Below are 42,663 nucleotides of genomic sequence, written 5' to 3'. Positions count from 1 at the left end.
ACCTCCTATTTGTCGTGTCAAAAAACTTGTTCATTTAGAAATAATTTCATATAAATATATGAATAAAAAATAAAAAGACCGTCTACTGAAATGATTTTAAAAATCATTTCAGAGACAGCCCCTTTTTTTGTTTTTGTAATATAATGAAATATTCTTAAAGCTGAGATGAAATCTTTCCTAGCAAAATGTAAAATTCGAAGTACGATTTATTCTAAAAACATTTTTAAATCATCTTCAACATTTGTTATTCCACCTATTCCAAAGTTTTCAACAAGTACTTTAGCTACATTTGGTGAAAGGAATGCTGGTAAAGTTGGTCCTAAGTGAATATTCTTTACTCCTAAGTATAATAGTGATAATAATACTATTACAGCTTTTTGTTCATACCATGCAATATTAAATGCTATTGGTAATTCATTTATATCTTGTAATTCAAATACTTCTTTTAACTTTAATGCAATTAAAGCTAATGAGTATGAATCGTTACATTGTCCTGCATCTAATACTCTTGGAATTCCGTTTATATCTCCTAGATCTAATTTATTATACTTATATTTTGCACATCCTGCAGTTAATATTACTGTATCTTTTGGTAATGCTTTTGCAAAATCAGTATAGTAGTTTCTTGACTTAGCTCTTCCATCACATCCAGCCATAACGAAGAATTTCTTTATAGCTCCAGTTTTAACAGCTTCAACAACTTGGTCTGCTAAGGCAAATACTTGATTGTGAGCGAATCCACCGATTATTTCTCCTCTTTCAATTTCTGTTGGAGCTTTACATTTCTTAGCTTGTTCAATTATTTCTGAGAAATCTTTATTATCTTCGCTTTCTCCTTTAATGTGCTTAACACCTGCAAATCCTGCTGCTCCAGTTGTATATAATCTATCCTTATAGCTATCCTTTGGTGGTACTATACAGTTAGTAGTCATAAGGATTGGTCCATTAAAGCTTTCAAATTCTTCTTTTTGTTTCCACCAAGCATTTCCGTAGTTACCTACAAAGTGAGAATACTTCTTAAATGCTGGATAGTAGTGAGCTGGTAACATTTCTGAGTGAGTATATACGTCTACCCCTGTTCCTTCAGTTTGCTTTAATAATAATTCTAAATCTTTTAAGTCATGTCCTGATACAAGTATTCCTGGATTATTTCTTACACCGATATTAACCTTAGTTATTTCTGGATGTCCATAAGTTCCAGTATTAGCTGAATCCAATAGAGCCATGCCGTCCACTCCAACCTTACCAGTTTCTAAAGTTAAAGCTATAAGCTCGTCTATACTTAATGAATCATCTAAAGTTTTAGCTAAAGTTGACTGCATAAATGCATTTATATCTTCACTATCATATCCTAAAGCATTAGCATGTTTCATATATGCAGACATACCTTTTAATCCATATATGATAAGTTCTCTTAAACTTCTTATATCTTCATCTTTAGTTGCAAGTACACCTACAGTAGTTGATTTCTCATCTAATATCTTATCTATATTTACTTCTTCTGCGCCACTTCCTAATACAGCATTTTTAATCTTAGAAAGTATTCCTACCTTATTATCAATTTCTTTATTTGAAGTTGCATTCCATAATGCAGCTTCTGATAAATTAGTTTTATTTTCTAAAGTAGCTAATAACTCTTCTTTAATTCTTAAAGTTTCTTTAACTCTTTCATAGAAAATTTCATCATCAAAGTTTGCATTAGTTATAGTTGTAAATAAATTTATAGTAATTAAATGGTTAACTTGTCCATCTATTTCCTTACCTTCTGCTCTAAGTCTTGTTGTAACTTCTGATAATCCTTTAGTTGTATATATTAATAAATCTTGCATTCTAGCTAAATCAGGTGATTTACCACAAACTCCAAATTGAGTGCACCCAGTACATCCTGCTGTTTCTTGGCATTGAAAGCAAAACATTTTATTTTCCATCTTTATTCCTCCAAAGTTTAAATATTTATTTTACATGCACATTTTACATTTTATTTTGATATATTTCAGTAACATTTGTTACACTACTTAAAATTTTATAAACTATTTAATTTCTCTAATACTTCTTCTAAATTTAATCCATGAATACTACAAGCTTGTTCTAATGATTCAACTCTTGCTGATGGGCATCCTAAGCACCCCATACCAAATTTCATCAAAACATCTGCTGCTTTAAAATTTATATCTAAAATTTCACCTATTGTCATATCTTTATTTATCATAATCAATTCACTCCTTATCTTTTTAAATTCTTAATCATTGGCGCTTTAGCAATTGTTACTAATACCTTACTTACTTCTTTAGCTATAACATTATGTTCTATTCTTGCATCAAAAGGTAAAAAATCACCAACTTTTAATTCAAACTTTTCGCCATTAACAAATTCCATATGAACTTCTCCACTAATAACTTGTATTGTTGCAAATCCGTTATGCTTATGGTTTGGTAATCCCTTACCTTCTTCAAACTTAAAATATACAGTTTTAAATCTATCATTTTCTGTTACTATTTCTCTATTAACTTCTATTCTATTAAGATTTAATTTTTTCATATCTTAGCCCTCCATAATATACTTTTTTTCTAACTCTTCTAATATAGATAAGCATTTTTCTTTAACATAATTATTTTTATCTTCAAAATCATTACATTCTTTATTAACTAGTTCTAAAATATTTATATCTAATTCTCTTTCAGCATATTTATAAATAACTCTGTCCTCTTTATCAATATGTCTCTCTAAAAGATGAGTATATGAAATAGCATTTGCAATAAGGTCTAACTTTGCATCTTCATCTCCATCTTTGACCTTTTCTAATGCTCTATTTAAATCTTTAACATAAAGCCTTCCTAAATCATGTTCTACAAGCATCCCAGTCTTAACTACTTTTTCTGCAGTTCCACCTAAATGCTTAACCATCTTATCAAAAAGTATATCTTCTTCTTTCTTATGATGATGCTTATCTGCATACTCTACAATAAATTCTAATATTTTATCAAAATCATCATAATTAATGTCTTCACCTTTTAAAACCCTAGAACAACATTCTCTTACTACCTTAAGCATACGGCTAATATTCTTATGCTCTTCATTCATTAATAATATAGCTTTCATATTAATTCTTCACCTTCTCCATTTTTAATATTTATATTAACTACTAAATAACTATTTATTTTTATCTTAACTTTAAAATCATTTTTTTAATTTACTAGCGACTACATTTCATATGATATATCAATTTGTATTTAACTTCTGTAACAACTGTTACCAACATTAAAAATATTTATTTTAAATGCACATTTCACTTTTTAAATTTATATAGAAAGATACATTCAGTAATTATTTCTAACTGAATGTATCTTTTTTAATAAAAACTATTTAATTACATAGTTACTTTCATCAATAACTTCAATTTTTTTATTTCCTTGGAAATAATTTATTATTATTTCACTTATATCGACATTTATTTCCTTAACTACTTTTGCATTTTCATATGCTGGATATATCGAAGTATTAGTTGCACGATAATTATTTAAAACTACAGTATAGTCTTTATCTAAATCAATCTCTTCATTATCTTTCTTCATAGATACAACTCTATCACCAAATTCTCTAGATAAATCTATTTCATATGTCAATCCACCAAAAGTATCATAGTTATAGTTTTGTACCTTAGGAACTAAGAATCCATTGTTTATTTTTACTTCTCCATCTTCTACAACAAAATATGTAGCAGCCTTTTCTATAGCTTCCTTTAATTTATGTCCATTTATTTTTAAGACCATTAATGTGTTCGGATACGGATAATTAATTAATACATCTCTAATTGAAACATTCTTTTTAAATCCAATAGCTGAATCAAATAATGATAATGCTGAGAAATCAGCTCCTGAAACATCTAGCTGTACTTGGTGTAAGAAGTTTATAAATGGATGTCCTTTTAATCTTGCTATAAAAATATCATCCATTAATATATCTTTATCAAATTCACCAATCTCATTATTTAAATAATCTTGCAGCTCTGCTTGAACATTATTAAATATCTTCTCCATATCTTCATTAATTTCATCATTTAATTTAGATACATCAATTAATTCATAAGATATTTCTTTACTTTCAGTATCTAATACAATCTTAGTAAAGTTTTGTCCATTATGTAATGGTTGTGCGCATACTATTCCATTTATCTTTGTTATAAATGATCTATGTTGATGTCCACTTAATACCATATCTATTGAATCATATTTTTCTAGTAATTCACTAGCTTGATTTTCTTTAGTTAATTTTTCTGTAGGAGTATTGTTTCCATCTAAACTTTTCTCAAATCCTCCATGATAGCAAACAACTATAAAATCAGTCTTTTCCTTTAACTCATCTTCATATTTACCATATATTTCTACTGGATCTAAAAAATTTAACCCATCTATATTTTTTTCATGTTCCCAATTTGGTATAAATGATGTTGTAAATCCAATACACCCTATCTTAAAGCCATTAAAGTCAAATATCTTATATGGCTTAGTTTCAAGTGATAAACCTTCAATATTAGAATTTATTATTTTATCTTCTACTTCTTTATAAGAATTAATTAAATAATCTTTCCCATAATTAAACTCATGGTTACCTATAACATAAGCATTATATCCAATAAACTCTAACCCTTGAATTAGAGGATTTCTTTCTATTTTTTCCTTAGATAAATAGTGAGCTAATGCTGATCCTTGAATTAAATCTCCACAGTCTATTTTTAAAGATGCATCATAATTCTTCTCATCTTTTAATATGTAACTTCCTATCTTAAGAATCCCAAGTGGCATATCCTTTACATAATTAGTAGGATAAACATATCCATGCAAATCACTAGTTTGATATATTGCTACTTTCATTTTTATTCTCCCTTATTATATCGTTTGACCTTTTTTCACTAAAATCATATCTCCATTTTCGTTATAAAGTTTTTCTGGATGATATGAGTGAATAGGTGCTAATAACTTAGGTTTTATTAAGTTAATTATTTCTATTAAGTCATATGGACGAGCATGTCCACTACAAACAACTCTATTAAATTCAATTTTTCTATCTGCAAAAGATTTTACAAAAGGCGCAAAAGCTGGATCAAATTCTCCTAATGGTTGTGCATCGCAATGGATATAAACTCCACCTTCTTTTAGCTTATCAAAATATTTAAGTGCATTAGCATCTAACTGCCATAAATATTTTTCATTATCCTCTAATAATTCGTTAAAGTTTACTTCTAATTCTTTCTTTAATCCATATTCTTTATTATCTAAATTGTAGTACTGTACTTCATATCCTGTTGCTTCTTTTAATACATATGCATTGTACGAATCTAAAACTACAGTTCTTTTCACATTTTTTATTATGTTTAATATTCTTTCAATATTTGAAATATAGTAATTAAATGTAATCTGCTTTCCTTCATTATCATTAACTATTTTATTAATTTTATCTATTAATTCTGATTCTGTCTTTGGCTCTCCTTCTCTTATCGGGTCTCCAAAGTCTTGGAACGATACACTTACACCTTCAATTAATAATACATCACAATTTTCACTTTCTTTACAGAAATTTAAAGTATCATTTTTTCTATATCCGTGAAGTCTTATATCTCCAGTATAAGCTATAGTTAAATCAGGAGTTTCAATAAATAATCCACATGCTCCGTAAGCATCGTGATCTACAGGCATTACTTTAACTTTAATTTTACCTACCTGTACTATTTCATTTTCCTTAACTCCAATAATATCTCTTGTATTCTTAGTACCATCATTGTTATATAACGGGAATATAAAATCATTATTTATATTTAAAGTATTTAATAAAGATTTTGTACCCTCTAATGTATATAGAGGTACTTCTGGATTTAAGTAGTTTATAATCTTAGAATGGTCTAAATGCATATGTGATAAAAATACTGCTGTATTATCAAACTTATTTTCTTTAGACTCATATCCCTTTAAAGGAATTTTAGGATCAAACATATTATCTAAAAATGGAACTAAATTCTCATCTAATAATCCCTGTAAATCTGTTGGCTGAACCTTTGCCGCTGGATTATATTCTGAACCAAAATCAAAGAATATATGACTATCTTCATAGGCTATCTCGATAATAGTTCCTCCAATTGTTAAAACTCCACTATGGAAAGTAATCTTTGTTTTCTTATCTTTTAAAACCATTCTATAAACAACTCCTCTTATGAATATTTTTTATTTTTTCTTATGTTTTAATATATACCATATACAATTCAATAAATGGTATATAACGTTTAATTATACATTATATTTATAATTTTGTATCACTTATATAATAATTTTTTAATCCCTTATATTTATAATTAATATATAGTATGTTCAGCACTTAAAATTTAAATCCACTTTCTCATACCATATCCTTTACTCTAAATCATTATCATCATAGGATGAATAAGTATACGTGTAATAAAAAAAATCAAGGAAATATACAGCTTAAGCATATATTCCCTTGAAAATATAATTTACTTCTATATAATTAACTATTTCTACATTCGCTAGTTGAAAATCCTTCAAGCTTTCTTAATAACCAAGCTGACACATCATTCATAACTTCTAATTTATTATCTTCGTTTAATATTTCATGTCTCTTATCTTTATACAGCTTATAGTTAACATCTTTTATTCCAATAGATTGTAATTTATTATATAAATTCACTATTCCTTTTCCAAAGAAGCCTACTGGATCCATATCTCCAGCTATTATATATATAGGTAAATCTTTCGGTATGGAATTAAAGTTTTCTTTCTTATGAATTGCTTTTAATCCTCTTAAAAGGTCATAATAAAATGATGCTGAACATACAAAACCACAGTATTCATTATCAATATATTTATCAACTTCTTCTTCTACACTACATAACCAGTCATATGGAGTTCTATTTGGTCTAAACTTTCTATTAAAATCACCAAAAGATAACTTGTCCATCATTTTACTTGTATGTTTTCTTCCAAATAATTTTATTTCTATATTTGATAGTAATATTCCTAGTGGTGTTAATTTTGTTGGTTCACCATTACTTCCTGAAAGAATTACTCCATCTATTTCATTTCCATGTAACTCTATAAACCTTTGGCTAACAAAAGACCCCATACTATGTCCAAATAAATAAATTGGAAGCCCCTTATTCTCTTCTTTTATCATCATCATTAATTCATATAAATCTCTAACTAACCAATCAAAGCCTTCATTATCTGCTATATATCCAAGCTCCTCTTTAGATTTTGCAGTTAATCCGTGACCTCTATGATCATGTCCATATACTATAAAACCTTTATTATTTAGATATTTTGCAAATTCATCATATCTTAAAACATTCTCCGTCATTCCATGAGAAATTTGTACTATCCCTCTAATTTCTCCATCTGGAATCCACTTATATACATTTAGTTCTACCCCATCACTATCTTTAAATTTAAAATTTTCTCTCATTTTACACCTCTAAAAGCATAATCTTAGTTTATTACAATAATTATATCAAATTTTAACTTTAATTTAATTTTTAATTTTAAATTTCACATATTATTAATTATTTTTTTAATTCCCGTAGATATGACTAAGGACTTGTCATATTCAGACAAGTCCTTATATCTTAAACTATTTATTATTATACATATAATTATTTAACATATTTACTTAAGAAACTAAATACTTTTTCATAATAAGTTTCTGGATCAACATCTGGTGCTGAACCATGTCCTGCTCCCTCAATTACGAGCATGTCCTTTTCACATGTAGCAGCATCATATAACCTATAAATCATTTCTGTTGGTACATAAGTATCCTCTCCACCATGAGTAAATAACATTGGAGTCTTAGACTTTTTAACCTGTTCTAAAGCTGAAGCCTCTTCAAAATCATATCCTGCTCTTATTTCAGTAACTATATTAGCTACATTTATTATAGGGAATGATGGAAGATTAAATCTTTCATATAATTGAGCTTCAAACATCTCCTTAACTGAAGTATACCCACAATCCTCTACTATAGCTTTAACGTTAGATGGAAGCTCTTCACCTGATGTCATCATAACAGTAGCTCCCCCCATAGATTCTCCATATAGAACTATTTGAGAATCTGCATCTATACTTAGCACATAATCTATCCATTTTAAAATGTCTTTTCTATCCAGCCATCCCATACCAATGTACTTACCTTCACTATTTCCATGGGCTCTCATATCTGGAGTTAAAACATTATATCCTTGATTGTAGAAATTTAGAGCTATTGGTTGTATATCTTCATGGCTTGAAGTATAACCATGAGCAATTATTACCCACTTATCAGTTTGCTCTTCTTGGAAATACATCTTACCCCAAAGCTTTAATCCATCCTCTGACTCTATAGTTGTCTCTTCCGTTTTTACATCTTCTAACCACTTGTCCACTTCTTCTCTAGCTTTTTCTTTATTAGCTACTTCAGCCATAGTTTCTATTGATTGAGGTGCATTTGGGTCTACATTTGCTGCAGTTACTATTCCTTCTTGTCTAAGAAGAGCATATTCAAAGAAGTAATTACCTACAAATCCTAATCCACCAATTAATACTACTAATATAAATGAAATAATACATATAACTATCTTTTTCTTCTTACTCATAAACATCCTCCTAAATGTATGCCTCTTTACATAGTATATGATATTTATTTTAATAAGATTTATTTTGATAGTCAATATATTTGATTTAAATAGTTTTAATAGTCATCAACATCAAATTCTTTATCTTTGTAATAATACTTTCTATCCTCTTCTGTTATTTCTCTTATTACTCTACAAGGGTTACCTACAGCTATAACATTATCAGGTATATCTTTTGTAACAACACTACCTGCTCCAATAACAACATTATTACCTATTGTAACTCCTGGAGTAATTACAACATTACCTCCTACCCATACATTGTTACCAATAGTAACAGGAATTCCATATTCATATCCTGAATTTCTTGATTCAGGATGTATTGGGTGACCTGCTGTATAAATTGATACATTAGGAGCGAACATAACATTTTCTCCAATCGTTACTTTAGCAACATCTAATATTACACAGTTGTAATTAGCAAAGAAATTATTACCTACCTCAATATTTTTACCATAATCACAACGGAAAGGTTGTTCTATAAACACCTCTTCTCCTGTTTTTCCAAGTATATTTTTTATCATTTCTTTCATCTTTTTCTTATTATCTGGACGAGTTAAATTATAATCATATATTTTTAACTTATTTTCCATTCTTTCTTCTTTTAATCCATCTAACCATGCCTTATATGGTAATCCTGCTAACATTCTTTCTTTTTGATTCATTCTATACTCCTTTTATCTAAATATAATTTATATAACTTAAAGATATTAATCTATTTACATAATAAATTCTTATGTAATAGTTCTGCTACTTTTTATTTTATTACATATATCACTTTAATATTTTCATAAAATGAAAGTATTATTTTTTATAATAAAATAAAGATAGAGAGTATTATACAACTCTCTACCTTTATTCTTAGCATTAAGGATTTATGAAATTATACGCTGCTCCTATTAAACCAGCATCATTTTCATGCTTACATTTTTCTATAGTGCATGATACATGCTTCCACCATGGAATTTCATTTAGTGCATTTTGCAATTCTGAAATCAGCTCTTCTCTTGCACTAACCCCTCCACCTATTAATATTTTTTCAGGGTTTAACATTGATGAAACATTATATATCATCCTTGCTATATTTCCATACCATTCATTAATAATAGCTTTAATATCTTCATCTTTTTCTGCTTCTTTAAAAATATCTGAACCTAAAACTTTTTCCATAGCACTTATATTTTTATATTCTTTATACATTTTTATAAGAGCCGTCATTGATGAATTTTCATTAAGTTTCTGATAACCCGCTTTATCTTTAGTTATCATATAACAAAACTCTCCACCCTTAAACTGTTTACCTCTTATTAATTTATTATTTAAATAAATTCCTCCACCTATACCAGTTCCAATAGTTATACAAATAAAGTCTTCACACTCTCTTGCATTTCCACTAAACTTTTCAGCTAAGGCCACACAGTTTGCATCATTTTCTATCCTAACTTTTAAATTAGTTCTTAATGATAGTTCCTCTTGTAATTTATAACCTTCTATAAATCTTAAAACACTACAAACTAATGGAATACCTTCTATATTATTTATAAATCCAGGCATGCTAATTGCTATACCTAAAATATCTTTATGTTCTTTATATAGATTAGCTATTTCACAAAGTTCATTTACAAATCCCTCTGCTGTTTTTTGAATAGTCTCCATCTTATTTTTACATAAAACATTACCAGCTTCATCAACTAACCCATACTTTATAAAAGTTCCACCTACATCTATAGAAATTATTTTTCTCATTTTTATTACTTCCCTTTAATAATTTATCTCCACCATTTGGTGACCATCTACCTTATTTACTGTAAATTCTAAAATTCCATCTACAATATTAAACTTAACCTCTTCATTTTGTGGAACTAATGTAACGCTCTTAGGTGATTTTTCTAAATTCATTTTCACTTCTAAATTATATAGAGGTATCACATCTTCGATTACATCAATTCTTTAACATCTTCTTTCAGGTATATAATGAAGTAGGTGTAGTACATATCTATTTTCATTTTCTTGCTCATTTAAAGTACTTATTATAGTGCTAGGTCCATTATGATTAATTAATCTATTTTCTAATAATGCATCTATAGCATTAATAAATAACTTTTTGCACCAAACTGATCCATAGTTATGATATTGAGAGAATATTTTATGAGCAATATATATTGTATTATCTCCCTTTATAATAGCTGGTCCATATATTTTCCCACTACTTGGTGCATGTTGATGCGAACAAAAATGTTCTGGTGTTCTATTGAAGTAAGGTTCTATTGAGTTGCATAGTACTTCTCCACCTTCTTCAACAGAGACTTTAGATAAATCTTCATACATAACATATTCTGTGTTATATAAATCTTTAGCTAATTGACCTTCTGGTATTATAAATGTTGGAGTAAATTCTCCTTTACCTTCATATTTTACTTTTAAAGATGGGATATTAAACTCTGTTTTTTCTTCATTTAATCCACCTTCATACATAGCTATTATTTTACCACCATTTTGAATAAATTTCTCTATTTTACAACTAAATTCATCATTTACAATAACTCTTTCTTCTGGCAATACTAAAAGTTTGTATTTATTAAAATCCATTGAACTATCAATAATATCAAATTGAAGCGAAGCTTCTTGTAACATTCTAGTTACTCCAGTTATTGAAGGTTTTAATCCAAACGGTCTCTCTGCTTTATAGTCTATAAATTCTTCCGGAGTAAATACTCCTATTTCACAAACTGCTTTTGCATCTTCGCACCACGGCTCCTTCTTTTCAACTTCACTATAAACCTTACCAATTAAATCATAAACTTCTTTAGATATTTTTCCATTAGGATCTAATTGATCTCCAATAGAGCATTTTGTATTTTGTGCTAATATGTGGAAACATTCATATTGAAGTGCGGCTAAATTCTTAAATGAGTGAAAATCTCCCCAATAAGTATGGAATTTTCCTGTCATACCTAAGCAATCTTTACCTAAATTTCTAGCATATCTAACAGTTGTAGGAAAGTGCATGTATCCCCATCCACCACTTGGTAATGACTCAATTTCAATATGACTATAATTATCTAGTCCATCTTTAAGTTGAGGGCTTATATGGGAGCCATTATAGAATATAGTTACATTTTGATTTATCTCTTTAACAAACTGACTCATTTCTCTCTTAAATTCAGTAAGCATCTTTTCAGAGAATTTTAATCTTTCTCCTTTTATTGTATAGTCAATCCCTAAGTCTTCCATACTCTTCTTACAATTTTCACAAGCACATGGCACTACCATAACTATATCGAAGAATAACCCATCACACTCTGGGAACATTTCTAATATTTCTCTTACATGATTCTTTAAAAATGTTCTGTATTCATTGTTTACACATAAGAACTCATAAAATCCAGGCTTTCCACCTTCACCTTTTATGATATTACCATCTATATCTTTAGATACCCATTCTGGATGTTCATCATAAGTGAACTTGTCCCACTGAACTGGTAAATATATTGGCGCCTTAATTCCTCTCTCATGACAAGCTTCTATTTGTTCTTTCAACAAATTCTTATTAGCAAGATGTGGATGAACTCTTTCTTTATTAATCTTTGAATCATAATATAAGTATCCATGATGACATCTAGCAAAGCATGTTATAGAATTAACTCTAGCCTTTTCTAACACTTCACCAAATTCTTCTTTATTAAAATCTTTTCCTATACCCTCTATTAATGGACTTGTATGAAAATCTAAATGTATTTGTCTGCTTCTTGTCTTATATCCCATATTAATTCTCCTCTAATCTTAAACATATAATAATTTATCCTTTTACTGCTCCTGATGTAATACCTTTTTCCACATGCTTTTGACATAATACATATATAATTATTATCGGTATTATAAACATACTTATAGCTGCAAATATTGCTCCTTTATCAGATGAATATCTTCCGTTCAAACTCATAAGCGCAACTGAAATGGTATATTTAGTTTTATCAGTTAAGAACATAAGTCCAAATATAAATTCATTATAAACTGACATAAAAGTAAATATTGATATTGTTGCTGCAGCTGGTTTAGCAAGCGGAAGTAATATTCCAAATACTAATCTTAATCGTCCACATCCATCTATTATTGCTGCTTCATCTATTTCTTTACTTATTCCTCTCATATATCCTGACATCATAAATATAGCAAATGGTAATTGAAACGTTGCATATAAAAAGATAAGTGGTATTAGTTGATTTTTAAATCCATATCTATTAATAATATCTGCAATAGGAATTAATGTTGTATGCATTGGAATAGTTAATCCAATTACAAAATATGTTAAAAGTAAATTTCTAAGTTTAAATCCTGTTCTCGTTATTACATAAGCAACTAGTGTAGCAAGTATTACTACTAATATAGTAGTTGATATAGCTAAGAAAAATGAATTAAATATAGCTGTTACTATATTAGCCTTACTAAGTGCTGCTTCATAATTAGCAAAACTAAAATTTTTAGGAAGTGAAAATGCATCTCCATATATTTCATTAGTACTTTTGAATGATGACATTAATGTAAATATCAATGGTGCAATGCTAAGTACAGCCCAGAATATAGCACAAATGTACATACCTATTTTTATTATTTTATTTTCTTTATTTTCTAACATTTTACTCCTCCTTTCTAATCATCATTACCTTTAAATACTTTATTTAATATTAATGTACAAATTATTGATGCCACTAATATTAACATCCCTATAGAGCTACCATATCCAAAGTTATTATATTTAAACGCTTGATCATATAATAATGTTACTGGAACATCTGTAGCTCCCCCTGGTCCTCCACCAGTCATAATAAAGATAATATCAAATACTTTGAAAGAACCTACTATCGCTAATACTGAGAATATCTTAAAGCTTTCTTTCATTAATGGTAAAACTATGTGTATTTGCTCTTTAAAGCCATTAGCTCCATCGATTTTAGCAGCTTCTATTAATTCTTCTGGAATATTAGTTAATCCAGCCACAAAAATAAGCATATTATATCCTATAAATATCCATGCATTAACTAAAGCAACTGTTAAAATTGCAAGTTTTGGATTACCTAACCAGTCTTGCTGTGCTGCTCCCATTCCTATTTTCATTAAAAGTGTATTTAGAGCTCCACCAGATTTATATAATATTAATGTCCACATTAACCCTGTAGCTGCTGTTGGTAATATTGATGGCAAGAAATATACTGTCTTAAAAAATCTCTTTCCATTTATATATTTACTACTAACTAGCAATGCTAAAAGATACGCAAATGGCATTATTACTAAAAAGCTTACCAGCATAAATACCCCTACATTTTTTAATGCACTATAAAACGCTGGATCTTTGAATATATTTATAAAGTTATCTAAACCTACAAATTTCTTTTCAATAAGTGGAATACCATTCCATTTTACAAAAGATAAGTATAATGACTTAACTACTGATGATATATAAAAAAATGTATATATAGCAACCGCCGGTAGCACAAATAGTGTGCATACTATATTTTCTTTTATCATTTTCTTAATCTTAGATTTTTTTCGTATATTATTAGGTACTGGATTAAGGCTTTTTTTACTTCTTATTTCAATTTCATCTATTTCAACTTCTGCTGTAGCTGAATTTTTCATTTTGTTTTAACCTCCTTTAATTCCCATATTAATTAAAGTGAGCCGCAAAATTATGCGGCTCTTATATTAAATACCACAACTTCTATTTAATATTTTTATTCCATATCAGTTACTTTCTGAATTCTAGCTAAAGTATCATCTACACTAGTTCCTGCAAACATACCTTGAATAGCATCTCTTATTTCTTCCCTTAATTGTGCTTTAGCAGCATAATCACCTGGCTCTAATTTAGCTTCATTAAATTCTTTAGCTATTGGAGTTATATCATCAATTTCTTTCATTGTTGTTACTGGATAAATTCCACCTTTAGATAAAGCTTGAGACTCATTGTACGCTTCTTCATCAGTTAAATACTTTAATAACTTTATTGAAGCTTGTAATCTTTCTTCCCCGTTAGTAGCAGATAAACTAAATCCTTCTGAAGTACCTGAGTGCCAATTATTCTTATTTTCTGGATATTTTTCAAAGTAAGGGAATGCTATAAATCCAACTCTTTCTGGATTATCAGAATCATTTACTTGATTCATGAACCAAGAACCATTTAAATGCATTGGAGTATCTCCATTTAAAAATAAAGATTGTTCTCCACTTGAATCTAGAGTAGTTATATTTTCTCCTAAATACCCTTTTTCTCTCCATGAATTCATTAATTCAAATACTTCCTTCATAGCTGTATCATTCCATTTAGTTTCACCATCTATAATTGATTTTGTATAATCAAATCCATCTCTCTTTAAAACTAAATTAGCTAAAAGGTGAGCTCCTCTAAAATTATCTTTATCACCTAAAGCAAATGGTGTAATTCCCTTTGCTAAGAATTCATCACATACTTTTTCAAATTCTTCTATAGTTGTAGGTGGTTCTAATCCATTTTCTTCAAATAATTCTTTATTATAATAAAGTCCTGTAGCAAAACATGAAAATGGAACCCCATAATATCCTTCTACGCCTTCATACTTCCAAGCATCCAACATACTTTCTATATACTTGTCTCCCCATACAGTATCTTCTTCAGCAACTTTACTTAAATCATAAAATAATCCACTTTCAACATATTCTTTAAATTGTGTTCCTCCATAATTTACAAATACATCTGGTGCATCCCCTGTTGCTATTGATGTCTTAAACATATTATTGTATGTTGATTCATCACCTATAGCTTCATGCTCAACAATGATATTAGTATTTTCAGCCATAAATTCTTCAATTCTTTTGTTAATAGTTATATCATCTGGCCCTTGGTCACTACTATATCTAGATAGCATCTTTATAGTTATTGTTCCTCCCTCTTCAGTTGTACTGTTTGCACTGCTACTTCCACAACCAACTAATGAAGTCATAGTCATTGTTGCTAGAAGTAATCCTATAATTTTTTTCTCATAAAATCCTCTCCCCCATCTTTCATTTTTTCTAATTCTATGTTAACATTTACATTGTTGGTACAAAATGTATTTTCTTTGATGTACATTGTATTTTCTTTAGAATTTATTTGGAGTATATTTTATGGATATTAATTTTTTTAACTTTAAATCTATTAAAGATAAAGTGTTCTATTTCTCATTCTTAGTAACTTTATCAATTATCTTACTACTTATTTTTATTGCATATTTCATTACTTACAATAATATAAAAAATACCTCTATCTCTAGAGAGTTAGATACATTAGAACTTATAGCGAATCAAACTGACTTGGTCTTAAATTCTGCTGAATCAAGTTCAACTGGAATTATTATTGATTCAGATGTTCAAAATATACTAACTAATTCCAGTGTAAACAACATTTATCCTACCCCTAAAGATGTGTTAAAAGTTCAAAGAGCTATAGATAATAGTATGTATAAAGAATCTGTTATATCTGGAGTCATACTACACTCTACAAATAACTTTACTTTTCAGACAAACAGTAAACTTATTAGCTTTGCTAATTATAATATGGAGTTTAATAAATGGTATGGTGGAATTTCAAACATAGCAGGAAATCCTTATCTATATACAATAAAACAGATATTTAATATGAATACCGGAAAACTAATTGGTTACTTAGAAGTCTTTGTTGATGAAAGTACTTTGTCAGCAAATTATACTAACACTAAATATAATAAATTCATTAATTTTTTTCTCATTAATAACGATGGAGTAATTACTTCATCTTCTAATCAAAATGAAGTTTCTGATAACATTTTTAAACTTAGAAAAAATTTAGAATTTGCTACTTCAAATGATCCTATAAAAATAATAGAAAATAGAAAAGAGGATAAATTAACTCTTATGCTATATCATAGTAACTTAGATTGGAACATAGTTGCTGATATATACTTAAAAGATTTAATTAAAAATAAAGAAGCACTTATTTTATCTCTAATTATTTTATCCTTAATAGCTTTATTATTATCTTATGTTCTTTCTAAGACTATTGCTAAATCAATTATACAGCCAATTAACAACTTATCTTTAGCTATAAATCAAGTTGAAAAAGGCAATTGGTCAACAGAGATAGATATTTTATCTGATGATGAAATAGGATTACTTTCAAAAAAATTTAATGATCTAATATTTTACATAAAAAACCTGCTAGATACAATAACCCTTGAACAAATAAAAAAGAAAGAATTTGAATTTGAATTAATTCAATTACAAATAAAACCACACTTTTTATATAATTCACTAGAAAATATTTCAGCTTTAGTTGAACTTGAAAGGAATGATGAAGCTGTAGATATGATTTTAAACCTCTCTACTTTCTATCGAGGGGCATTAAGCAAAGGGAATAACATTATTTCAATAAAGGACGAGCTTTCTCTAACAGAAAGTTACTTAAAAATCATGAAGTTACGATACTATGATGTTTTTGATTATGAAATATTTAGTGATTATAATTTAGAACAGTTCTCTTGTCCAAAGCTTTTAATTCAACCTTTAGTAGAAAATGCTATATATCACGGCCTAAAAAATTATGATGATACAGGCAAAGTAATTATTTGTATTGAATCTTTTAATAAGGAACTTAAAATTACCATCGAGGATACTGGTATAGGAATGACAGAAGATGAATTACAAAAAGTAATTACTGGTAACATATCCTCTTCGGCAAAAGGTGGATTTGCCGTAAAAAATACCATAGAGCGTTTAAAGTTGTTTTATCATAATAACTGTATTTTTAATATAAAAAGTCAAAAAAACATTGGAACTACTATTACTATAGTAATACCAGCAATAAAAAAGGAGGTATGCAGCGATGAATATACTTTTAGTTGATGATGAATATCTTATTAGAGCAAAGCTTTTAAAATACTTAAAAGATAGTACATTTAAATTTAACAATATTTATGAGGCTTCTGACGGATTAGAAGCACTAGAAATTATTAGAACCAATTCTATTGATATTGCAATAATTGATATACATATGCCTAAGATTACAGGTATTGAACTTCTTCAAACCTTAAGAGCTGAATTATATAAAACTAACATAATATTTCTCACCGGTTTTGAAAAGTTCGAATATGCTAGACAAGCTATTAAATATAACACCGTCGAGTATTTACTTAAACCTGTAAAAAAATCTGATCTATATAATGCTATAGAAAAGTGTATATCATTAATAGAAAAGTCAGATCAGAATTTAGTGGCTATCCATGAATTAGAGGAAAAATCCAAATATCAATATATAGTAGATTCTATTTATAATGATCTAGACATAAAAAATTCTCCACTTACTATCACTGATGATAACTATATTTTTATATCAGTAGAATTATTTCATGAATCTTATCTAAACAAACTATATAGCTTTTTAGAAAATAATTTTGAAACTTTTGATGTTATATATGGTCTTTCTAAAAAAAATAAAATATTACTTGTTAACTGCATATATTCGGATAATATAAAAGCTAGATTTAACTCTCTTATTGAAAACAAAATATTATCATATTGCTATTTTAATAAAGACTCCAAAGATATAAAAAAATTAAAAGATTCTTTCTTTGAATGTATTACACTATTTCCTGCTAAGATTTTTTTTGATAAATTTTCAATATTTACTTTTAATGATATCAAATACAAAGCTTGTACACTTCCAAATACCCTTAAGCTTGACTTTGAGCTATTAGCTCGTTCTAACACATCAAATAATTTAGTAAATACTTTTGAATTTTATATAGATAAAGTCAGTGATATTAAAGACATATATGCTCTTAAATTATTAGTGAATTGCTTTTTATCATCTATAGAAGATGTCTTTTTAGAAGGTAATGGTGAATATTTATCTCTAATAAATCTTGACCATCTTATAACTAATTTACTATATACTAGTAAAGATTTAAATTCTATTAAAAGCTATTGTTATAATTGTTATGACAGATTATCAAAAGAAAAGTCTACAACTAGGAATAATAAAAATTCAATATCATCAAAAACTATAATAAAAGTTAAAGAATATATAGACCAAAATTATTATTCTGATAATATAAACTTAGATTACTTATCATCTCGTTTTTATATTAATAGCTGTCATTTGAGTTCTACATTTAAGAAAATTATTGGTGAAAGCCTAGTAGAATATATAACTAAAAAACGTATAACAGAAGCTAAATCTCTCCTTAAAAATGATGATATAAAGCTTTCGGAAGTAGCTGAAAAAGTAGGATATAAAGATTACTATTACTTTAGTAAGTTATTTAAAAAGCATGTTGGCGTATCACCACTTAAATATAAACAAACATAAAGATCTAAATACTAAAATAGCAGTATCTAAAAATTTAGATACTGCCTTATTTTTAAAATAAACTTATTAAACATAAATATCCCATTTCTAAAATAGGATCACCAAATCCCTCTTCAAAAAACTCTATAACTGAATCAGAATTATTTCCTATAACTCTTGAAAAACATACAATATAATCTTTAATATCACTAGTATTTATATCATTACATTCTGTTATAGAATATTTTAAAAATACAGAATATCTAACTAATAAATATTCTATTATTATCATTTCAAGAGAAAGTGCTAATTCCTCAACATCATCACTAATACAACTACTTAACACCTTAGCAATTATACAATTCTTTATTAGTCTATTATGTTCCTCAAACTTCTTTTTAAATTTACTCCAATTCTCAGTAACCTCTTCTAAATCAACTTTTTCTGCATAATCAGAAATATCTCTTAAAAGAACTTCCAATCCTGAAACATCTTTATAATTTTCTATAATATCTAAAAATAAATTATTTAGCTCTTCAATTGATTCATATTTATTTAAATTTATTTGCTTATAGATACGTAACAGCTCTTTTATATATTTATTATCTTCAAATCTTTTAAACTCATTTAGCAGTATATCTTCCGTAATTTCTTCATTATCTAAAATATTTAATAACATTTGAAAGCTTATAATAAGCTTCTTATCTAATGATATATTTTCTTTATTTATTATATTAATAATATTTTCTCTAATTTTAAGCTCTAATAATTCTTCAGTTACTTCAATATCACTTTCAGTAACCATGTGTATTTCTCCAGGGATATTATTAATAATTTCAACCACCTCTGGACATGAACATGATAATGATATCTCCGTCATATTTTCAAACTCATTATATATTCTTGGGAAAGTGCGACATGTTAAAGATAAATATTCATCACCATTATTTTTCACTATATTACATAGCCCTTCATTATCTAGAAATGGACATACTTCATTGGTTTCTTTATCTATTAAATAGTCTTTTTGACCTCTGCATTTGTTTATTTTAACATTGCTTAAAAGATTTTTATCATTTATACTCCTCCACTTATCATAAGTAATTGAATCTATTGAAACATCCCAACCCTCACAACATGTAAACTTACATTTATCTGCAATACATTTAAACTTATCATAACCTGATATTTTCGAGATATTTATTTTATTATCCATATATCTTAACTCCAATTTTAATATTATTAGTAAAACATAATTTATTATAATAGAATTATTAAATAAATTATACTTCCCAAAAGTTGTTCTAAGAAAAAGTAATTAAAATTCCCAAATAAAAAAGAACCAAGTTAGGTATATATTCACTAATTATACTAACTCGGTTTTTCTGATTAATATTAATCCCTAAAGAATCCAGCTCCATTTACTATTTCTTGTTCTGCAAATAAACTTTCAACTGCATGATTATAATCTGATACTTTTTGAGCTTTTTTAATCTTCTTAGCATATTTTTTATTATCTGAGAACATATAAATCATATATCCCCATACTTCCTTCATTCTATACATAGCATTTTTATCTTCTTGGAATACCTCTCTATATGTATTGAATACTTCATCATGAAACTCTTTTAATATCTTTTTGTCAACACCGGCCATTCCTTTTATCTCATTAACTAAGCCTGGATTTGCTAGTAAACCTCTTCCAATCATTATATTATTTACATTTGGAAAATCTTTCACAAATTTATCATAGTCTTCTACTTTAAAAATATCCCCATTGTAACATATAGGTGCTTTACTTACGTCAACACCGTGTTTAAACACCTCAAAGTTTGGCTTATTTCCATAAAAATCATCCCTTGTTCTTGCATGTACTATAAGCTCTTCTAAAGGATATTTATTATAAATATTTATAATATCATAAAATTCATCTGGCGAATTCTTACCAAGTCTAGTTTTTATAGAAATCTTCATATCATCTATTTTATATATTTCATCTAAAAATCTATCAAGATCATCCTTTAATGCTAAAAATCCTGAACCTCTATTTTTTCCTACAACTGTACCTGCTGGACAACCTAAATTTAAATTAATTTCATCATATCCTAATTGCTGTAACTTCCTAGCTGTAGTAATAAAACCTTCTGCGTCATTGGTAAGTATTTGAGGTACTATATTTAATCCTCTATTATTTTCAGGTAAAAGATCTCTCAATTCCTTTGTCTTTAAACTCTTACTATTATTAGGAACTATAAATGGAGTAAAGTACTTATCAATACCTCCAAAATACTTTTCAAATGAGTTTCTATATATATGTACTGTTATACCTTCCATTGGTGCTAAATAAAATTTCATCTGGTGACTCCTTTAAATAAACATTCTCTGCAATATTATATCAGTCTTATTTTTTCTTATCCACTTATATTATTTGTTAATATTTTATAGTTAAAGGTTATTGCAAAAAGACTACATCAAAATTGACTTAACTTTGATGTAGTCGATTTTTATTATGCAATTTTTACTTCTTCAATTAATTCATCGTCTTTAATTTTGTAATATCTTCTAACTTCATTAAATAAAACTACTCCAGTTGCAACTGCTGCTATAATATCAGCAATAGGTTGCGCAAACCAAGCACCATTTACTCCAAAGAATCTAGGCAATATTGCAATTAAAGGTATTAAGATTATTACTTGTCTTAATAAACTTAACAGCATAGACATCTTTGCTTTTCCTGTTGATTGGATATAATAAGTTCCAACTATTGATATACCTATAACTGGCATTGCAAGCGTATATTTTCTTAGTCCATTTATTGTTAATCCCATTAATTCAGGATCTTTATTAAATACTCCTACTAACATTTCTGGTGCAAATTGAGTTAATAAAAATCCCATTACAAATACAAACGTAGCAGCAATTAAACTTATTTTTAATGTTTTTCTAGCTCTATCATATCTCTTAGCTCCATAGTTATATCCAACTATAGGTTGCATAGCTTGTACAAATCCGAAAGCTGGCATTACGAATATCATGCTTATTGAGTTTACAGTTGCCATAGCTCCTATCGCTAAATCCCCACCATATGTTTTTAATGAGAAATTATATATAAGTTGAACTACACTAGTTGCTAATTGCATTGCAAAAGGAGATACTCCAATTATTAAAATTCCAGCAACACTAGCTTTATATAATTTTAAATTTTCTTTTTTAAACCTTACATTAGATTTACCACCTAAGTAATAAATCATTCCTAATACTGTTGAAATTGCTTGCGCTATTACAGTTGCAATTGCAGCTCCTTGTATTCCCATATTAAATACAAATATAAATACCGCATCTAATATTATATTAGTAATACATCCTACTGACATAATAATAGCTGAAAGCTTAGGGTTACCATCACCTCTTACTATGTTACCAAATATACTTGAAAACATATTGAATATTGTACCTGCTAAAATTACAATCATATAATCTCTTGCATATACAATAGTATTTTCACTTGCACCGAAGATAGTTAATATGTTATTTAAAAATAGTAATCCAAATACTGTGATTATAATACTTAGTATTATCGTTAATGTGAAAGAATTTCCTATAATTTTTTCTGCATCATCTCTTTTTCCTTCACCTAACTTTATTGAAACCTTAGTAGTTGCCCCTACTCCTATAAGGGTACCAAAAGCAACTAGTATAGTCATTATTGGCAATGTAACACCTAGCCCTGTTATAGCCATTGGTCCAACCCCTGGTATATTTCCTATAAACATTCTATCAACAACATTATAAAGAGCATTTACCATCATACCAATAATAGCTGGTATTGAATACTTTATTAATAATTTCCCTATAGATTCTGTCCCTAATAAATCATTTTCCTTAGACATACTTCTCCTCCTCTTTTGTTTATCTATATCTTTGCATATTTTTTCAAGAAAGTTCTTAGCTTTATTCTTGTTGCCCCTTTATCAACTTTCAAATTTTTGACAATTATCTTTTTTTGCATAACTATACTAATATATCATCATAATATTGAGTGTGCAACTAAACTGTTTTTTACTATTAACTTAATTTAATCACTTCTTTATCACAGTCATTCTGTCTATTTAATTTAGCCTTTTTTATAGCTCTGCTTAAATAACTTGTTACACCATAAGGTATAAACAGATATACACTAAAAACTAAAAAAGTATATCCCCACTTAGTATTATTATATAATGTATGAAGTAAAGGAACTGGAATAGTAGATGGCTTTTTTAGAAACATCAAATTACTTTTAAAAACATTATTTAATATAATTGCTATAGTTGAAAAAGCTAAGAAAAATATAGAATACATTCTATACCCTTTTATATCTAATTTTATTTCTTTTTTCCAAAGATATAATATTCCCATATAAACCATTAAAGTATGAAATAACATACTATACATGCATAAGTAATGCCACATAGGATACATTGTCAATGACGTAGAAGGTATTAATAAATATGTCCCACCTGCTACTATAGATACTCCTGCAATAAAAACTTCTCCCATCTTTTTGTACTTTCCTTTTCCATATCCACTTAGCCATAATGCATATATAAATAAAGAACAATATGACATAGGAAACCACGCATTTATCCAAGTATATCCATAGTAAAAATTAAAATAAATTTTAATCGCTTCTAATATTGTGATAAATACCGATAATACTTTTGTTAGATTTTTAATTTGTGATTTAGTTATTTTCCTTGAATTTAATAGTAAAATGCTTAATATAAGCATAGCTATTAGTAATAATACTATATGCCCATATGTAAACATTCCACAAGGATTATATACCTTTCTTGGTGCCCAAAATTGATTCAACAAATACATTTAATACCTCCCCACTTTAGTGATTACTAATTCTAAATTCCCTATTATTACAATTATTTCATAGTAAAACTTAATATAATCAAACTAATCTTTAAATTGTTTCTTTTGTTTAATTTTAGATAAATTTTAAACTTATCATATTAATATATATTCATATAATAGTTTTAATACTATAATTTATTTTCAATAAAATAGACCTTCGCATAACACGAGGCCTACATTAAACCATATTATATAATTTATGAGGTATACATTTCCTATAATCTATTATAATTTTTATAAATATAATATTTACAAAAATTTAATATAAACTAACTAGTTTTACCTTCAATATAAACTTTGGCATTATTCGAATTAATTCTAGTTTTAAACCAATTTTCAATATTTCCAATATTTTTACTAAAATCTTCAACATCGCTATATATTATAAGTATTTCTATATTATTTTCTTCGTCATTTTCACCATATATATATCCTAAATATAATTTATTAATTTCTGGATATATAGATTTAAGTTCATTAAATATAGCATTTCTATTAATCTTCTCTTTATTATTAGTGTCCGTATTATTGGACGTAATATACCTTTGATTATTTTTTATACTATCTATATACTGTTCTAGATTTGACATATTAATGCCTTCTTGCTTAAGTATAAGCTTTTTATTTTTTAATCCATAATCAACCATTTTTTCATTTAAAAAATTCAACTCAGTACTATTTATACTATCTCCAACTGTAACTAATGTAATAATATTATTTTTATAATCTATATTTTTACTTAATACATATTGATTTTTTAGCTCATTACTTATAAAATCATTCAAATCTTTTTCATCTATAGTTTTTGTAATCATCCAAATTGCAGAAACCATGCTAGGTATCATCACTATAATAGATGATATAAGTATAAATCTTCTTACTTTACTTTCTTTTTCATAATCTATATTACTCTTAGTAGTAAGTTTTAATGCTTTTGTAACTACAAATGTTGATATAGCTATAAAAAATCCATTAATAAAAAATAAATATCCAGCACCTAAAAAAATATTCAATTGCTTTGTTGCTATACCATAACCAGCCGTACATAATGGTGGCATAAGAGCAGTTGCTATAGCAACTCCTGGTATAACATTACTTGGCTTATTCCGTGTCAAACCTATCATTCCAGCCACACCACCGACAAAAGCAATTATTACATCCCATATTGTAGGACTTGTTCTAGCTAAGATTTCACTACCTGCAGTAGTTATAGGCGTTATACTAAAATATACAGTAGATGTAACTACACTTATAATAATAGAAATAGATAGTACTCTAAATGCTGTTTTCAAAAGCTTAGTATTGTATGTACCAACGCCATATCCTATACCTATTATCGATCCCATCAATGGTGATATAAGCATAGCTCCTATTATCACTGCTACTGAATTCATATTTAAACCTATAGAAGCAATAATTATTGCACACATTAATATTATAAAGTTAGACCCATGTACATTCATCCCTTCTAATATAGTTTCATATATTTCTTCATTACTTGCTTGATTCCTAGTAAATTCATATCTAAACCTATCCATATTAAAATTCATACATACGTCTCCTTAATAATAAATTCAATCAATATTAATATTTACAATATGTAAGATTTATATAATCTTACTTCTAAAGATTATTAATTTATATAAATTCTCTATATATAATTCAAAACTAAAAAGATTCCCTAACAAAAATGTTAGAGAATCTTTTTTAAAGTAATTTTTTCTAAATTTAATTTATATATTTATTTTATTATTCTTTAGTATAGTATGCAATTCCTATACTTCCTGGCCCTACGTGAAGCCCAATAACTGGTCCAATAGATTGTATACTCACTTTTCTACATAATTTTTCTTCTAGAATCTTAGCTAGCTTAAGCCCTTCTTCTTCACAATTTATGTGATGAACGATAATGTCACCTAATCCTTTTGATTCTATATCATTTAAAACAGTAGTTACAATTTCTTCTATTGTTTTCTTTCTAGTTCTAACCTTCTTAAAAACAGAAGTTTCTCCATCAACTACTGTAAGTATAGGTTTTATTTGAAGTATATTACCAAATAGAGCAGCCGCTCCCCCTATTCTTCCACCTTTCTTTAAATACTCTAAAGTTTCTGGTGTAAATAAGAATCTACTATTATTAAATACATATTCTGCTATAGTTATTACTTCATCCATACTTTTTCCTTCATTAGAAGCTTTAGCTGCTTCTATAGCAGCAAATCCCATTTGCATACAGTTAGTTTTTGAATCAAGTATCTGTATATCAGCATTAGGATATTCTTCTAATACCATCTCTTTTACCATATTTGCAGTAGAATACGTTCCACTCATTTTTGATGATAAAAATATACCAACTACAGAGTCTCCCTCTTCTACTATACCTTTAAAAATTTCTAACATTTCTTGTGGGATAGGTTGAGATGATTTTGGAATCTCTTTAGATTCATTCATTTCTTTATAAAAATATTTATTATCTATATCAACTTCTCTTCTACTATCTCCATTCATAACAACATTTAAAGAAACTATTTTTATATCATATTTTTTAATATACTCTTGAGGTATATATGATGTACTATCTGTTACTATCTTAATACCCATATAACTTACTCCTTTTCCTATATATTCTAGCTATATTATATCCTAAATAATTATTTTATTAAACCTACTCTGTTACTTATCAATCTAAATATTAAATATTTTTCTTTTAATACCAAATAGAACCATCCAGAAAACTCTGTACGGTTCTATTTAGTAAATTCCATCTAATTCTTCAATATCATTAGTTGCATCTTCACTAACAATTACTTTGTCTAATCGTAGATAAATCTGCCTCTCATTTTAATCTATCTGTAATTTCTACAACATTTTTCTTAATATTTCCTAATGCTTATTTTTCTTTAGTTATCTTCTAATTTTTCTACTATGTCTGGAAGCCCTATAGTAAATCTACTGCCTTTATTAATCTCACTTTCAAGTCTAATATATCCACCATGAAGCTCTATTATATATTTAACAAGAGTAAGTCCAATTCCACTGCTACTTACTTTTGTAACTTTTGTACCTTCTACTTGTTCAAATCTTTTAAATATAAATTCTTGATCCTCTTTTGATATTCCTATTCCAGTATCTTCTATAGTTATCTCAATATTATTTTCAACCTCTTTAATATATACTCTAATCTCTCCGCCTTCTTGAGTAAATTTTACTGCATTTCCTAATAAATTAATTATGCATCTTTCTATTTCAGTTTCATCGCAAGAAATAATTTTTTCCTCAATTTCTGGATCAATTATAAGAGATATCCCTTTATCTTCTATAAATTTTCTCATGTTCAGTGCAGTCTCTTCAACTATATATACTATATCATAGTTTTTCTTATTAATTTTATACTTTCCGGTTTCTATCTTAGAACTATCTATAATATCATTTATAATTTTCAATAAATTATTGCAATTTTTCCCTATTATCTCCATGTATTGATTAAGTTTTTCATATGTTATACCCTTATTTACATTTATTGAATTTATCAATTGAACTGTTGAATTTATCACATTTATTGGTGTTCTTAGTTCATGAGATAAATTAATAAAATAATTATTTTTGAATTTTTCATTATCTATTATTTTCTGGCTTAATATTTTATTTTGTTCTAATTGTTTATTTAACTTAATAGTTTTTTGATTAACCAAATGACGTAGTATCTTAACATAATTAAATATATAAATGAACAATGCTATTACTATAGATATATATATCATATACGCTAACGGGGTTTTCCATATTGGATTTTTTACTCTTATTTTAATACTTGTTTCCTTTGTCTTTTCACCTTGTCCATCTCTAGCTCGTATTTTTAAAGTATAATTTCCTGATTCTAGATATTTAAAATCTAACTGATTTCGTGAATCAATATATATCCAATCTGAATCGAACCCTTCAAGCATATATTCATAAGTTATACTATTTATCCTTTCGTAGTTTGGTAAAAAATAACTAATGTATAAATTTTTGTAGTTATGCTCTAAAATTAATTCATCTCCATCATATACAACTTTATTTTTACCAACATATATATCTCCAATTATAACTTCATTATTATATGTTTTATACTCTTTTAACTCACTTGGATTAAAATATGTAATTCCTTCTGTACTAGCAAACATTATATATCCACAGTCAAGTTTTAAACTTGAATTTAAATTGAATTGATATCCATGTAAACCATCCATTTTTATGAAATTTGTAAAAACTTCTTCTTCTATATCAAATTTATTTAATCCTTTATTAGTACTTATCCAAATATCACCATTATCATCAACTAAAATAGAGTTAATAAAGTTATTAGTTAATCCTTCAGCTGTAGTATACGAAGTAAATTCATTTGTTTTTAAATTAAATTTGCTTAATCCTATATTGGTGCCTATCCATAAGTTATCACTAGAGTCAAATACCATACAATTTATATAATCATTTATTAACGAATTCTCATTTAAAGTTTCTCTTACATATTTGTCCATAACACCATTTTTTTTATGGTATTTTATTAACCCAATATTAACTCCACCTAACCAAATAATATCTTCATCTTTATTATCTTGAAGTATATATTTTATGTTTCCTGGATTTATCCCAAACTCTTTTATATTTTCGCTATAATATATCTTTTCTCCAGAACTTATATTGTAAGAGTAAAAATCCGTTGTTGTTGCTATCCAGATATCCTCCCACTCACTATACATATAGCTCAATTCTGAATAATAATCATCTCCAATAAGTATTTCACTATAAGAATTTTCATCGGTATCAAAGTATATTAACTCTTTATTGGTAACAACAACAATATATTTATTATTAATTTCAAACATAGATCTTATATATCTATCCTTTAAATTAAAATTTTCTTCTTCATATAAAATATTTACTAGTTCGCTAGTCTTATAATCATAGATATATATACCATGAAATTTAGTACCTACCCATATATAATCATTGTGCCTTAACATAGCTACTGCATTGTTATCATATTTATTGACACTTTTAAATATAATATTTTCATTTAATATGTTAACTCCCTTATCCGTTCCAATCCATATTGTACCATTAAAATCTTCATAAATGCAGGTTATAATATTACTACTAATTGAATTTTTAGATATTTCATCTTTTTTTAATATATCAAATTTCTCGTTCTCACTTGAATATCTTATCACACCATTACTAGTAGATATCCATATGTTATTATTACTATCATTAAAAATATAGTTATTGTAGAATTTAACCTTCTTACCACCAAATTCATAAATGTTATTTATAGCATTTTTAGTGATATTGTATTCTTTAATACTATCACTATCAATTATATATATATAATCTCTTCTCTCTTCTTTTATATTATAAATAAAAATACCTTCTTTTGTAGATAACCATAAATTACCATCTTTATCCATACTCATATTTGAAATAAATAATTTATCTTTACTACTATTACTTCTATTACTTTTTACTTTTAAATCTTTATCTATTATATTTAACCCTTGTTTAGTTCCAACCCATAAAATATTCTCCCCCTCTTCTAAACAAGTTATTGATGAATTTGTTAATGAGTTTAAATCATTTGGGTCATGATAAAAAGCTTGAATTGAGTTATTTCTAACATCTATTTTCATTAAGCCATTTTCCGTTCCTACCCACATAATATTTTCGTCATATTTACTCTTTATTAGTGATGTTATACTTAACTCCCCTAAGTTATACTTATCTTTTCTATCCTTCATTCTTACAATGACACCTGTATCAGCCATCAAAAAATCCAATCCATTATCAGTAGCTATCCATATATCCCCATAAACATCTTCTTCTATATCCATTATGTAAGTGGAGCTCAAAGTATTTTCATTCTTAGCATTACAGTTATATATTTTTATTATTTGCCCATCATATCTATTAAGCCCATCTTTTGTTCCTATCCACATATAACCTCTACTATCTTGAAATATTGAAGTTACATTTTCATTTGAAAGCCCTTCATCAATAGATATATTTTCAAATTTCGCCTCATTTAATATTGCTCTAACTGATTTTATAGGCATGAAAATATTTAATAAAATAAATATAATTAACATTTTTAATATCGCATACATTAGAACCTCTCACTGTTAAATCTACTTTAATTTAGATTAATATTTTAATTAATATATCAAATAAACTTATATGTTTTCTATTCATTAATTTTTCATATAAAATATTGTCATATTAATTGTTTTAATTCATTTATTTTACTTCATTTATTTTAATTTATTTTCAGTTTGTCGCTAAATTACTCTTTTTGTATCTAAATTGTATTATTAAATAATTTAACTATAAGAAAATAAAAGGATACTGTTTAAAATCAGTATCCCTTAATATGTTATAATTAAATTTTATATTAAACCATTAGATATGTAGTAAATATATTATTTTCATGTTTTCTATTAATATATCCATTATATTTTTTAACAACTTTATCAATTTGAATTAGACCAATACCATTCATATTACTATGCTTCGTAGTTAAGAATCTACCATTTACTTCATTGACATATCCATTAGTATTATTACTTATCTTAACTACTAATCTATTCATTTCAGAAGCTATTTTTAAATCTATAAATTTATCTCCCTCAATAACATTACAAGCTTCTATAGAATTATCTAGCAGATTTCCCATAATAATACATATATCTACATTAGAAATTTTTATTTCTGAATCTATTTTCAGATTTAAATTTACCTTTATATTTTTTTCTTCTGCCATTTTCATTTTACTCATTAATATAGAATTTATAGCTATATTATTTGAATACATATTTTTATCAAGCTTAGTAATATTACTAGTTATTTCATTTATATATGAAATAACTTCTTCCTTTGTACCTGCTTCTAATAATCCTAAAATCATACTTATATGATTTCTAGCATCATGCTTCCATCTTATCATTCTTGTATACATATTTATAATTTCTTCATCATGCATCTTACGATCCAATTCCATTTTTAGCAAAAACTTCTCCTCAGTTTCTTTTGAGAATGTATTTAAAACATATATTAATAATATTTGAATTATACATAAACTAAACACGATTATTATAATATTTATATTTATTCTATCTAATCTTTCAACTAAGTCTCTTTCCATTATAAATATTAATATATGGTGAAAAACTAAAATAGTTCCTCCTACATATAAAGTTTTATTTTTTATATATTTTATAAAACCTATATTATTTGACAATATACTAATACATATAAATTGAATAAATCTATTAATAAATATTGCTATACTTTTCTTATAATTAGCGTAAAAAGCTATTTCAGCTATAGTTGTATTGAATATTTCTGCAACTGCTATTAATACTATAAAAGAAATTATTAACATAATAGTAATATAAACTGATGATAAAAAAAATTTTTCTGCCATTCTCCCTTTCCTAAATAGAATAGGGTATATTAATAGTAAAATATAATAACCAAAAATAAATAAAAATATTCCATTTCCGTGTATATTAAAAATTACGTTATTGGTGTAATTGGATGGTATTAATGTATAAATAATTATCATAATTATTGTACATACTTGACCATATCTTTTATTTTTAGGTGGCATAACCCTATAAAAAAAATACATCATAATAAGAACATTTATAAAGTCACCAATTACTTCCATTACAAACAAATCAATCATATAATTACCTCAAGCTTTATTGACATATATAATTTATAAAAGCGTCATTTACCTCTTTATACTTTCCTCTACTTATTGGTATTTTTAAACCACTTACTAGCAATACGTTATTTTTTATTATTGCCTTTATGTACTTTACATTTACTATGTACGATCTATGGCATCTTATAAAATATTCACTAGGTAATATCTTTTCTATTTCACTTATTTTCTTTCTTAATGTTATTTTCTCTGAATTTGTATGAATATCTATATAAGGTGAGAACATTATACAATAATTTATATCATTATAATCTAATTTAATAGTTTTTTTAGTTGTCTCTAAAATAAGTATAGATTGTTTAAATTCATTAGTTATTCTATTTAGGGACTTGTCCAAACAGAAATATAAATCAGAACTTTCTATAGGCTTTATTAGATATTGTAATGCACCAACTCTATATCCGTGTAATGCATATTTAAAAAATCCTGTTACGAATACAATATCAACCTTATTATTTTTTTCTCTTATTATATTTGATAACTCGATTCCTGACATCTTACTTAATTTTATATCTAAAAATATTATGTCATATTTATCATAATCAGACCATTCAAACAAAAATAATTCTGCTGTTGTAAAGTTATCAATTGATATGTCAATATTTTTTTCTTTTGCCCATTTTTTAATTTTAATATTAAGAAAATCAATTTCTTTAGCTTTATCCTCACATACTGCTATCTTCATCTCTATGAGCATCCTCCCATGTTTTTAGATACTATAATAGTTATATATTTTGAATTTATTTGTCAATACTTTATCCTTATTCTAATAATTTATTCATTTTTGTAAATAACTAAATAATTGGCTTTTATTATAACTTACTTTTACATTCATTGTAAATTTATTTTGTAATGGCTATATATAGTAATTATCTGAAGAAACATTAAAAAAATTGACTAATAGCTTACTTACCTTTTAGTAAGTAACTTACTGAAAAGTGCATTATTGTTAATATTCCACCTATTTGATATAGTAACTTTATCAAAATAGAAGGAATGATTTATATGGATAAAAATTTAAAAATATTATATTTTAGTCCTACTAGTGGAACTAAAAAAATTGTTAAAGCTATAGCTGAATCTATTGATTCAAACTATGAGGAATTTGATATAACATTACCACAAAACAGAACTAATAGCATAACTTTTTCCAGTAATGATTTAGTTATAATAGGTATGCCAACTTATGCTGGAAGATTTCCAAGATTACTACATAATTATATAGATACGATTACTGCTAACAATACACTAGGGGTGTTTATAACTACTTATGGTAACAGAGATTATGAAGATGCCTTATTAGAACAATATTATATTTTTACCTCAAAGGGATTTATAGGATTAGGTGCAGCTACCTTTATTACAGAACATTCATCAACAAGTAAATTAGCTACTGGAAGACCACATGCTGAAGATTTAAAAACTGCTTCCGATTTTGGATGTGAAATTATAAAAAGATTAAAAGAAATTAATTCATTATCAGATTTAAATTCTTTAACCCTACCTGGAAGCATACCATATGTAGAAAAGAATATTCCACCTATGCCATTTGCTCCTGAAACTAATGAAAAATGTGTTACTTGTGGTATATGTGCAAAGCACTGTCCAACTAGTGCTATAGACTTTTCAGACTGCAGAACTATTGATATTTCTAAATGTATAAAGTGCAATAGCTGTGTTAAGAGATGTCCATTAAGTGCTAAAGTAATGACTTCAGAACCTTATAAAAATATGCAGAATATGCTTATTACTAATTTTGCTCACAATGAAAAAAGTCCTGAAATATTCTTAGCTTAAAATTTAATCCGTATAAAACTTTTAATGATACGGATTAATTTCTTATTACTTTGAAAATTTCAAGTTTTCATCAATAATAATATTATATTCTTCTGTAAATTTATCTTTATTTTTCATTCCCCAATCAAACATAGATTTCATTATTGGATATAAGCTTTGACCTAATTCTGTTAGCGAATATTCTACTTTTATTGGTACTTCTTCTGAGTAAACTTCTCTTTTTATAAATCTATTTCTTTCTAATTCTTTTAATTGTGATGTTAAAACTTTTGCACTTATATTGCCAATTTCATTTTGAAGTTCACCAAACCTCTTTGTACCTTTTCTTAACTTACACAAGATTATAAATTTCCATTTATCACACAATAATGAAACTACTAATTCTATTGGATACTTTATTTCACGTTTCTTCATAAGTTTCTCATACTTCCTTATTAGCTTTATCCTTTAATTATATATTACTATATCTAAATCTCAAAACAATATAAATAACCCATTAAAATCAATTTAGATCTTAGTGGGTTTCACGGTAGAGACAAGCCATATTATATATCCATAATTTTTATTAATATTGGTTATACTTTTCATATAAGCTCTATTTGGAAGGTGTATTATGACCGAAATAGAAAAAGTATATATAGCAGGAATTATTGATGGTGAAGGTGCATAATGCTTCAAAAATTTCATTCAAATGAATATCCTTTTCCTTGTGTATCCATAGCTTCTACTACTTTAGAACTATTAAAGTGGATTAAATTAATCGTAGGAAAAGGCACTATTATAAATAAAAAGAATTATAACCCTGAGAAACATCAAAATTGCTATACTTATACTATTAAATATAATGTAGCATTAAATCTCATTTCAGATATTTATCCTTACTTAATCATTTCAGCCAAAAAGAAAAGAGCTGAATTATTATTGAATAAATACAAAGACCTTACCCCTAGAAATGGTAGATACTCTGATAAATTACTAAAAGCAAAATTTAATTTTTATAAAGAATTTCTCTCTATAGAATAGAAAAACCGTACAGAAAAATCTGTACGGTTTTATTTGGTGGAGGCGAGGGGTCAGTTTATCAACTGTTTCCAAATTGCCCTGACTATATCTTAGACAAGCATTAACTTGCCTCTTGGCGTATTATAGAAGCTTATTATAGTTTACATCTTCTATCCTAGTATTCCATAGATTTCTCTTTAGGAACCTATAAGTCGATACAAGGCTGTTGAATTTCTTCACATACCTCTCGGTATTGCCGTCAACCCTACTTGCTACGGTTTCACCGATAAAGCCAAGTTATCACTTAAACATCACTGCTTAAGGCGACTTTTTTCCAAAATCGAACCCCTGTCCGAAAGCAGACCAGCCTGACTTTCTACGAGCGTAGTTTGTGACTAAAATTTCGGTCCTTAGTTCGCTCACAAACAAACTCCTAATTCCCTAGCTTCATAAATACCCCTCTAGCTCAAAGCTTTGCTAGACTTCGTTCCCCACTTTTATGACACCAGCTACCCCAAACGTGGGCATTCAGGACTGATGAGTAGCTTATATTAAGCTGCTAATGCAAAATTGTCTTCTGCGTTTATATTTAATGCATACTTTATTAACGAGGTGACATGCTTGCCTCGGCCCGCTTATCAAACCCATCTTACCCCCGTCGAAGCCAAAACGCCCCCATGTTAGGTAAATAGGTCTAAACGCGTATCCCCTATTCAGTTTTCAATCGATGATCAACATCGTGATTTTATTATAAATCAACATACCTCTACTGTCAACTTATCTGAGTTATTAAAATCATAGAAGAAAATCTATAATATTCTTGTTTTTTAATTTTTTTATTAAATAGTAAATATTGTAAATACTTCTATATGATATATTTATTACTATAATAGTTATTATACATTATTTAACATTGCTTTTATTAAGCAATGGTGTTATTATAAATGAGCAGTTGGTACGTAAAGTGCTAATTACTTATAGAGCCTAGGTTGTCTTTCGCCGGATACTAGGCTCTATTTTATTTTTCAAAACTTATCCACATCTAATTTAAAACAATCAACAGCTTTATTAATTTTTTCCAATATTTGTTGTTAATATTCTAGATAAACATTTTATAATAGTAAACTCTCTAATATTAAATTCTCATACTAACTATATAAAAAACAGCAGATAAATTTATAAAAAAATCTATCTACTGTTTCATAATATAATTCTTCTATTACACTTACTTAATAAGCTTAGCATGCACTACCATTCTTGCATCATTGAATTCAAAAGAACAAGTTGACAAAGTTATTATTTTATCATCTTCATCTACCTCTATGTCTGCTTCATACATTGATTTACTCTGTATTCTTTCTAAAAAATCTTTATATTCATTTTTATTTCCAAAATTAGTTTGAATATAATTATCTGTAACATCTGTAATATATACAGAGAAAACTTTATATTGCAAATTCTCACCATTATTTAACTCTATATCTATATCATTATTATTATAAAAGAAATCTTTTTCCTTATACTTTTTCAAGTGAGCAAACATAGTTTCATTTTTCATATTATGTCCAAACAAAACTGTATTTTGGTCGTCGAATCCATTATTTAAATAGTTCATAAATATGGACCCAGATATTATATATTCTTTGTTTATATCTTTATCTAAATAATATAAATTATCTTCTCCTTGAAGAATTGGATAGTTTATATTTGTATTTTCTATCTTAATCCATCCTCTATAATCTGTATTTTCAATATATGGATTGTTAGTTTCTTCTTTTTCTATTCTAATTTTTTCATATACTTCATCAGCCTTCTTATATTCAGTTACTTTGTAAAACACTTTATATCCACATACAAATATAATTAAAATTAAGATTATATTAATTATACTTTTAAATATTTTCATCAATTAATCCCCTTATTTTGTAAAGAATCATATTAAAATTTCGAATATGTATTAATCTATTATTTATATAAGCTAAAGAAAATTGTAATCTATTTTATAGATTACAATTTTCCCTTTATTAAACTATATATAATTATTTAACTTTTTTTCTCTTTCTATTTACAAATAGAAGTCCAATCAGAGATATAAGTCCAGCTAATGCCCAATTTAGTATATTACTTTGATCACCTGTATTAGGATTTTGAGTATTATTCAATTCACTATTTATCTCTTCATTATTATTTTGTTCATTTTTAACTTCGTCATTAACTTCATCATCAACTTCATCTTTGATTTCATCATTAACTTCATCGTTAACAGAATTATCAATATCTTCTAATACAATAACTTCTCTTTCTGCTACAGTTATATTTCCATCACTATCTTCTATAGTATACTTAATTATGTAAGTACCAGGAACATTATTATCAAAGTTTCCTAAATCAACAGTAACTTTCATTTCTTCTATAGAATCATTATCATCTGTAATTATAACTCCAGGCATTGGATCAAAATTCTCTCCAAGATTTATTGTAATAGTTCCTATTCCACTTATTACTGGCTTCTCATTACTTCTAACTATAACCTTTCTAGTTTCCTTAGTTGTATTCCCATCACTATCTGTAACAGAATATGTAATTATATATTCACCTGAAATAGTGTTATCAAATGAATCTAAGTCAACAAGAATTTTTAAATTCTCGCTAGTATCTCTGTCATCTTCAAATATAATTCCAGCATACGGATCAAATTCTTCTCCAATATTTATAGTTACATCATTTAATACTGTTACAGTTGGTGCTAAACCTCTATCATTTATATTTGTCTTTAATTTTTCTAAAGTTTCTTGTATAAGTGTTAATCTTTTATTAGTTTCCCATTGAGTTAATGCATTTCCATCAATCAACTGTTGAGTTTCTAAAATTAAATTCTTCAGTTCATTAACCTCACTCTCTGGATGTTGTCCTCCAAAGATACCAATTTGACCATTTGTTAATATATTATTATAGAATTCATTTGCTTCATTTATTTGCGAATTTAAATATGTATGGTCTACTTTTGCTGGTGTTAATGGTATATCTACAGTATTATAAATTGCAAATCCACTGTTTACTTTATTTAATACCTCTGATTCAGTTGATTCATTTAAACTAAAGTTCCCTTTATTATAGTTAACTGATATATTCTTATCTTCTGCATATTTATTTCCATAAGCTAAGAATTGATTATCTCCATACGCCGTTACAGCTCTGTTACTTATAGTAATTTGATCTCTTTCATCACTCATAAACTCATTATTGTAAATTACAAAGTTTTGAACATCTCCGTAGGCCCCTACCCAAGAATCGTCTTTAAACTGTAAGTCTTGACCATCTCTAAAGCTTTGATAATATAATATTCCAGTACCTTGTCCACCAAAGTTTGTTGTTTGATGGAATAAGTTATTATATATAGTTGTGTTGTAAAGTATACATTCTTGTTTTGTTAAATCACCATATATATATGTTAGTAATGGTACATCTTTAAAATGATTTGAACCTACATATGCACCCTCACCATTTCTTATTTTTACTCCTCCAGCTGCTCCATTTTCCATACCTTCGAAGTAATTTCCATATATATTTAAGTTAGTATATCCCTTAGAGTATATTATGTGGTCTCTTCTTTGCCCATCTACTGCAACATTTATACCTGATATTAATACATCTGTTCCAAAATTACCAGTTATATTTCTAGTTTTATCCATGTTGAAGTAATTGTTCGATATATTAACATTCTCGTCATATCTTTCATTATTAATAGCCGTAAGGAAATTACCTTGAGAACCGCTTATCTTAATTCCTTCACTTAGCCCTGATTGAGATTCAACTTGGATAAGATTTAATTTGTTTATAACTGTATCCGGTAACATTGTAGCAGCATCACTTAAACCTTCTAAATTTCCAAAGAAATTATCTTTAATAGTCGTATTATTAGTTCTGTATGTTGCAATACCTCTTCCTGGATAATTAACTCCTCTTAAGAATGCATTTTCCTCTATTATATACTTATTATTCTTTGCAGTTATATAAGGTTCCATTGTAACCTTTCTTATTTCACCTGCAGCATTTGTTTCTCTTGTATATTGACCATTCATAAATACATTATTATTGAAGCTTATACCTTTTTTATATGGTCCATTAAACTCTAACCCAATGTTATCGAATACTATGTTATTTATGTTTACATAGTTCATATTTGAATGGTATTCTGCATTCATTAACTTTAACATCTTATCAACACTTTAACTTCCGTCAAATATAGAAAGACCATTTGTTGCACCACTCAATTTAAAGTTTGATAATGCAGGAAGATTGATTGTTGCTAAATCAATATCAGCTGTTATTTTATATACTCCCTCTGGGAAATATAACTCTCTACCATGTGAAGCTGCATATTCTATCAACTTCTTTAAGTTTTGAGTATCATCTGTAACCCCATCACCAGCTAATGTAATAGGTTGTCCATTTTCATCTAAAACTTCTGAATGATTTTGAACATCTATAACAGTTTTAATTATCATATAATCTGTTGTTTGTTCATCATACTTCTTATTACGATCTTCTCCTGTTATTCCAAATAAATTAAGATAATATTCACTTAGAACTTTACTTTCAACATCATTTACATACTTATCATAAATATTATCTGCCACAACAAATTCATTATTTTGGAAATATCCATCAATCATTTGTAAATTAGTAACTCCAACATTTATGTTTGACTCTTCTTGGTGTATAGAACCAATAACTTCTACACGTGAATCTATATGACTATCTGCTCTAAGAGTTCTTGATCTAGTAATCATTATTCCACCATTATTGTTTTTAGTAGAACAATCTTCTAACTTAACAGTACTTCCGTTAACAAATATACCATATCTATAAGAATTCTCTACAGTTACATTATCAAGAAGTATATCACGAGAATTGTAAATATTAACTCCTATATCTTTAGAATTCTTTATAGTTAAATCTTTTAGTATTATATCATTTCCTTTTAATGTAATACCTACTAACTTATTTAAATCAATGGTACGTCCATCTCCCTCAATTAATATGTTAGAATTAACTACTAATTCACTAATATCACTTCCTGCTGGTAAATCACCTGCTTCAATTTTAATATCATTCTTAATATGCAGCACATTACCGTTATTACTAATATTATTTATAAAATCTTTTGCTGTTGATATATCAACATCTACTCTAGAGAAATAATCTATTGTACTATTTTCTTTATTATTTTTTTCTGTTCCCTTTACATACAACCCATGTGGATCATTTATTATGTTCTCTTGTTCTCCAGCTTTTTTAATTGATTGCATATGCACAGTATCATTAGTATGAATATTTTTTGATAAAATATCTACAGTTGAACCACCTCTTACTTGGATACCTCTATATAAATTATTATTACTAGATATATCATCAATTTTAACTGTAGAATCGAATATATCTATTCCTACTGTACTTCTTTCATTATTAGGTAAAGAAATATCTTTACCAGATAATTTCAACTTATATAAGCTAACATCCTTTGCTCCATATAGAGTTAATCCAGTTGTCTTATAATTAGCAAATTCAAGATTCTTTAATGTTACATTTTTTGCTTTTACACTAAAGCTATCGACATTACCTAAATCAAATTTAAAATTATTACCATCTATAGTTACGTAATTAGCCTTTATTTCTAAATTCTCTTTTAACGTAATATCTTGAGTTATCTTTATAAGAGAATTTGGTATTGTTATAGCATCTTTTAACTTTTCAAAGGTATCTACACTCACAATTTTCTGAGTGTTATAATACTCATTTTTTGTATTAGCAGAATCAACTTTTTCATCTGTTTTAAGATACTGATCATTTACGTCATGTATTTTATTTTCATCTTGTCCATCTTTAACCATACTTCTTATAGCTGCAGTATCATTTTCATGAGTATTGTTTCCTTCAAATGTAACAGTTGATACATCTCTTAATCTTATTCCACACTCAATATGATTTATACTCGTTATATTTTTTATTGTTGCTGTAGAATTACTTACATCTATACCTACAGAACTTTTCTTATCTGTTCCTAGTAACTTTATATTATCTAAAGTTATGTCTTTAGTATTATATAGTAATATAGCTGACGAAGTATAATTTTCAAAATTTATATTACTTAATGTACTTCCTGATGCCGTTGATTTAACTACTATCTTATTATTACTATTTTTTAAATCAATTTTATTATCATTACCATTTATCGTTAAATTTTTCCCTGTTATATTTAACTCTTCTGTTAATTCAATAGTATTGTTTATATTTATAATTGCATTATTTTCTGTTACTGCTTGTTTTAACCCTGTAAAATCTGTTACGTCTATTGTTTTAAATAAACTATATAATATAATTTTTTTATCTGTTTCAGTAGTTTCAGATGTTTTAATATATTTATTAGTATTATCTGTTATTACACTCTCAGAAGCACCATTGGCTACTATAATTTTAATATCAGATTTATCATTCTCATGAGTATTGTTTCCTTCAAATGTAACAGTTGATGCATCTCTTAATTTTATTCCGCACTCAACATGATTCTTACTTGTTATATTTTTTATTGTTGCTGTAGAATTACTTACATCTATACCTACAGAACTTTTCTTATCTGTCCCTAGTAATTTTATATTATCTAAAATTATATCTTTAGCATTATATAATAATATAGCTGACGAAGTATAATTTTCGATATTTATATTACTTAATGTAGTTCCTACTGCAGTTGATTTAACTACTATCTTCTTATTAGTATTTTTAAAATAAATTTTATTGTTATTACCATTTATTATTATATTTTTCCCTGTTATATTTAACTCTTCTGTTAATTCAATAGTTTGATTTATATTTATAATAGCATTATTTACCGTTACTGCTTGTTCTAATCCTGTAAAATCTGTTACGTCTATTGTTTTACGTAAACTATAGAATATATTTTTTTATCTTTATCGATAGTTTCAGAAGTTTTAATATATTTACTAGTATTATCTGTTATTACACTCTCAGAAGCACCATCTAATACTACCATTTTAATATCAGCATTATCATTTTCATGGCTATTATTTCCTGAAATTTCAACCTTAGCTTCCTCTCTTAGTCTAATTCCACATTCACTATGATTTTTACTTGTTATATTCTCTATTGTTACAGTAGAACCAACTACATCCATACCAACTTTACTTTTTCCATTTGCAGTTGAATTCTTATATTCTCCAGTTAATGTTATATCCTTTAGCGCTACATTTTTACCACTAACATATATTCCAATTGTAGTGTAATTATCAAATGTTAAATTATTAATCTCTATATTATCTGCATTTCCTTTTATAACAAATCTATTAGTAGTATCAGTTTGATTTAAATCAAACGTCTTACCATCACCATTGATTATTATATTTTTTCCTGTAATATCTATAGCATTATCAAATTTTATATCACTTGTAATATTAATATTAACATTTGATTGCGTTACTGCCTTTTTTAATGATTCAAAGCTACTAGCATTTAAAGTTTTGCTTCTATAATTTACTTGATTAGTATTTTTACTATATTCAATATATTGTTCATTATCAAAATCTATTACATTTGTATTAACTCCATTATCAAGTACACTTTGTAAGTCTACTGCATCATTTTCATGGATATGTGTCCCTTTTATTGTAATATGAGCTCCTTTTTTTACTCTTATTCCACTTTGCAAATGATTTTGACTTGTGATATTCTCTAATGTTACAGTAGTATTTGCATCAGATATATCTATTCCTGCTTTTGCATTTCCAACTTTAGATGGCTCTACAGATTTTCCTGTTAGAGTTATATCTTTAAGATTTATATTTTTACCACTAATATATATCCCTGTTGTATAATAATTATCAAATGTTAAATTGTTAATTTTTATATTATCTGCATTTCCTTTTATAACAAATCTATTTGTGTCATCTGTTTGTTTTAAATCAAATTTTCTTCCATCACCATTGATTGTTATATTTTGTCCTGTAATATTTATAGGATTATCAAAACTTATATCATTTTTAATATTAGGCTCTGTTAGATTAAATTGTTGATATTGTACTCAAAATAGGGTTGTACAAATTACAACCCTATCTAACTATAAACTCTGTTTAGATTCCCTAACAATATTTCTATTGCAAAGGTCTA

Annotated in this window: 34 protein-coding genes, 1 other RNA gene and 1 pseudogene; 5 read left to right on the top strand and 31 right to left on the bottom strand. The window is 26.8% G+C overall.

Annotated elements, in window-relative coordinates; translation table 11 throughout:
• Positions 1-206 precede the first annotated feature (206 nt).
• The 15 genes from hcp to LQE93_RS14975 form a co-directional block, all read right to left on the bottom strand.
• The gene (gene hcp / locus LQE93_RS15045) at positions 207-1,928 is read right to left on the bottom strand and encodes a hydroxylamine reductase (protein ID WP_231074269.1); all 1,722 of its coding nucleotides are present in this window, start codon (positions 1,926-1,928) and stop codon (positions 207-209) included.
• 95 nt (positions 1,929-2,023) lie between these two features.
• Positions 2,024-2,209, bottom strand: coding sequence for a DUF1858 domain-containing protein (locus tag LQE93_RS15040; RefSeq protein ID WP_231074267.1), 186 nt, complete (start codon positions 2,207-2,209; stop codon positions 2,024-2,026).
• 14 nt (positions 2,210-2,223) lie between these two features.
• Positions 2,224-2,538 (bottom strand): cupin domain-containing protein, encoded by a 315-nt coding sequence (locus tag LQE93_RS15035; protein ID WP_231074265.1) that lies wholly within the window; start codon positions 2,536-2,538, stop codon positions 2,224-2,226.
• Between the two features lie 3 nt (positions 2,539-2,541).
• Positions 2,542-3,099 carry a hemerythrin domain-containing protein gene (locus LQE93_RS15030; RefSeq protein ID WP_231074263.1) on the bottom strand — a complete coding sequence of 186 codons (558 nt, stop codon included), beginning with the start codon at positions 3,097-3,099 and terminating at the stop codon, positions 2,542-2,544.
• A gap of 260 nt (positions 3,100-3,359) precedes the next feature.
• Positions 3,360-4,871: a bifunctional metallophosphatase/5'-nucleotidase gene (locus LQE93_RS15025; protein ID WP_231074262.1), complete on the bottom strand. Its 1,512-nt coding sequence runs from the start codon at positions 4,869-4,871 to the stop codon at positions 3,360-3,362.
• A 15-nt stretch (positions 4,872-4,886) separates the two neighbouring features.
• A complete protein-coding gene (locus tag LQE93_RS15020; RefSeq protein WP_231074260.1) occupies positions 4,887-6,185 on the bottom strand; it encodes an MBL fold metallo-hydrolase in 1,299 nt (432 codons plus the stop codon).
• Positions 6,186-6,516: 331 nt separating this feature from the next.
• A complete protein-coding gene (locus tag LQE93_RS15015) occupies positions 6,517-7,470 on the bottom strand; it encodes an alpha/beta hydrolase (protein WP_231074259.1) in 954 nt (317 codons plus the stop codon).
• A gap of 187 nt (positions 7,471-7,657) precedes the next feature.
• A complete protein-coding gene (locus LQE93_RS15010) occupies positions 7,658-8,635 on the bottom strand; it encodes an alpha/beta fold hydrolase (RefSeq protein WP_231074257.1) in 978 nt (325 codons plus the stop codon).
• A gap of 95 nt (positions 8,636-8,730) precedes the next feature.
• Positions 8,731-9,339, bottom strand: a complete 609-nt coding sequence (locus tag LQE93_RS15005) for a sugar O-acetyltransferase (protein ID WP_186838757.1) — start codon at positions 9,337-9,339, stop codon at positions 8,731-8,733.
• Positions 9,340-9,541: 202 nt separating this feature from the next.
• Positions 9,542-10,420: an ROK family protein gene (locus LQE93_RS15000; protein ID WP_186838756.1), complete on the bottom strand. Its 879-nt coding sequence runs from the start codon at positions 10,418-10,420 to the stop codon at positions 9,542-9,544.
• Between the two features lie 15 nt (positions 10,421-10,435).
• A complete protein-coding gene (locus tag LQE93_RS14995) occupies positions 10,436-10,573 on the bottom strand; it encodes a hypothetical protein (protein ID WP_231074255.1) in 138 nt (45 codons plus the stop codon).
• A 51-nt stretch (positions 10,574-10,624) separates the two neighbouring features.
• Complete coding sequence (locus tag LQE93_RS14990) at positions 10,625-12,439, bottom strand: beta-galactosidase trimerization domain-containing protein (RefSeq protein WP_231074253.1); 1,815 nt, start codon at positions 12,437-12,439, stop codon at positions 10,625-10,627.
• A 34-nt stretch (positions 12,440-12,473) separates the two neighbouring features.
• Positions 12,474-13,310 carry a carbohydrate ABC transporter permease gene (locus tag LQE93_RS14985; protein WP_186838754.1) on the bottom strand — a complete coding sequence of 279 codons (837 nt, stop codon included), beginning with the start codon at positions 13,308-13,310 and terminating at the stop codon, positions 12,474-12,476.
• 14 nt (positions 13,311-13,324) lie between these two features.
• Positions 13,325-14,311 (bottom strand): carbohydrate ABC transporter permease, encoded by a 987-nt coding sequence (locus LQE93_RS14980; RefSeq protein ID WP_231074251.1) that lies wholly within the window; start codon positions 14,309-14,311, stop codon positions 13,325-13,327.
• 95 nt (positions 14,312-14,406) lie between these two features.
• Positions 14,407-15,657 carry an ABC transporter substrate-binding protein gene (locus LQE93_RS14975; protein ID WP_231074249.1) on the bottom strand — a complete coding sequence of 417 codons (1,251 nt, stop codon included), beginning with the start codon at positions 15,655-15,657 and terminating at the stop codon, positions 14,407-14,409.
• 157 nt (positions 15,658-15,814) lie between these two features.
• Here LQE93_RS14975 and LQE93_RS14970 point away from each other — a divergent pair, with 157 nt between their 5' ends.
• On the top strand, positions 15,815-17,566 hold the full coding sequence (locus LQE93_RS14970; RefSeq protein WP_231074247.1) for a sensor histidine kinase: 1,752 nt from the start codon (positions 15,815-15,817) through the stop codon (positions 17,564-17,566).
• Positions 17,547-19,031 (top strand): response regulator transcription factor, encoded by a 1,485-nt coding sequence (locus tag LQE93_RS14965; RefSeq protein ID WP_231074245.1) that lies wholly within the window; start codon positions 17,547-17,549, stop codon positions 19,029-19,031. Before LQE93_RS14970 ends, LQE93_RS14965 begins: the two co-directional genes overlap by 20 nt.
• Positions 19,032-19,083: 52 nt before the next feature.
• Here LQE93_RS14965 and fliB read toward each other — a convergent pair whose 3' ends face one another.
• The 9 genes from fliB to LQE93_RS14920 all read right to left on the bottom strand — a co-directional run bounded on the left by fliB (position 19,084) and on the right by LQE93_RS14920 (position 32,365).
• Positions 19,084-20,226: a flagellin lysine-N-methylase gene (fliB, locus tag LQE93_RS14960; protein WP_231074243.1), complete on the bottom strand. Its 1,143-nt coding sequence runs from the start codon at positions 20,224-20,226 to the stop codon at positions 19,084-19,086.
• A 179-nt stretch (positions 20,227-20,405) separates the two neighbouring features.
• The gene (locus LQE93_RS14955; protein WP_055268466.1) at positions 20,406-21,365 is read right to left on the bottom strand and encodes a tRNA dihydrouridine synthase; all 960 of its coding nucleotides are present in this window, start codon (positions 21,363-21,365) and stop codon (positions 20,406-20,408) included.
• Between the two features lie 152 nt (positions 21,366-21,517).
• Positions 21,518-22,900 (bottom strand): MATE family efflux transporter, encoded by a 1,383-nt coding sequence (locus tag LQE93_RS14950; protein ID WP_231074241.1) that lies wholly within the window; start codon positions 22,898-22,900, stop codon positions 21,518-21,520.
• 175 nt (positions 22,901-23,075) lie between these two features.
• Positions 23,076-23,873 carry a TMEM164 family acyltransferase gene (locus LQE93_RS14945; RefSeq protein ID WP_231074240.1) on the bottom strand — a complete coding sequence of 266 codons (798 nt, stop codon included), beginning with the start codon at positions 23,871-23,873 and terminating at the stop codon, positions 23,076-23,078.
• Between the two features lie 311 nt (positions 23,874-24,184).
• The gene (locus LQE93_RS14940) at positions 24,185-25,465 is read right to left on the bottom strand and encodes a DUF389 domain-containing protein (protein ID WP_231074238.1); all 1,281 of its coding nucleotides are present in this window, start codon (positions 25,463-25,465) and stop codon (positions 24,185-24,187) included.
• Positions 25,466-25,664: 199 nt separating this feature from the next.
• Positions 25,665-26,516 (bottom strand): DegV family protein, encoded by an 852-nt coding sequence (locus tag LQE93_RS14935; RefSeq protein WP_231074236.1) that lies wholly within the window; start codon positions 26,514-26,516, stop codon positions 25,665-25,667.
• 299 nt (positions 26,517-26,815) lie between these two features.
• Complete coding sequence (locus LQE93_RS14930) at positions 26,816-30,058, bottom strand: ligand-binding sensor domain-containing protein (RefSeq protein ID WP_231074235.1); 3,243 nt, start codon at positions 30,056-30,058, stop codon at positions 26,816-26,818.
• A gap of 284 nt (positions 30,059-30,342) precedes the next feature.
• A complete protein-coding gene (locus tag LQE93_RS14925; protein WP_231074233.1) occupies positions 30,343-31,374 on the bottom strand; it encodes an ATP-binding protein in 1,032 nt (343 codons plus the stop codon).
• 280 nt (positions 31,375-31,654) lie between these two features.
• Complete coding sequence (locus LQE93_RS14920; RefSeq protein ID WP_231074232.1) at positions 31,655-32,365, bottom strand: LytR/AlgR family response regulator transcription factor; 711 nt, start codon at positions 32,363-32,365, stop codon at positions 31,655-31,657.
• Positions 32,366-32,685: 320 nt separating this feature from the next.
• Here LQE93_RS14920 and LQE93_RS14915 point away from each other — a divergent pair, with 320 nt between their 5' ends.
• Positions 32,686-33,477 (top strand): 4Fe-4S binding protein, encoded by a 792-nt coding sequence (locus tag LQE93_RS14915; RefSeq protein ID WP_231074230.1) that lies wholly within the window; start codon positions 32,686-32,688, stop codon positions 33,475-33,477.
• Between the two features lie 45 nt (positions 33,478-33,522).
• On the opposite strand, the gene LQE93_RS14910 is transcribed toward LQE93_RS14915, so the two are convergent.
• Positions 33,523-33,891 carry a winged helix-turn-helix transcriptional regulator gene (locus LQE93_RS14910; protein WP_186838740.1) on the bottom strand — a complete coding sequence of 123 codons (369 nt, stop codon included), beginning with the start codon at positions 33,889-33,891 and terminating at the stop codon, positions 33,523-33,525.
• 255 nt (positions 33,892-34,146) lie between these two features.
• On the opposite strand from LQE93_RS14910, the gene LQE93_RS14905 reads away from it, so the two are divergent.
• Positions 34,147-34,500 (top strand): hypothetical protein, encoded by a 354-nt coding sequence (locus LQE93_RS14905; RefSeq protein ID WP_331000432.1) that lies wholly within the window; start codon positions 34,147-34,149, stop codon positions 34,498-34,500.
• 315 nt (positions 34,501-34,815) lie between these two features.
• Here LQE93_RS14905 and ssrA read toward each other — a convergent pair.
• The 6 genes and pseudogenes from ssrA to LQE93_RS14880 all read right to left on the bottom strand — a co-directional run bounded on the left by ssrA (position 34,816) and on the right by LQE93_RS14880 (position 42,205).
• Positions 34,816-35,148, bottom strand: a transfer-messenger RNA (tmRNA) gene (gene ssrA / locus LQE93_RS14900).
• A 556-nt stretch (positions 35,149-35,704) separates the two neighbouring features.
• Positions 35,705-36,385, bottom strand: coding sequence for a class B sortase (gene srtB, locus LQE93_RS14895; protein ID WP_186838490.1), 681 nt, complete (start codon positions 36,383-36,385; stop codon positions 35,705-35,707).
• 133 nt (positions 36,386-36,518) lie between these two features.
• Entirely contained in the window at positions 36,519-38,696 is a 2,178-nt protein-coding gene (locus tag LQE93_RS14890; RefSeq protein WP_231074228.1) for an LPXTG cell wall anchor domain-containing protein, read from the bottom strand.
• Positions 38,697-38,708: 12 nt separating this feature from the next.
• A complete protein-coding gene (locus LQE93_RS14885) occupies positions 38,709-40,373 on the bottom strand; it encodes a right-handed parallel beta-helix repeat-containing protein (RefSeq protein ID WP_231074226.1) in 1,665 nt (554 codons plus the stop codon).
• 543 nt (positions 40,374-40,916) lie between these two features.
• A pseudogene (locus LQE93_RS16950) lies at positions 40,917-41,246 on the bottom strand (right-handed parallel beta-helix repeat-containing protein); the annotation flags it as partial.
• A gap of 164 nt (positions 41,247-41,410) precedes the next feature.
• Complete coding sequence (locus LQE93_RS14880) at positions 41,411-42,205, bottom strand: right-handed parallel beta-helix repeat-containing protein (protein ID WP_231074224.1); 795 nt, start codon at positions 42,203-42,205, stop codon at positions 41,411-41,413.
• A 13-nt stretch (positions 42,206-42,218) separates the two neighbouring features.
• Between LQE93_RS14880 and LQE93_RS14875 the strand changes: the two genes are divergently transcribed.
• A complete protein-coding gene (locus LQE93_RS14875; protein WP_156334253.1) occupies positions 42,219-42,371 on the top strand; it encodes a hypothetical protein in 153 nt (50 codons plus the stop codon).
• The last annotated feature ends 292 nt before the right edge of the window (positions 42,372-42,663 follow it).

The organism is Clostridium sp. NSJ-145, from assembly GCF_021044725.1.
Lineage (GTDB): Bacteria > Bacillota > Clostridia > Clostridiales > Clostridiaceae > Clostridium > Clostridium disporicum_B.
This window is presented reverse-complemented; position numbering and strand designations above follow the sequence as displayed.

Coding starts and splice junctions, on each gene's coding strand:
- hcp (WP_231074269.1), bottom strand. CDS start 1,928: ATGGAAAATAAAATGTTTTGCTTTCAATGCCAAGAAACAGCAGGATGT.
- LQE93_RS15040 (WP_231074267.1), bottom strand. CDS start 2,209: ATGATAAATAAAGATATGACAATAGGTGAAATTTTAGATATAAATTTT.
- LQE93_RS15035 (WP_231074265.1), bottom strand. CDS start 2,538: ATGAAAAAATTAAATCTTAATAGAATAGAAGTTAATAGAGAAATAGTA.
- LQE93_RS15030 (WP_231074263.1), bottom strand. CDS start 3,099: ATGAAAGCTATATTATTAATGAATGAAGAGCATAAGAATATTAGCCGT.
- LQE93_RS15025 (WP_231074262.1), bottom strand. CDS start 4,871: ATGAAAGTAGCAATATATCAAACTAGTGATTTGCATGGATATGTTTAT.
- LQE93_RS15020 (WP_231074260.1), bottom strand. CDS start 6,185: ATGGTTTTAAAAGATAAGAAAACAAAGATTACTTTCCATAGTGGAGTT.
- LQE93_RS15015 (WP_231074259.1), bottom strand. CDS start 7,470: ATGAGAGAAAATTTTAAATTTAAAGATAGTGATGGGGTAGAACTAAAT.
- LQE93_RS15010 (WP_231074257.1), bottom strand. CDS start 8,635: ATGAGTAAGAAGAAAAAGATAGTTATATGTATTATTTCATTTATATTA.
- LQE93_RS15005 (WP_186838757.1), bottom strand. CDS start 9,339: ATGAATCAAAAAGAAAGAATGTTAGCAGGATTACCATATAAGGCATGG.
- LQE93_RS15000 (WP_186838756.1), bottom strand. CDS start 10,420: ATGAGAAAAATAATTTCTATAGATGTAGGTGGAACTTTTATAAAGTAT.
- LQE93_RS14995 (WP_231074255.1), bottom strand. CDS start 10,573: ATGAATTTAGAAAAATCACCTAAGAGCGTTACATTAGTTCCACAAAAT.
- LQE93_RS14990 (WP_231074253.1), bottom strand. CDS start 12,439: ATGGGATATAAGACAAGAAGCAGACAAATACATTTAGATTTTCATACA.
- LQE93_RS14985 (WP_186838754.1), bottom strand. CDS start 13,310: ATGTTAGAAAATAAAGAAAATAAAATAATAAAAATAGGTATGTACATT.
- LQE93_RS14980 (WP_231074251.1), bottom strand. CDS start 14,311: ATGAAAAATTCAGCTACAGCAGAAGTTGAAATAGATGAAATTGAAATA.
- LQE93_RS14975 (WP_231074249.1), bottom strand. CDS start 15,657: ATGACTATGACTTCATTAGTTGGTTGTGGAAGTAGCAGTGCAAACAGT.
- LQE93_RS14970 (WP_231074247.1), top strand. CDS start 15,815: ATGGATATTAATTTTTTTAACTTTAAATCTATTAAAGATAAAGTGTTC.
- LQE93_RS14965 (WP_231074245.1), top strand. CDS start 17,547: ATGAATATACTTTTAGTTGATGATGAATATCTTATTAGAGCAAAGCTT.
- fliB (WP_231074243.1), bottom strand. CDS start 20,226: ATGGATAATAAAATAAATATCTCGAAAATATCAGGTTATGATAAGTTT.
- LQE93_RS14955 (WP_055268466.1), bottom strand. CDS start 21,365: ATGAAATTTTATTTAGCACCAATGGAAGGTATAACAGTACATATATAT.
- LQE93_RS14950 (WP_231074241.1), bottom strand. CDS start 22,900: ATGTCTAAGGAAAATGATTTATTAGGGACAGAATCTATAGGGAAATTA.
- LQE93_RS14945 (WP_231074240.1), bottom strand. CDS start 23,873: ATGTATTTGTTGAATCAATTTTGGGCACCAAGAAAGGTATATAATCCT.
- LQE93_RS14940 (WP_231074238.1), bottom strand. CDS start 25,465: ATGAATTTTAATATGGATAGGTTTAGATATGAATTTACTAGGAATCAA.
- LQE93_RS14935 (WP_231074236.1), bottom strand. CDS start 26,516: ATGGGTATTAAGATAGTAACAGATAGTACATCATATATACCTCAAGAG.
- LQE93_RS14930 (WP_231074235.1), bottom strand. CDS start 30,058: ATGTATGCGATATTAAAAATGTTAATTATATTTATTTTATTAAATATT.
- LQE93_RS14925 (WP_231074233.1), bottom strand. CDS start 31,374: ATGGCAGAAAAATTTTTTTTATCATCAGTTTATATTACTATTATGTTA.
- LQE93_RS14920 (WP_231074232.1), bottom strand. CDS start 32,365: ATGAAGATAGCAGTATGTGAGGATAAAGCTAAAGAAATTGATTTTCTT.
- LQE93_RS14915 (WP_231074230.1), top strand. CDS start 32,686: ATGGATAAAAATTTAAAAATATTATATTTTAGTCCTACTAGTGGAACT.
- LQE93_RS14910 (WP_186838740.1), bottom strand. CDS start 33,891: ATGAAGAAACGTGAAATAAAGTATCCAATAGAATTAGTAGTTTCATTA.
- LQE93_RS14905 (WP_331000432.1), top strand. CDS start 34,147: ATGCTTCAAAAATTTCATTCAAATGAATATCCTTTTCCTTGTGTATCC.
- srtB (WP_186838490.1), bottom strand. CDS start 36,385: ATGAAAATATTTAAAAGTATAATTAATATAATCTTAATTTTAATTATA.
- LQE93_RS14890 (WP_231074228.1), bottom strand. CDS start 38,696: ATGTTAAAGTTAATGAATGCAGAATACCATTCAAATATGAACTATGTA.
- LQE93_RS14885 (WP_231074226.1), bottom strand. CDS start 40,373: ATGGTTAAAGATGGACAAGATGAAAATAAAATACATGACGTAAATGAT.